Annotated in this window: 48 protein-coding genes and 2 pseudogenes (1 of these 50 running past the window's edge); 27 read left to right on the top strand and 23 right to left on the bottom strand. The window is 70.5% G+C overall.

What is annotated here, in order from left to right; all coding sequences use genetic code 11:
- From E0H26_RS21155 to E0H26_RS21140, 4 genes are all read right to left on the bottom strand, one after another.
- Positions 1-1,380, bottom strand: partial view of an IS1634 family transposase gene (locus E0H26_RS21155; RefSeq protein WP_131306425.1) — the 5' portion only. 195 nt of this gene lie to the left of the window's left edge; the window shows 1,380 of its 1,575 coding nt (coding positions 1-1,380); its start codon is at positions 1,378-1,380; its stop codon lies beyond the left edge, outside the window.
- 258 nt (positions 1,381-1,638) lie between these two features.
- Positions 1,639-2,655, bottom strand: a complete 1,017-nt coding sequence (locus tag E0H26_RS21150) for a hypothetical protein (RefSeq protein WP_131306424.1) — start codon at positions 2,653-2,655, stop codon at positions 1,639-1,641.
- Positions 2,645-2,953 carry a hypothetical protein gene (locus tag E0H26_RS21145; RefSeq protein ID WP_131306421.1) on the bottom strand — a complete coding sequence of 103 codons (309 nt, stop codon included), beginning with the start codon at positions 2,951-2,953 and terminating at the stop codon, positions 2,645-2,647. The genes E0H26_RS21150 and E0H26_RS21145 overlap by 11 nt, the downstream gene beginning before the upstream one ends.
- 37 nt (positions 2,954-2,990) lie before the next feature.
- Positions 2,991-6,962 (bottom strand): hypothetical protein, encoded by a 3,972-nt coding sequence (locus E0H26_RS21140; RefSeq protein ID WP_131306419.1) that lies wholly within the window; start codon positions 6,960-6,962, stop codon positions 2,991-2,993.
- Between the two features lie 343 nt (positions 6,963-7,305).
- Between E0H26_RS21140 and E0H26_RS21135 the strand changes: the two genes are divergently transcribed.
- Entirely contained in the window at positions 7,306-8,784 is a 1,479-nt protein-coding gene (locus tag E0H26_RS21135) for a serine/threonine-protein kinase (protein ID WP_165521942.1), read from the top strand.
- 260 nt (positions 8,785-9,044) lie between these two features.
- Here the strand turns inward: E0H26_RS21135 and E0H26_RS21130 are convergent.
- Together E0H26_RS21130 and E0H26_RS21120 are read right to left on the bottom strand one after the other, a co-directional pair.
- Positions 9,045-9,218 (bottom strand): annotated as a pseudogene (locus tag E0H26_RS21130) (transposase); the annotation flags it as partial.
- 684 nt (positions 9,219-9,902) lie between these two features.
- Positions 9,903-11,225 (bottom strand): cation:proton antiporter, encoded by a 1,323-nt coding sequence (locus tag E0H26_RS21120; RefSeq protein ID WP_131306415.1) that lies wholly within the window; start codon positions 11,223-11,225, stop codon positions 9,903-9,905.
- 364 nt (positions 11,226-11,589) lie between these two features.
- On the opposite strand from E0H26_RS21120, the gene E0H26_RS21115 reads away from it, so the two are divergent.
- Together E0H26_RS21115 and E0H26_RS21110 are read left to right on the top strand one after the other, a co-directional pair.
- Positions 11,590-12,075, top strand: coding sequence for an anthrone oxygenase family protein (locus E0H26_RS21115; RefSeq protein ID WP_131306413.1), 486 nt, complete (start codon positions 11,590-11,592; stop codon positions 12,073-12,075).
- 152 nt (positions 12,076-12,227) lie between these two features.
- Positions 12,228-13,310 carry an NAD-dependent epimerase/dehydratase family protein gene (locus tag E0H26_RS21110; protein ID WP_131306411.1) on the top strand — a complete coding sequence of 361 codons (1,083 nt, stop codon included), beginning with the start codon at positions 12,228-12,230 and terminating at the stop codon, positions 13,308-13,310.
- Between the two features lie 7 nt (positions 13,311-13,317).
- Here E0H26_RS21110 and E0H26_RS21105 read toward each other — a convergent pair whose 3' ends face one another.
- The 5 genes from E0H26_RS21105 to E0H26_RS21085 form a co-directional block, all read right to left on the bottom strand.
- Positions 13,318-14,544, bottom strand: a complete 1,227-nt coding sequence (locus tag E0H26_RS21105) for a hypothetical protein (protein WP_240742287.1) — start codon at positions 14,542-14,544, stop codon at positions 13,318-13,320.
- A 63-nt stretch (positions 14,545-14,607) separates the two neighbouring features.
- Complete coding sequence (locus E0H26_RS21100; RefSeq protein ID WP_131306409.1) at positions 14,608-15,300, bottom strand: ABC transporter permease; 693 nt, start codon at positions 15,298-15,300, stop codon at positions 14,608-14,610.
- Entirely contained in the window at positions 15,297-16,115 is an 819-nt protein-coding gene (locus tag E0H26_RS21095) for an ATP-binding cassette domain-containing protein (protein WP_131306407.1), read from the bottom strand. The genes E0H26_RS21100 and E0H26_RS21095 overlap by 4 nt, the downstream gene beginning before the upstream one ends.
- Complete coding sequence (locus E0H26_RS21090; protein WP_131306405.1) at positions 16,112-16,450, bottom strand: PadR family transcriptional regulator; 339 nt, start codon at positions 16,448-16,450, stop codon at positions 16,112-16,114. The genes E0H26_RS21095 and E0H26_RS21090 overlap by 4 nt, the downstream gene beginning before the upstream one ends.
- A gap of 184 nt (positions 16,451-16,634) precedes the next feature.
- Entirely contained in the window at positions 16,635-17,354 is a 720-nt protein-coding gene (locus E0H26_RS21085; RefSeq protein ID WP_131306403.1) for a PP2C family protein-serine/threonine phosphatase, read from the bottom strand.
- Positions 17,355-17,416: 62 nt separating this feature from the next.
- Between E0H26_RS21085 and E0H26_RS21080 the strand changes: the two genes are divergently transcribed.
- Positions 17,417-18,439 (top strand): LuxR family transcriptional regulator, encoded by a 1,023-nt coding sequence (locus E0H26_RS21080; RefSeq protein WP_131306401.1) that lies wholly within the window; start codon positions 17,417-17,419, stop codon positions 18,437-18,439.
- 306 nt (positions 18,440-18,745) lie between these two features.
- Here the strand turns inward: E0H26_RS21080 and E0H26_RS21075 are convergent, their stop codons facing one another.
- Positions 18,746-19,351 (bottom strand): helix-turn-helix domain-containing protein, encoded by a 606-nt coding sequence (locus E0H26_RS21075; protein WP_206025278.1) that lies wholly within the window; start codon positions 19,349-19,351, stop codon positions 18,746-18,748.
- A gap of 54 nt (positions 19,352-19,405) precedes the next feature.
- Between E0H26_RS21075 and E0H26_RS21070 the strand changes: the two genes are divergently transcribed.
- Positions 19,406-20,689 (top strand): benzoate/H(+) symporter BenE family transporter, encoded by a 1,284-nt coding sequence (locus E0H26_RS21070; RefSeq protein WP_131306399.1) that lies wholly within the window; start codon positions 19,406-19,408, stop codon positions 20,687-20,689.
- Between the two features lie 7 nt (positions 20,690-20,696).
- On the opposite strand, the gene E0H26_RS21065 is transcribed toward E0H26_RS21070, so the two are convergent.
- The 4 genes from E0H26_RS21065 to E0H26_RS21050 form a co-directional block, all read right to left on the bottom strand.
- Positions 20,697-21,071, bottom strand: a complete 375-nt coding sequence (locus tag E0H26_RS21065) for a hypothetical protein (RefSeq protein WP_131306397.1) — start codon at positions 21,069-21,071, stop codon at positions 20,697-20,699.
- Positions 21,072-21,179: 108 nt separating this feature from the next.
- A complete protein-coding gene (locus E0H26_RS21060) occupies positions 21,180-21,413 on the bottom strand; it encodes a hypothetical protein (RefSeq protein ID WP_131306395.1) in 234 nt (77 codons plus the stop codon).
- 81 nt (positions 21,414-21,494) lie between these two features.
- The gene (gene mscL, locus E0H26_RS21055) at positions 21,495-21,956 is read right to left on the bottom strand and encodes a large conductance mechanosensitive channel protein MscL (protein WP_131306393.1); all 462 of its coding nucleotides are present in this window, start codon (positions 21,954-21,956) and stop codon (positions 21,495-21,497) included.
- Between the two features lie 40 nt (positions 21,957-21,996).
- Positions 21,997-22,680, bottom strand: coding sequence for a FadR/GntR family transcriptional regulator (locus E0H26_RS21050; protein ID WP_131306391.1), 684 nt, complete (start codon positions 22,678-22,680; stop codon positions 21,997-21,999).
- Between the two features lie 50 nt (positions 22,681-22,730).
- Between E0H26_RS21050 and E0H26_RS21045 the strand changes: the two genes are divergently transcribed.
- Positions 22,731-24,038, top strand: a complete 1,308-nt coding sequence (locus tag E0H26_RS21045) for an MFS transporter (protein ID WP_131306389.1) — start codon at positions 22,731-22,733, stop codon at positions 24,036-24,038.
- A gap of 11 nt (positions 24,039-24,049) precedes the next feature.
- On the opposite strand, the gene E0H26_RS21040 is transcribed toward E0H26_RS21045, so the two are convergent.
- Entirely contained in the window at positions 24,050-24,406 is a 357-nt protein-coding gene (locus E0H26_RS21040) for an STAS domain-containing protein (protein WP_013730957.1), read from the bottom strand.
- 163 nt (positions 24,407-24,569) lie between these two features.
- On the opposite strand from E0H26_RS21040, the gene E0H26_RS21035 reads away from it, so the two are divergent.
- From E0H26_RS21035 to E0H26_RS20990, 10 genes are all read left to right on the top strand, one after another.
- Positions 24,570-25,430 (top strand): STAS domain-containing protein, encoded by an 861-nt coding sequence (locus E0H26_RS21035; RefSeq protein WP_131306387.1) that lies wholly within the window; start codon positions 24,570-24,572, stop codon positions 25,428-25,430.
- Positions 25,430-25,843 (top strand): STAS domain-containing protein, encoded by a 414-nt coding sequence (locus E0H26_RS21030; RefSeq protein ID WP_131306385.1) that lies wholly within the window; start codon positions 25,430-25,432, stop codon positions 25,841-25,843. The genes E0H26_RS21035 and E0H26_RS21030 overlap by 1 nt, the downstream gene beginning before the upstream one ends.
- Entirely contained in the window at positions 25,840-26,259 is a 420-nt protein-coding gene (locus E0H26_RS21025; protein ID WP_131306382.1) for an ATP-binding protein, read from the top strand. The genes E0H26_RS21030 and E0H26_RS21025 overlap by 4 nt, the downstream gene beginning before the upstream one ends.
- On the top strand, positions 26,247-27,269 hold the full coding sequence (locus tag E0H26_RS21020; RefSeq protein ID WP_206025276.1) for a SpoIIE family protein phosphatase: 1,023 nt from the start codon (positions 26,247-26,249) through the stop codon (positions 27,267-27,269). The genes E0H26_RS21025 and E0H26_RS21020 overlap by 13 nt, the downstream gene beginning before the upstream one ends.
- The gene (locus E0H26_RS21015) at positions 27,266-28,615 is read left to right on the top strand and encodes a sensor histidine kinase (protein ID WP_131306380.1); all 1,350 of its coding nucleotides are present in this window, start codon (positions 27,266-27,268) and stop codon (positions 28,613-28,615) included. The genes E0H26_RS21020 and E0H26_RS21015 overlap by 4 nt, the downstream gene beginning before the upstream one ends.
- Position 28,616: 1 nt before the next feature.
- Complete coding sequence (locus E0H26_RS21010; RefSeq protein WP_131306378.1) at positions 28,617-30,152, top strand: SpoIIE family protein phosphatase; 1,536 nt, start codon at positions 28,617-28,619, stop codon at positions 30,150-30,152.
- 250 nt (positions 30,153-30,402) lie between these two features.
- On the top strand, positions 30,403-30,741 hold the full coding sequence (locus E0H26_RS21005; protein ID WP_165521941.1) for an STAS domain-containing protein: 339 nt from the start codon (positions 30,403-30,405) through the stop codon (positions 30,739-30,741).
- 163 nt (positions 30,742-30,904) lie between these two features.
- The gene (locus E0H26_RS21000) at positions 30,905-31,441 is read left to right on the top strand and encodes a PadR family transcriptional regulator (RefSeq protein ID WP_131306374.1); all 537 of its coding nucleotides are present in this window, start codon (positions 30,905-30,907) and stop codon (positions 31,439-31,441) included.
- On the top strand, positions 31,438-32,139 hold the full coding sequence (locus E0H26_RS20995) for an ABC transporter ATP-binding protein (protein ID WP_131306372.1): 702 nt from the start codon (positions 31,438-31,440) through the stop codon (positions 32,137-32,139). The genes E0H26_RS21000 and E0H26_RS20995 overlap by 4 nt, the downstream gene beginning before the upstream one ends.
- On the top strand, positions 32,136-33,653 hold the full coding sequence (locus E0H26_RS20990) for an FtsX-like permease family protein (protein ID WP_131306371.1): 1,518 nt from the start codon (positions 32,136-32,138) through the stop codon (positions 33,651-33,653). The genes E0H26_RS20995 and E0H26_RS20990 overlap by 4 nt, the downstream gene beginning before the upstream one ends.
- An 8-nt stretch (positions 33,654-33,661) precedes the next feature.
- On the opposite strand, the pseudogene E0H26_RS20985 reads toward E0H26_RS20990, so the two are convergent.
- From E0H26_RS20985 to E0H26_RS20975, 3 genes and pseudogenes are all read right to left on the bottom strand, one after another.
- A pseudogene (locus E0H26_RS20985) lies at positions 33,662-34,322 on the bottom strand (response regulator transcription factor); the annotation flags it as partial.
- Positions 34,319-35,608, bottom strand: coding sequence for a sensor histidine kinase (locus tag E0H26_RS20980; RefSeq protein WP_131306367.1), 1,290 nt, complete (start codon positions 35,606-35,608; stop codon positions 34,319-34,321). The pseudogene E0H26_RS20985 and the gene E0H26_RS20980, both read right to left, overlap by 4 nt.
- Before the next feature lie 185 nt (positions 35,609-35,793).
- A complete protein-coding gene (locus E0H26_RS20975) occupies positions 35,794-37,890 on the bottom strand; it encodes a S9 family peptidase (protein WP_131306364.1) in 2,097 nt (698 codons plus the stop codon).
- A gap of 81 nt (positions 37,891-37,971) precedes the next feature.
- On the opposite strand from E0H26_RS20975, the gene E0H26_RS20970 reads away from it, so the two are divergent.
- Complete coding sequence (locus E0H26_RS20970; protein ID WP_240742286.1) at positions 37,972-39,318, top strand: FAD-binding oxidoreductase; 1,347 nt, start codon at positions 37,972-37,974, stop codon at positions 39,316-39,318.
- Between the two features lie 34 nt (positions 39,319-39,352).
- Here the strand turns inward: E0H26_RS20970 and E0H26_RS20965 are convergent, their stop codons facing one another.
- Entirely contained in the window at positions 39,353-41,422 is a 2,070-nt protein-coding gene (locus tag E0H26_RS20965) for a SpoIIE family protein phosphatase (RefSeq protein ID WP_131306360.1), read from the bottom strand.
- 154 nt (positions 41,423-41,576) lie between these two features.
- Here E0H26_RS20965 and E0H26_RS20960 point away from each other — a divergent pair, with 154 nt between their 5' ends.
- Entirely contained in the window at positions 41,577-45,944 is a 4,368-nt protein-coding gene (locus E0H26_RS20960; RefSeq protein ID WP_131306358.1) for a hybrid sensor histidine kinase/response regulator, read from the top strand.
- Complete coding sequence (locus E0H26_RS20955) at positions 45,941-46,504, top strand: response regulator (RefSeq protein WP_131306356.1); 564 nt, start codon at positions 45,941-45,943, stop codon at positions 46,502-46,504. The genes E0H26_RS20960 and E0H26_RS20955 overlap by 4 nt, the downstream gene beginning before the upstream one ends.
- Positions 46,505-46,921: 417 nt before the next feature.
- Here E0H26_RS20955 and E0H26_RS20950 read toward each other — a convergent pair whose 3' ends face one another.
- A complete protein-coding gene (locus E0H26_RS20950; protein ID WP_131306354.1) occupies positions 46,922-47,257 on the bottom strand; it encodes an STAS domain-containing protein in 336 nt (111 codons plus the stop codon).
- A gap of 139 nt (positions 47,258-47,396) precedes the next feature.
- On the opposite strand from E0H26_RS20950, the gene hemL reads away from it, so the two are divergent.
- From hemL to ccsB, 6 genes are all read left to right on the top strand, one after another.
- Positions 47,397-48,734: a glutamate-1-semialdehyde 2,1-aminomutase gene (gene hemL, locus E0H26_RS20945; protein WP_131306352.1), complete on the top strand. Its 1,338-nt coding sequence runs from the start codon at positions 47,397-47,399 to the stop codon at positions 48,732-48,734.
- A 188-nt stretch (positions 48,735-48,922) separates the two neighbouring features.
- The gene (locus tag E0H26_RS20940) at positions 48,923-49,570 is read left to right on the top strand and encodes a histidine phosphatase family protein (protein WP_131306350.1); all 648 of its coding nucleotides are present in this window, start codon (positions 48,923-48,925) and stop codon (positions 49,568-49,570) included.
- Position 49,571: 1 nt separating this feature from the next.
- Entirely contained in the window at positions 49,572-50,147 is a 576-nt protein-coding gene (locus E0H26_RS20935) for a TlpA family protein disulfide reductase (protein WP_131306348.1), read from the top strand.
- Entirely contained in the window at positions 50,147-51,058 is a 912-nt protein-coding gene (locus E0H26_RS20930; protein WP_131306346.1) for a cytochrome c biogenesis CcdA family protein, read from the top strand. Before E0H26_RS20935 ends, E0H26_RS20930 begins: the two co-directional genes overlap by 1 nt.
- Positions 51,058-52,698 (top strand): cytochrome c biogenesis protein ResB, encoded by a 1,641-nt coding sequence (locus tag E0H26_RS20925; protein ID WP_131306344.1) that lies wholly within the window; start codon positions 51,058-51,060, stop codon positions 52,696-52,698. The genes E0H26_RS20930 and E0H26_RS20925 overlap by 1 nt, the downstream gene beginning before the upstream one ends.
- Positions 52,698-53,675, top strand: a complete 978-nt coding sequence (gene ccsB, locus E0H26_RS20920; RefSeq protein ID WP_131306342.1) for a c-type cytochrome biogenesis protein CcsB — start codon at positions 52,698-52,700, stop codon at positions 53,673-53,675. Before E0H26_RS20925 ends, ccsB begins: the two co-directional genes overlap by 1 nt.
- Positions 53,676-53,827: 152 nt before the next feature.
- On the opposite strand, the gene E0H26_RS20915 is transcribed toward ccsB, so the two are convergent.
- Complete coding sequence (locus tag E0H26_RS20915) at positions 53,828-54,700, bottom strand: alpha/beta fold hydrolase (RefSeq protein ID WP_131306340.1); 873 nt, start codon at positions 54,698-54,700, stop codon at positions 53,828-53,830.
- Positions 54,701-54,869: 169 nt separating this feature from the next.
- Between E0H26_RS20915 and E0H26_RS20910 the strand changes: the two genes are divergently transcribed.
- Together E0H26_RS20910 and mqnP are read left to right on the top strand one after the other, a co-directional pair.
- Positions 54,870-56,330 carry a menaquinone biosynthesis decarboxylase gene (locus E0H26_RS20910; protein ID WP_131306338.1) on the top strand — a complete coding sequence of 487 codons (1,461 nt, stop codon included), beginning with the start codon at positions 54,870-54,872 and terminating at the stop codon, positions 56,328-56,330.
- Positions 56,330-57,316, top strand: coding sequence for a menaquinone biosynthesis prenyltransferase MqnP (gene mqnP, locus E0H26_RS20905; protein ID WP_131306336.1), 987 nt, complete (start codon positions 56,330-56,332; stop codon positions 57,314-57,316). Before E0H26_RS20910 ends, mqnP begins: the two co-directional genes overlap by 1 nt.
- Positions 57,317-57,515: the final 199 nt, after the last annotated feature.

Genomic DNA, 57,515 nt, shown 5'->3' with positions numbered 1-57,515 from the left:
CGGGTGCGCTTCGATCGATTCGCGGGTGTGGTGGTAGATCGGTCGGGCGGCCAGGTCGGTCTTGGACATCCGGAAGGACTTCTCCACCTGGAGTAGCCGGCTGTAGGCGCCGATGACCTGCTCGGGTTGGGGGTTGGGCAGGTTGGTGATGTAGCCCTTGATGCCGGCCAGGGCCCGGTTCTTGGCCTCGAGGGTCCGGTTCACGGTCTTGGTCGCGCCGGTCAGGCGTACGTACCGGTTTCGCTTGACCGCTGTTTTGCCGGCGACGGCGTTCTCGGCCTTGGCGACCTGGGTGTCGATCCCTCGAAGGGTGCGTCGGGCCCGGTCAGCCCGGTACTGGTAGAAGATCGTGTGGTTGCGGCGTTTGTCGCCGGGGCCGGCTGGCCAGGGCTGGACGAACACGTGCCCGTCGGGGATCTCGGTATCGGGGTGGGCGTCGCGCCATTCGGTGACGGCGTAGGGCACGTCGGGGACGCGGGCGCCGAGGATGAACGACAGCCCAGCGGCTTCGATGGCGCGTTTGTTCGCCTCGGACACCATGCCGGCGTCGGCGATGACGGTGACATCCGGCAGGTGGTGCGCGTCGAGGAAGGCCCGCAGGACCGGCAGCATGGTGGTGGTCTCGGCCCGGTTGCCCTCGAACGCGTGCACCATCAGCGGGAACCCCGACCCGTCGGTCAGCAGACCGACGGTGATCTGCGGCTCCAGACGGCGTTCCTTCGAGAACCCCGGCTTGCGGAACCCGTCTCCTTCGTCGGTCTCGAAGTACAACGTCGTGACGTCGTAGAGCAGCAACGTCGTCGGGCCCAAGCTGACGTGCTCGGCGCAGGCGCGTGCCAACCGGGCCCGCCACCGCCCGCCAGCGGGATCGACGTGCCCAGGCTCCGAGTCATCGGCGTCCCGGGCGGCGTCGTCGGGGTTCTGACCGGCGCCGGCGTAGATGCGCGGCCGCCGCTTCACCGTCCGGTAGGACGGCGGGTCCATACCGGCCTCGGCGAGTACCCGTAGCGAGTCCAGCTTGCTGGTCGGCTCGATGATCCTGGCCAATACCAGCGCTTTGAACACCTCGTCCCGGCCAGTCGCGGCTGCGAACCCCAACACGTCGTAGCCACGACCAAGCGCGTCCAGCAGATGCCCCATCCGCGAGGAGATGATCGGCAACGCCTCGCCCTGGTTGGCCGGGCTGCCCGGCAAACGCAGCTCCAACTCGCCCTGCCCCGCGGCCAGCCGTTGCCGCGCCACCGCCTTGAGTAGCTCCAGGTCCGCATCCGTGTGCGCGGACCCGATGTGCTCGATGTCCCGCGAGCCCCGCCGCTGGGAGTGCACGATCTGCACCGCCCGCGCTCCGGACGCCGTCTTCACCGTCCGCACGTACGCCACAGCCGACACGATAGAACCCGGCCCGTTTAGTGCGTGCCTCCCGACACAACACCTCAGGTCACCGCCCTGCCGACCATGGAATCAGCCAACCGTGGCCCAAGTCGGGTCACACTGGGGTCCATGCTGGACAGACCAACGAAATCAGCCGACCCCATCAACTTCGGTGAGCCAACATCATCCTGCTGGGATGACACCAACGCCAGTGCCGGCAACGCCTTCAACGAGTTACGAGACGTCCTTCAGTGACTGCAAGCGAGGCTATGCCGCGTTGATGCGCAGCACTCGCGCCTTCCCATCATCGACTGACAGAATGGCGTCGTACCTTCCGCTGGCTGGTTCGGACGTCGCCCCGAAGAAAAGCCGACTGTATGACGCCGTCATCGAGTAGTTGCCGTCGACACGGATGAGTCCTGTTGATGGTTCGAAGCGCGGCTTGGCGTTGATTGAGGGGTCACCGTTGAGCTTCCAACTGACCCTGCCCGACCCGGCGCCTGAATAAGTTTCAGGGCACTCCGGCGGCAGCTGCGGCTTTCTTGTCTTGACACATTTTGCGAACGCAGCCTTCACCAGTGATAGAGCGAGATCGTGAGGGATCTGCGGATTGCTCTTTTCCACGGCTGGCCTGGGGGTGTCGTCGTAATGTCTTAATTCGGCTAGCTTGGCTTCTCCCGCTGCCCACTCGACTCGAGCCCAGAACTGGATGACCCTCAACTTGAGGTTGGGCCCGGATGCGGTTTCGTACGAGGCCGTCATGACCGCGGTACCAAGCACGTGGAAGCGGCCTTCCTCGCCGTTGTAGTGGATGACGGCACCATCGCCAGGTACACCGTGGATCCGCCATGTGACGGTGGTGGCATCGCCAGCGCCCCAGTCCTTGACGTGCTGCGGGCAGTTCTGAGGTTGCAACACCAGGGCCTTTGCGCAGCTGTGCAGTCCGGCGAGGGCAGCCGCGAGGACAGCGGCGTCGTTCGACCCGGTTGGTCGTGCGCCATTCTCGGAAGGAAATGAGGACTTGGGCTCGGGCAGATCCGGCATGATGTTGCAGAGGGCAATGATGGCCCCGACGGCGCCAGCGATCAATATCCAGACAAGGGAACGAGGCGAAGAGGCTGGCTCCTCCTCCACAGGACTCTCGTCGTCATCATCGACGTCCGGCAACGAACCGACGACGTTGCCGTCGCCGTAGATGATCAACGAACCATCGGCTGATCCGAAACTTCGATCACCTTTGACGGTGTTCTTGCCTACGCGCCGAGGGGCACCATCACCGGTCATCTGCCGTGCTCTCTCCAAGACGGTTGTTACTGCCGTAGACCACCTGGCTGTTGGTCGCGGACCCAAACGACTTGTGGCCCTTGACGATGTTGACGTCCGGGCGACTGCTGACCGCTGAGCGACTGCCCGGAGCGGGGCTCATCGGACGGACCCAGGTAAGCCAAGTCACTACCAAGGCGATCGCGGCGACCACAAGACCAGCGATGGCGACCCAATAGGCACCAACTGCGTGGTCCTGCTTCCACAGCACAACCCCGAAGATCGTGGCGGCCACCAAGACCAACAGCGGCCCGCCCACGACGGCTACCCTTCGCGCCTGAGACATCTCCCCATAGTCACCTAGTTGCGCAAGGAGCGGTAGCACCCAAGTGTCCACCGCCGGCCTCAGCCCTGCCTGTGCACTCGGTCCTGCCGCCGACACCAGGCGCCGTGGTGGCGGCCGACGCGTTCGTGGGTGCCGACGGGGAAGCCGCAGGCGGTGTGCAGGGCCAGACTTGCAGACTCGGCCCAGGATGCGGCGTGTCCGGATCGGCCAGGATCTGCGCGAGGTCGTCGATGGTCGCAAACGGGACCACGGGTTGTGGCACGTAGGCGGCCGGGACGGGTGAGGGAGTCACCACCATCGGGCATACGGTCCAGCCGTCGATGTCGGTGCCTAGGCCGTGGGCGCTGAGGAGGGCGCTGAGCTGGTCGTTGATAGCAGCGGCCTTCTTCGTCAGCTTGGGGAGGTAGGGGGTCGCGCGTTGTGGGCGGAAGTGGTCCCATCGTTCGTGGCCGGAGGCGGGCGCGCCGTGGTAGTCGATGATGTCGTAGAGCACGCGGTCGCTATCGGTGGCGACGTGGCTGGCTTTGGCCTCGACGACGAACACCCGCCGGCGTTCGGGATCGATGGCGACGAGGTCGATTTCGCCGGGAATGGTGATGCCCAGTTTTTGTGCTCGGTCCGGCTTTAGACGGGGAATCACGGTGCGGTGTGGCGCTCGGGCTTCTCGTTCGACGTCGGCTTCGAAGGCTTTCTGTTCGCGCTGCTCCCAGTCTTTGAAGGCGTTGACGACAGCTGCGGGGTTGTCGGGCCATGGGAGGCGGGCGACCTGGAGATATCCGAGAAGTAGCTGCGCTGCTCGGGCGGTGCGCCTGGGCATCACGAGCAGCTGGTCTGGCCAGCCCGGAACGGGTAGGAGCGGTCGGCCGGAGAAGCGCTCGCCGGGAGAGGTCGGCCGGTGGCCGATCCGGATTTGGGCGGCGGTGTCCCGCCGTAGGGTCAGGAGATCTACCGCTCGGTGTAGTCGCTGCGGCTGGAGTCCAGACCAGGTGCGGACGGTCTCGACAAGATCGGCGACGCGGATCTCGGCGGCATCAGTGGTTGCCTCCCATGAGGACGCTACGGCGAGGACAGCGAAGATCTCGTCGCAGCCCGTGTCGTGTGCTTCGCCGAAAATCTGGTTGGCGCGGAGGCCGGCTTCGGCGGCTTGCCGGTGCAGCGGAGACTTCCGTGCAGCGTTGGCCCGGCTGTGCATGGCCTCAGTCCATGAGACGAACCGTTCGTCCTCAGTTCCCTGGGTCGGTGCGGGGTCCAACTCGGCCTCGTGGAGCAAGCTTCGGCCGTGGCGGGTGTCGTGGGTGAGTTGGAGGTCGGCGGTGTAGCGGTGGGCGTAGAACGGCAGGTCTCGGGCCGATGGGTCGGTGCGGCCGTCGAAGCTGAGGCCAGCGCGGGCATGATCGCGGCGGCCGAGCAGGTCGACCAGGATCGCCGCGATGTTGAACAGGTGGTGCCAATCGCGGTGGTCCATCGGCAGGCCGACGTCGGGGCACTGGCCGAGCAGCGTCTCGGTGAGCAGGTCGGCGGCGCGGCTGGCAACGATGTTCGTTTGGGCGAGGTCGTCGACCGTGCTGTCGGTGGGAAGGCCGAGGGCGCGGCGCAGGACTCGATCGTCGTCGGTGCGGGTTCGGCTCGCCCAGAGCCGCTCGACCGCGACTGCGGCGGTCCGCGCCGCGGGCGCTGCGGCAAATCGGCTGACCTGGTGTTGCAGGAACTCTACGGCGGTCTCGATGGCCGTCTCGTGGAGGAACTGGTCGGGATCGTCGACGGCGGCGGTCTCTTGGGCCCGGGTCAGGAGGTGATCGGTGACGGCTCGTTGTGCGCGGGCGCGGGCGCCGTCGCTGATGCTCGCCGCGACACCGCCGGTAGCCGGACGTCCGGCCGACGCCGTCCCCAGGAACATCGTCGTTACCGGCAGCTGCAGCCACGCGCGCTGGAACGTCTCGCCGGCCTGACGCACGCCGTCGTTCTCGGCGGCGGCCAGGTCGGCGTTGACGATGTGCTGGTCGCCGTCCGGTGCGAGTTGCTCGGCGAGGACGCCCACGAGCAGACACCAGAGCGCCTCGCCGAGCTGCTGGTGGATCGTGACCGGAAGCACCGTCGTGCCGGCGGGAGGTCGGTAGCCGAACCAGACGGTGGTCCCGTCGGTGGCCAGCAACCTCACCGCATGCTCGGCGTCCGGCGGCAGCGCGTGGAAGACGATCAGGATCGGGTCCGGGATAGCGGTGGTCCAGGCTCGCCAGCCGGCGGCGAGGTCGCCATCCGGTGCGGTGGACAGCCCGGCTAACCCAGCGTGGATCATCTCGCCGAGCGTCTGAGTCCACAGTCGTTCGTGGGCGACGTCCGCATCGACGCGGAACGCGAGCGGCGGGCTGGCACTGATCACCACGTGCTGGTACGGGGTGGTCTGCCCGACCGTCAGGCAACCGCCTGCGGGCGTCCCGGCGAAGGACCAGTCCCTAAGCCCGGGGAGACCGAGCCGGCGCAAGACGATCTCGTACGGGTCACACACAGCCCGGCTTCGCCACCGCCCGTGCACGTCGATATCGGATTGCTGCTGCTGGTCGGTGGAGCCGTCGAACAGGATCCCCCGGTGCTGGAAGGTTTCCCACAGATCCAGGGGCGTGGCGTATTCGACCATCCGCAGGCCGGGTAGCTCAGCGAGCTCGTCGAGAAACGCCCAAAATTCCTCGTGATCATCGCCGACGCCGGCGGCGATCTGCCGCCACTGCTCCAGCGACACGAAGATCGCCCCGGCGCGGATCTTCTCCGATGGACTCCACGGGCCGTCCACGATCACGACACGCCGCACCACGGTCCCCTCGGCGATCAGCGCCCCCGTTCCGCCGTACTCGGCGAGCGGACTGTCCGCGCCGACGAGGGCTGCCCACTGCTGGCCGCTCGGGTTAGCCCCGTCTGATGCCAGGAATTGACCTGGCTTCACCGCGGCGAGACGGCGCCGGGCGCGATCCGCCTCACGGGCGGTCTCCCGCCCAGTGGTGCCGACGGCAACCTGCACCGCCACCAGGCGGCGTGCGGCTGGGAACATGACGCCCGTCAGCTGGCCCGACCAGGAACATCGCACCGGCCCGAGGAAATGAGTCGCCAGGCCACGCGCGCTTACCGCGAAAACATGCTCCGCCTCGGTCAATAGACTCGCCGTAACGGCGTTGCTGGTCCGGCCGGCCAGCTCAAGCAGCTGAGCCCCCATCGCCACGAGCGCATCGAGAACCAGTGCGGCAGGAACCGGCAGCAGGGCGCCCTCCAGCCGCACGAGCAAGGCACCACCAAGCAGCCAGCTACTCCGCGACACCTCGACCGCATCCCGGGCGCACCAGTCAACCGCCGCCCGAAGCCGATCATCAACGTCCACTCCACCCGAAGAGACCAGCCAGACCGGCATCCCGTCCTCGCGGATTTCACGGCAGAACGCGATCAGGGACCCTGCTGCAGCCTTCGCCCGGCCAGCAAGTGCCGGCTTGGCGGCAGAGCCATCGTAGAAGGCGCGCTGAATCGCGATAGCGCGTAGGCCGATCTTCACGACGTCGGCGATACCGAATCCAACGGCTGACACCAGAACAGGATCAGCGGCAGCGGCGTACCGGCGCAGCTGCTCCATTACCTGTTCGGGGTCGTGCAACAGGCCTGGATGCAGCGGCCACATCCGATCGCTCCAGAACACGTGCACACCCGCATTCGGGTCCAGCCGTTCTGAATCCTGGTACTCGTCAACGACTGGCACCCGCCGCCGCATCGCCTCCAACCAGGCACGAACATCCTCCTGCTCTGCCTCGCGCCCACCGGCTGGCACCCCGGCGTAGGCCTGCCCGATCAGCACCGCAAGTGTTGGGAGCTGCCGTGCCGATGACCACGAAAACGCGTACAAGGCATCCAGACAACTGGCCAGCTCGAAGCGGCGGATGGACTGGCGGGCAGTCAGCGCCAGCTCGTCAACGGCTGACCACCGGCCTGGGTGCGGTTCCCTCACCTGGCAGTAGCTCCCGAGCTAGTTTCCGAGTCAGTTCGATCGTGGCCGGGTCGAAGAGGTGCGGCGGCTGACCGAGCACGATCAGCCGGTGCCGACTCATGCCGATGCTGAGGGCCAACTTCCTGTCGGCAGCGGGTGGGGATCAGTGTGGCTCACCACCCATCTCAGTATGTCTGGCTGCTGGCTGCGGTAGGCCCACCGACCCTAACGGCGGTCCCACAGCTCGGCGATCCCCGCGCCAGCCTGCCCTCGGCGACGGCAGGAGCAACCGCCGCGTCGTCCTACGCGACCAGCTGTCGATGCCGCCTGTTCCGCTGACGCAGCATGGGGGATCATGGCAGCTGTGACTCGCAGCATCACTCTGCAACGCGAATGGATCATCGGCGCCCCGATCGGGGATAGGGCCGGTTTCGGCCGGGTCTACCGGGCGAGTTCAACTGATTATCCGGACGCAGTGATCAAGTTCGTTCCCCGCGATGTGGGGGCAGACCGAGAACTCCTCATCGCCGACGACCTTGACGGTGTGCGCCACGTCGTGCCCGTCATCGAGAGCGGCGAAACCGAGAACGACCTCGTACTCGTCATGCCTCGCGCAGAGAAGTCCTTGGCCGCGCACCTGAGAGAGAGCGGGCCCCTCTCACTCGTGGACGCCGTTGCCGTGCTCTCCGATGTCGCGACAGCCTTGGCCGGCCTCAATGGCCGGGTCGTGCACCGTGACCTCAAGCCGGCGAACATTCTGCTGCTGAACGGTCGTTGGTGTATCGCCGACTTCGGCATCTCGCGATACGCCGAAGCCGCCACCGCGCCAGACACCAGGAAGTTCGCCAAGACTCCCGCCTACGCCGCACCCGAGCAGTGGCGCGACGAACACGCCACTGCGGCTACCGACGTCTACGCCTTCGGCGTCATTGCCTTCGAGCTGGTCACCGGGCAACTGCCGTTCCCCGGACCGTACCCTCATGACTTGCGTGAGCAGCACCTGCACTCGACTCCTCCACCGCTCACCGGCGCTGCAGCGCCGTTGGCGGTTCTGGTGGAGGAATGCCTCTTCAAGATTCCCGAAGCTCGGCCCGCGCCCGCAAAGCTCCTCGCCCGGCTGGATCGCGCCACCAGAACCGCGCGAAGTAGCGGCCTCGCCGCCTTACAGGCTGCGGACCGGCAGGAAGTAGAGCGCCAGGGTGCCGCAGCTGTCGTCGCCTCCGTCGCAAGGTCGGCTTCCGAGAAGCAGGCAAATCTTGCGGAGGCGGCGATCCGAATTCTGATTCGAATCGGTGACTCGCTGAGGGACGCAGTAATGGAGGCTGCGCCAACTGCGCGCCTCAGCGCGTCGCGTGACGAGCGCTGGACTCTCACCCTGAATGGGGCACAGCTGATCTTCGCGCCACCCGGTCAAACTCCGAATGAACCATGGGGAGGTTGGCAGCCCCCCGCCTTCGATGTTGTCGCGCATGGCGCTATCGGTGTGAAGATCCCGATGAGTTCGCGTGGCTACGAAGGCAGGGGGCATGCGCTGTGGTACTGCGATGCCCAGGAGAAGGGGCGCTACGAGTGGTTCGAGACCGCCTTTATGATCAGCCCTCTGGTGCCGCAACGCACGTCCATCAACCCTTTCGCAGATTTTCCTGGAGAGAAATCGGCTAAAGCGATCTGGAGTGGCATTGCCGAATATCAGGTGGCCTGGCCGTTTACCCCTGTCGAAGTCGATGACCTAGACGAGTTCATTGATCGGTGGGCAGGGTGGTTCGCGTCGGCCGCACAAGGTCACCTCGGGCACCCGTCACAGATGCCCGAGCGAGACCCGCAAGGAAGCTGGCGACAGTAGGTCGGGTGGAATTCGGAGCGCCGCTGAGGTTTGTTCAAAGGCGGTCGAGTGTCCGAGGGGTTGCCGCTTCGCCAGCCGGATCGCGCTGTTGACGTGTATGTAGCCCAGCGCTGCGACCTCGCTGCATCGCAGGGTCATTGCGTGACTGGGTAGCTGCTGGTGACGGTGGTGATGAGGTCGTGGGGGCGGCGGCTGGCGCGTCGGGTAGCTCTGGCGATGTTGGTCTCGCCGTTGCCGCAGCGGGGGGAAGCCGTAGGTGTGTTTGTAGGTTGCCGCGGATGGCTGGTGCCGGAACAACGGGTGACAGGGGCCAGACTGGCGTAGGCGGCCAGGTGCCCGGCGGTCGGGAACGAGCTACCGGCGCCGACTTTGAGCAGGATCCGGGCTGCGGTCCTGACACCGATGCAGGGCAGCGAGGTCAGGACCTTGGAGAGGGTGCGCATCGGCTGGAAGGAACTACGCAGTCGATATTGCGACGGCGGCTGGTGGCCCAGAGATGGCGAGGTGATCCTCTGGAATCCCGCCGATGCGGGCACCACCCGCTACCCCTATCAGGGGACCAGAATCCCGGTCCCGTGGCCTATCGCGGCAGCGGTGTTGGGCGCTTGAGTCTTACGCTGGCTGGTGCTAGGCCAGGCGTAACGTCCGACGTAGCTGGCGTGTACAGCGCTCAAGCAGGGGTGGCTGGTGGGGCCGGGGGTGTTCCGTGGGTGATCGCTTGCCAGCGACCCTGGACGGATTTCATGCCTAGATTCTGGATTTCGGCCCCGAGTAACGACGGGATTGGTGAACACAATGGGTAATGACCACTCTGACCTGCTGGTACTCGGCGGCATATTCCTGGATTCGCGAGCGAGAATCCGGACGAAAATGCTTTACGTTCGGTAGTCGGTAAAGGATGCACCCCGAAAATTAAAAGTCCACAGCTCTGCCATTGAGCTAGCGGCCCGCGGCCCACAGGCTACCTGACCCCCGCCGCCCGGCGCGCGATGCTCAGCTCACCCGCCGTCCGCCACCTGATAGACGGATCAGGTACGGCAGGAGCCGGCCGGTGCCGAGCCGGACCCGGACCCCGGGTCGGCGGTCGGGAGGGCGGATCCGGGTCGGCGAGTGGCTGTTCAGCGGGATGTGGTCGACGGGTTGGCGTCGTACATGTTCTCGCGGAGCCGTTCCTCGGCGGTGTTTTCCACTCGGGCCATGGCCAGGCGGAGTAGCGGCGGGGCCATCAGCGACGTGACGACGGCGACCAGGACGATGATGGTGTACATGGCCGGGGTGAGTACGCCGAGCCGTAGGCCGACCATGGCGATGATGACTTCGATGACGCCACGGGCGTTCATTCCGGCGCCGAGTGCCAGTCCTTCCCAGTGGGTGAGTCGGCTCAGTCGGGCGCCGAGGTATGCGCCGATGAATTTTCCGGCGATCGCCGCGAACAGGACGACGAGCCCGATGACCAGTATCTGTGGGTCGGCGAGTGCGGTCAGGTCCATGCGTAGGCCGGCGGTGGCGAAGAACAGCGGGGCGAGTACGGACATGACGGTGATCCGCAGTGGTGCCAGGCGGGCCGGGTCGACCGCGCCGGTGCTGGTGATCAGGATGCCGACGACGAGTGCGCCGAACACGGCCTCCAGGCGGAGGGCGTGGGTGCCGGCGGCGCCGAGGATGATGAGGACCGTGACGGCGGCTACCAGCGGGCCGTTGTCGGGTGAGCGGGAGAAGCGTCGCAGGACCGCTCCGACCGGGGCGCGGAGCAGTCGGGCGGCCACGATGATGCCGATCAGGCCGGCGATCGTGAGTGCGAGGTCGCCGCCGCGTACGCCGACGGTCGCCATGGCGGAGACGACGGAGAGCAGGATCCAGCCGGCGATGTCGTCGATGACGACCGCCGAGATGGTCAGCTGACCGATGTTGCGGTGCAGCAGTCGTAGTTCCATGAGTGTCTTGGCGATCACCGGGATGGCGCTCACGCCCATGGCGACGCCCAGGAAGAGGGCGAACGTCAGCCGCTCGGTGGAGTCCGGCACCTGTGCGGCGGGGAGCAGGAAGCCGATCCACACGCCGAGTCCGAGCGGTATCAGGATCCCGGCGATGCTGATCTTCGCGACGGTGGTGCCGCGCCGGCGTACCAGGCTCAGGTCCATGTGCATTCCGGTGATGCCGAGCAGCAGCAGGACGCCGAGTTGGCCGACCGCGTCGAGCATGTGGAATTGCGCCGGGTCCGTCGGGAACAGCCAACCGGAGACGCCGGGCAGCGCATGTGCGAGCACGGAGGGCCCGATCAGTACGCCGGCCGACAACTCGCCGACGATGGCCGGCAGCCCGAGTCGGTTGGCCAGCCGCCCGAGCAGCAGGGCGAGTAGCAGCAACAGTCCTATCTGGAGCAACAGGACGAGGAGCGAATGTGCTCCGATGGGCGGGGTTGGGCTTGCCGCCAGCAACATCTTTCCTCCCACGTGAACGGGCCTGCCTGCCGGCGTGGTGGCCACCCAGCCGTAGGCATCGAAAGGAATAAACCCGATTCTGTCGAATTCCTATTCCGTCGCGCTTCCGAAAAAGATCGCAATTTGACGGTTGGCGTGGGCGCGGATTCGGTCTTTGCCGCCGGTATTGAGCAGTGCGGAAGTAGCGAAAATGCGAAATTGTCGACCGGTCAGCTGGCGGGCGTTGTGCTCGATGGGGGCGCAAGGCGGCGCCGCGCGGGATGGAGGGCCTTGGTCGGGACTGGCAGGATCGGGTCAGTCCGCATCATCATGGGCCGCCGGGCGCCCCGAACAGCCACGGCCGCCGCGACACGGGAGGTCGATCATGCCGGAGCCGGTCCGCCTCGCCGTCCTGGCCGGGGCGACGTTCAGCACCGGGCTGGTGGCCGGGTTGTTCTTCGCGTACGCCTGCTCGGTGATGCCGGGTCTGGCCGCGACCGACGACCGGACCCTGGTCGGCACCATGCAGTCGATCAACCGGAAGATCCTCAACGGCTGGTTCCTGTCGGTGTTCCTCGGCGGGCCGCTGCTGGTCGCGGTGGCCGTGCTCGGCCACCTCGGCGTCGGCGGCGCGGTGCTCGGCTGGCTGGTCGCCGCGCTGGTCGGCCACCTGGTCACCTTCGGTGTAACGATGCGATCGAACGTGCCGCTCAACAATCAGTTGGACGCCGCCGGGTCGGTCGACGGGACCACCGACCTGGCGGTGCTCCGGCGGCGGTTCGAGGAGCCCTGGGTGCGCTGGAACCTGGTCCGGACGGTCAGCTCGGTCGCGGCCTTCGCCTGCCTGATCGGTGCCCTGCTCGCCCGGTAGCGGGCAGCGCTCGGCGGCGCGGTCAGGCGAGCCGCCCGGCCTTCGGTAGCGGGCAGCGCTCGGCGGCGCGGTCAGCGAGCCGTGCCGCCACCCGAGCGGACGACGGCGCGGCGTGCGTGCTTGGAAAGCGCCTTACCGGGTACGGACCGGGCATGCGGATCGTGGTGGTGGGGGCCAGCGGGAACGTCGGCACGGCGCTGCTGCGCCGGTTGCGGCGGGAGCGGGACATCCAGCTCGTCGGGGTGGCGCGGCGGCTGCCCGGACCGCAGGCCGGTGCTCCGTACGACGGGGTGCGGTGGCACTCCTGCGACATCGGTCTGCCCGGCGCGGCGGAGCAGCTGAGAGAGGTCTTCGCCGGGGCGGATGCGGTGGTGCATCTGGCCTGGCAGATTCAGCCCAGCCACGACCAGCACGTGTTGCGTCGTACCAACGTGGGTGGCAGTCGGGCGGTGGCCGACGCGGTGCTGCGTGCCGGCGTACCGGCCCTGGTGTACGCCTCGTCGGTCGGCACGTACGCGCCGGGGCCGAAGAACATGCCGGTCAGCGAGCGCTGGCCGGCGGCCGGGGTGCCCGGGTCGTCGTACAGCCAGGACAAGGCGGCGGTGGAGGAGATGCTCGACGGGATCGAGCGGACCCATCCGGGGCTGCGGCTGGTGCGGCTGCGCCCCGGGCTGATCTTCCAGCGGGAGGCCGGGACGGAGATCAGCCGGTACTTCCTCGGGCCGCTGGTGCCGGTGCGGCTGCTGCGTTTTGGGCGGCTACCGCTGGTGCCCGCCAACCGGCGGCTGCGGATGCAGGCGGTGCACGCCGACGACGTGGCCGACGCGTACGCCCGCGCGGTCCTGGGTGACGTGCGCGGCGCCTTCAACGTCGCCGCGGACCCGGTGCTGACCCCGGAGCTGGTGGCCCGGCACTTCCACGGCTGGACGGTGCCGGTGGCCGCCCCGGTGCTGCGGGCCGCCGCCGCGCTGACCTGGCGGGCCCGGCTGCAACCGATCGACGCCGGCTGGGTGGAGCTGGCGTTGAACGCGCCGCTGATGTCCAGCGACCGGGCCGAGACCGAGCTGGGTTGGCGCCCCCGGGTCGACGCGGTCGACGCCCTCAAGGAACTCTTCGCCGGCATGGCCGAACGCGCGCACACCGACAGCCCGCCGATGTCCGCCGCACCCACCCTCCCGGGTCGCCCCGCCGCCCTCACCCGGGGCCGGACCGCCGGGCACGGCAACCCGTACTGACCCGGGGTCAGCGGATGGTGGACGAGGAGAAGCTGGGATTGCCGGCGCCCTGGAAGAAGATGCCGGGGTGGGTCTCGAAGCCGTGACTGGGGTTGCGGCGCAGGGTGGAGCGCTCGACGCGGAGCGTGCCGGTCCGGTTGTTGCTGACGAAGAAGATGGCGCCGCCGCCCTCCTTCGCGTCGTTGTCCTCGATGGTGGTGCCGGCGACGCGTACCGAGAACTCGTTGCCGTCGCAGTAGATCGCGCCACCGCTGCCGCCGCCCCGGGTGCCGGCGCGGGCCGGGTTGGCGCCCTCGCCGACCGCCTTGTTGTCGCGCAGCGTGCTGTTGAGCACCTCCCAGGAGACGCCGATGCTGCTCAGCGCGCCGCCGTTGGCGCAGGAGCCGCCGATGAAGGTGCTGTCGACCACGTACACGGGCTGCTTGTCGTGCTGGTCGAGGACCCGGATGGCGGCGCCGCCCAGGTCAGCGCCGGTCGGGTCGCAGCGGTTGTCGACGAAGTGCGAGTTGACCACCTTGAACCGGCCGCCCCGGACGAAGATCGCCCCACCGCCGCCGCCTTCGGCACGCTGACCGGTGGCGTCGCCGTTGGCGAAGACCAGGTTCTGCACGGTCAGCTGCGGGTGGTCCTGGTTCTGGCAGTGCGAGGTGGTCCAGCCCTGCAACGGGTCGCAGGTGTTCATGTAGAGGATGCGCCGCTTGCCCTGGCCGCTGAGGGTGACCTTGCCGCCGCCGTCGAGCACCACCTGCGGGCCGTTGGCGTTGCGGACCTTCGCGGTCGCCGTCATCTCGATGGTCACCGGGTCGGGGCCACAGTCGAAGGTGATGAGGCCGCCGGCCGCCACCGCCCGGACCACCGCAGTGGAGGTGCAGCTCGCCGGGGTGCCGGAGCCGACGGTACGGGTCGGCCGGGAGGTGTCCACCGCCCGTCCCGCCGCCGGTACGGCCACCGCAGCAACCGGGTTGCCGGTGCGTACGCCACCGCCGGGGGACGCGGCCGGCGGGGTCGGACTGGCGCTGACCGCTGGGCTGCCCAGGCCGGTGCTGGCCTGCGGGGCAGCGTGTCCGCCCGGCTGCCCGGTGGCCTCGCCGGCTGCATCCGGGTCGACGTCGGCACCGCCCGCCGGGGCTTGGGCGCTGCGCGGATCGGCCCGGGGTACGGACGGGCTGCAGGCGGACAGGACGGTGACGGCAACGCCGAGTGCGACCACGGCGGCGGGGGTTCTCAGGCGCACCCCGTGATGCTAGGGCGTATGTCAAAAGTCCTGCCCCGGCGTCGCCCCAGCCTCCGGCGCTGCTCAGGTGAGCGGTGCGTGGTGCAGATGCCGGCGGCGGCGCAGCCGGACGCCGAACACGCCCGCCACCGTCACGATCAGGAGCACGGTGACCAGCGTGGCGTGCAGCAGACCCCGGTTCAGGTAACCACCGTCGGTGTGGTCCACCGCCCAGGTGGCGATCTCCCGACTGGACCAGAACGGGGTCAGCCTCGCCCCGGGACTCGCCGGGTCGAGCAGCATCTGCATGGCCACCACGGTGAGCAGCAGCAGGGTGCCTTCCAACTCGCGGGGGAGCAGGGCGCCGATCAGCATGCCGAACGGCGCCGCCACCGCCACGCAGCAGAGCATCGCCACGGCAATCCCGGCGTACCGCAGGTTGGCCGCGTCGAAGACGGTGAGCAGGAAGAACGGCACCGAGACGGCCAGCCCGAGCGCCCACAGGCCGAGCATCCGGCCGAGGTAGAGGTGGTGCGGGCGATAGCCGGCGAGCCGCAGCCGGGGCTCCAGTTCGCGGGCCGCGCTGGTGGCGAAGAGCGCGGCCGTGCTGACCGCCCAGCTGATGCCGAGCAGCAGCGCGCGGATCGACTGCCCGACGTAGGTGTCCCGCCGGATCATCCAGAAGACCAACGGCATCAACAGCAGGAGCAGGAGTACGCCTCGACGGCGGGCCAGCTCCCGCAACGTCATCTCGGCCACGGTGACCAGTCGCCTCATGAGTGGCCTCCCTGGTGGGCGGGGGTCAGGTCGAGCACCACGTCGACCCGGTCGAGCTGGTTGAGCAGGTGGGTCACCACCACGATGGCCCGTCCCGCGTCCCGCAACCGGATCAACTGGTCCCAGAGGTTGACGTAACTGCCCTGGTCGAAGCCCTGGTACGGCTCGTCGAGCAGCAGTACGTCAGGTTCGGCGAGGGTGGACATGGTCAGGTTGAGCTTCTGCCGCGTACCGCCGGAGAGGTGACGGGCGAGCACGTCACCCTGGGCGTCCCAGCCGAGTTGGCGGGCCGCCGCCCGGCCGGCTCGTCGGGCCGGTTCCCGGGCCACCCCCTGGCCGGCGCCGACCAGTACGAAGTGCTCGTCGGGGAGCAGGAAGTCGGCGGTGCCGCCCTGCTGGGGGCAGAAGCCGAGCCGGCCGGAGACGGTCACCTCACCGGCGTCGGGCGAGACCAGCCCGGCGCAGATCCGCAGGAAGGTGCTCTTGCCGCAGCCGTTCGCGCCGACCACGGCGGCGATCTGACCGGCCCGTACGGTCAGCGCCGCGTCCCGCAGCACCGTGCGCCGGCCGTACCGCTTGGTGATGCCCCGGGCGTCCAGCCGCACCGGGCCCGGACGCGGGCCGGGCACGGTCCCGATGCTCTCCACGATCGTGGCGGCGTACGCCTGCGGTGGGCCGAAGACCAGCCACGGGTCGCCGCCCCCCTCGCGCAGGTGGGTGGCGGCCTCGGCGACCACGTGCCGGGCGGCGTCGGCCGCCACCCGGCGCTGGTGCAACTCGGCCGCGAACACCCGCAGCCATTCGTCGGCATTCACCCGTCGACCCCCTTCGTGACGATGTCGGTCACCGGTGCCACGAACGCCAGCCAGGCCGTGCCGCCGTGGTGCAGCGCCGCCCGCCCGTCGTCGGTGAGTTGGTAGTACTTGCGGGCCGGACCCGACCCGCCCTCCCGCCACTGCGCGGTGACCAGGCCGGTGCGTTGCAGCCGCAGCAGCACCGGGTAGAGCGTGCCGCCCTGGATCGGCCCGACACCCGCGACGTCGAGCGCCTGGGCGAGTTCGTAGCCGTAGGACTCGCCGTCGCGCAGCAGGGCGAGCACGCAGAGGTCCAGCACTCCGCGCAGCCACTGCCCACGCCGATCGGCATCCACCCGCCGAACCCTAGTGGCGCTATCTAGATGGCACAACTACCTAGCCGCGCGCAGCGGCTCCGGCCATGCCGCCCGGCCTGGGCCCGGCTCGTCCGCCGGAACTCCCTACCTTCCAGCCAGCGACCACGCCGGAGCCTCAGCCAGCGACCATGCCGGAGCCTCAGCCGGCGATCACGCCGGAGCCTCAGCCGGCGACCACGTCGGAGATCACGACGGTGACGTTGTCCGGCGCGCCCGCCTGGTGGGCGAGCTTGACCAACTGCTCGCCACACTGGTGGCGGTCGGCATGCAGGCCCAAGGTGGCGGCGATGGCGTCGTCGGCCACGTAATCGGAGAGCCCGTCGCTGCACAGCAGCAGCCGATCACCGGCGGCGACCGTCAACATCCCCATCGTCGGCGGCGCGTCCGCGCCCTGCACCGCGCGGGTCACCAGCGAACGTTGCGGATGGTGCCGGGCCTGGTCGGGCGTCAGCGTCCCCTGGTCGACAAGCGCCTGCACGAAGGTGTCGTCGCGGGTCAACTGACACAGTCGACCCTCCCGAAGCAGGTAACAGCGGGAGTCTCCGACCTGGGCCAGCACCAGCGTGTCTGCGGCGAGCAGGCCGGCGGTCAGCGTCGTACCCATGCCGTCGCGGGCCGGATCGGCGGCGATGGCGGCATGGATGCGCTGGTTGGCCGTGCTCACCACGGCGCGCAGCGCGTCGGCGGCGGCATCCGGGGTGGTCGGCGGGATCAGCTCGTCCAGGATCCGGATGACGATCTCGCTGGCCACCTCACCGGCGGGCAGCCCACCCATGCCGTCGGCCACCGCGACGAGGCGCTCGCCAGCGAGCGCGGAGTCCTCGTTGTTGGTCCGAACCAGGCCGATGTCGTTGAGGATGGCCGAGCGGAGGATCAGCGTCATGGGACAAGCTTGCCAAGAAGACCCTTCCCGCGTCTCTACGCACTACTGCGTAGGGTTGAGGAATGTTGCCGGTGTCCATGGTCGGGCGCGCCGGTGAGCTGGCTGAGCTGGACCGCGCGTGGTCCACCGTGGTCGGCGGTCGTCGCCGGTCACCAGCCGTCGCCGTCGTGACCGGAGGCGTGGGTGTAGGGAAGAGTCTGCTGGTCGCCGCCGCCCTCGACGGGTTCACACCCCGGCCGGAGGTGGTGCTCAGCGGCGCCGCCCGGGTGCACAGTCCCGCCCCGTACGACTGGTTGGCCGCCGTACTGTGCGGGCGCGACACCAGCCGACTCGATCTTCCGGGCGACGCGCTGGCCTGGCTCGCCCAGCAACCCACCGCGCCACGTGAGCGTTACGCCCCCGGCACCCTGCTCCGGCTGGCCGTGCGTACCGTCCGGGCGCTGGTCGGTGCCGGCCCGGCGGTGCTCGTGGTGGAGGACCTGCACGCGCTGGACCCGGCGAGCCTAAACCTGGTCGGCGAACTGGCCACCGCCGACGGGCTGCCGGCCCTGCTGATGGTGGCGACCAGGCCCGCGGCGCACGCGGTCGCACCCGCCCTCACCGGCCGCACCCTGGCCCGCCTCTGCGGGATCCGCGGTGTGGTGCGCCAGCATCTCGGGCCGCTGCGCCCGGCCGAGGTCGCCGAGATCCTGAACCAGGTGTACGCCAGTCCGCCTGCCGACCCCCGGCTGGCGCACCAGGTCTGGCAGCACACCGGCGGCAACCCGTACGCCCTCACCGAACTGCTCGCCGCGCACGCCGGGCAGGATCCCGACACCCTGCTCGCCCCGCCCGAGCCCACTCCTCCCGCTCCCGCTCCTGTGCTGCGCGCCGAGTTGACCGGCCGGGAGATGGAGGTGCTCGACTGCCTGGTCGCCGGGATGTCCAACAAGCAGGTGGCCCGCGTCCTCGGCATCTCGGTACGGACAGTCACCGTGCACGTGTCGAACCTGCTGCGCAAGACCGGGTCGGCCTCGCGTACCGAGGCGGCGCTCTGGGCGGTACGGCAGCGACTCGCCGCCCCGGCCGCCGCCCGAGACGGCTGAGCCGCTGCCTCCAGCCGCGCCTGCTCGGCCCAGCTGAGCTGCGGCGCGGGCTGAGCTGTTAGGAGGGGGCCCTTTAGAGCGGCCGGCAATTGGTGGTGGTGACGCAGCGGGAGGTCGAGCGGCCGGGCACATGCCCAGGGGCCCGTCACTGACCCCAGGCAACCATCTGGCAGGCTCGCTGCCACGCCAAGGCATCCGAGATCTTGGTACGAGTGCGCCCCTCAAGGGGCAGATTCGTACCAAGATCTTCCCCGCCCTGGGTGGCGGGCTGGCTATCAGGACGTGTCGGCCTATTGCCGGTCGCTCTTATCTGCGCGAGGCGTTAATAAGGTGCCCTTCCTTACTCCGGGGGTAGCGCAGGAGCAGGCTGGCGGTCACCTCGTCGTCGCCGACGGCGGCGTACACGTGCGGCACGTCGGAGGTCCAGCGTAGGTGCCCGCCAGCGGCGGCGGTCAGCGGCTCGTCGGCCGGGCCGGCGCGCAGCACTCCGGTGAAGACGGTGACGTGTTCGGTCACCCCGGCCTGGTGCGCGGGGGAGAGCTGGCCAGGTCCGGGTGCCACCCGCATCCGGTACAGCTCGTAGGTGGCGTCGGAGTCCTCGAACACCTCCAGCAGGGTGGCGCTGACCGCCGCCCCGCGTACGGTCGGCCCGGTCGTCGGCCCGGAGAGCACGGCGGTCAGTGGTACGCCGAGGTGCGCGGTGATCGCGTACAACGTCTCCAGGGTGGGGTTGCGAGTGCCGTTCTCCAGCCCGGAGAGCGTCGCCTTGCCCACCCCTGCCTGCCGGGCCAGCGCGGACAGCGAGATGCCGCGGGCCGCACGCAGGGCGCGGACCCGGCGACCGATCGCCGAGGGATCCGTGTCCGCCTCCGGGGTGACCGGCGGGGGGCCTGATGGTGGTGGCTGCGGCATCCCGCTATGGTGCTACACATTCCTGTTCCGTAAACGGAACGATCGAGGTGGGGTATGGCGGGTCGGATGCAACCGGTGCTGGCGGGTGTGGTGACCGCGCTGGTCGGGTTCGCCAGTTCGTTCACCGTGGTGCTGGCCGGGTTGCGGGCGGCCGGGGCCACCGAGACCCAGGCGGCCTCCGGGCTGCTCGTGCTCTGCGTGGCGTGCGGCCTCTGCGCCGCCTGGCTCGGCCTGCGTCACCGGCTGCCGCTGAGCGTGGCCTGGTCCACGCCCGGCGCGGCGTTGCTGATCGCCACCGGCCCGATGCCCGGAGGCTGGCCGGTCGCCGTCGGAGCCTTCCTCGTCTCGGGGTTGCTGATCGTGGCCGCCGGGCTCTTCCCGGTGCTGGGCCGGGCCGTCGCGGCAATTCCCAAGCCGATCGCCGGGGCGATGCTCGCCGGGGTGCTGCTGCCACTGTGCACCGCACCGGTCCGCGCGCTCGTCGAGGTTCCCCTGCTGGCCGCCCCGGTGCTGCTCTGCTGGCTGGTGCTGCACCGTTTCGCCCGACCTTGGGCGGTGCCCGGGGCGCTGGTGGTGGCGGCCGGGGCGATCGCGCTGAGCACGCCGGCCGGCGGTGGGGGCGGACTGCGTCCGGTGATCGAGGTGACCGTGCCGCAGTGGAGCCTGCCGGCCATCATCGGGTTGGCGTTGCCGCTGTTCCTGGTGACCATGGCCGCGCAGAACGTACCCGGCACCGCCGTACTGGTCGGCTACGGCTACCGGCCGCCCCTCGGCGCGGCGCTACGGGCCACCGGGCTGGCCAGCATCGCCGCCGCGCCGGCCGGTGGGCACGCGGTCAACCTGGCCGCCATCACCGCCGCCCTCGCCGCCGGACCGGACGCGCACCCGGACCCGGAGCGTCGGTGGATCGCCTCGGTGACCGCCGGAGTCGGCCTGGCCCTGCTCGGGCTGGGTGCCGGTGCGGTCACCACCCTGGTCGGCTGGGCGCCGCCGGTGCTGATCGAGGCGGTCGCCGGGCTGGCCCTGCTCGGCGCGCTGGCCACCGCGCTGGCCTCGGCGCTGGCTGACCCGCAGGCTCGGGAAGCGGCCGTGGTCACTCTGGTGGTCACTGCCTCCGGCGTCTCCCTGGCCGGTATCGGTGGCGCATTCTGGGGCCTGGTGGCCGGCTGCCTGATGCTGTTCCTCTTCCGCCGGACCGGTCCGCGGCTTAGGCGTCGCCTGCCCAGCCCTCCGCTTCTCGAACGGCACCGCCGGTCCAGCCCCACCCCGACCGACCCGCCCACCCAGCGAGTTGATCAGGATGCCGGTGACCCGGCCAAGCCGACTGCGCTGCCCTGAGCGGGGGTCAGTCCTCGGCGGGAAGGTCGGCGGCCAGGGCGTTCAGCAGGACCTGGTCGGTGGAGATGCCGGCGATCTGGTCGGCGAGTACGTAGACGGCGCCGGTGGGGACCAGGTCGGTGGAAACCTTGAGGTAGCCGGTACGCAGCAGCCGGGCGGCCAGGTCGGCGGGCACGTCCGGTTCCCCGGCAGCGGCGGACTCGATCAACTCGTCCAGGCTGCCGCCCGGATCGGCGGTCGGTGCCTGCACCGTCACCGCGTTGGGATCACCACGCTGGACAAGGTCCACGGTGCCCACGTCCATGCCGGCCGCGTCGACCACCCGCATCCCGGTGGTCACCCGCGAGACGGTCCCCTGCTGATCGGTCCCCTGCTGCTCCATCCCCCAGCGGTTCCCACCCCCCGTTCCCCCTAAACCCCACCCCCCAGCGCGCGTTGATCAAGAAGTTTGCGTCCACATCCGGCCCGATCCGCGACGCAAACTTCTTGATCAACTCGTGCTGGGGCGGGGGGAGAGTTCGCGCCAGGGGTCGGCGGGGTGGAGCAGGGCGCGGATGGTTTCTTCGGCCTCTTCCAGGGTGTCGTAGTGGTAGAAGCGGGAGGCGCCTTCGGCGCCGCCGGCCCGTTGCTCGACGTACCACCGGTCGGCGTCGGTGCGGAGGAAGACGTCCCGTCGGGCCAGCCGTCCCCACTTCCCGTTCCACCAGTGCTTTCGCTGCTCCATGCCGGGACTCTATCGAACATGTGTTCGAGTTGGTGCGGCCCCTGCGGGATTCCCGCAGGGGCCAATGTGCACTTGCCGGGTTCAGCGCCCGGTGGGCGGTTCCTCCCGGCGGCCGAGTACGTCGTCCAGCGCGCCGCGCTGCTGGGCCGGCGTGGTCCGGCCGGCGGCGACCAGGGCGTCGCGGATCTCGGTGAGCAGCTTGACCTCCTCGCTCGGCGCGGCCGGCGGCGGCTCCTCACCCCGGCGACGCCGCTCGGCCAGCCGGTTCATCGGGTACACCACCAGGAAGTACAGCGCGGCGGCGGTGAGCAGGAAGGTGATGAGCGCGTTGAGGAAGGCGCCCCAGGTGACCGGGTTGTTGGTCCCCAGCGAGAACTGGGCACCGTCACCGGCGGGGCCCTGACCGATCAGGTTGATGATCGGCTGGAGGAACGAGCTGGTGAAGGCCGTGACCAGGCCGGTGAACGCGGCGCCGATGACGATGCCGACCGCGAGGTCGACGACGTTGCCGCGCATGATGAAGTCCTTGAAGCCCTTGAGCATCCGCACTCCCGAGGTGTCCCGTTTTCCGTCGGGGGACAACCTATGCCCCGGGCGCGGGCTCCAGGAACGCGCCGGCCTCCCGGGCGGCGAGTTCCGGATCGCCGGCCCGGATCGCCGCCACCAACCGGGCGTGGTCGACGTGGCGCTCCGGCGTCAGGGCGTCCCCCATCGCCTGGGTGACGGTGCTGCGCATGGCGGCGCCGATGGAGGCGTACAGCTCGGCGAGCATGCTGTTGTGCGCCGCCGCGACCACCGTGGTGTGCAGCGCCGCGTCGGCCTCGACGAACTCGGCGACCCGGCCGCCGCGCCAGGCCGCCTCGCGGGCGGCCAGCGCGCCGTCGAGTGCGGCCAGATCCTCGGGGGTACGCCGTCGGGCGGCGAGCCGGGCCGCCTCCACCTCGAAGGCGCGGCGTACCTCGATCACTTCGGCCATCCGGTCGTCGGTCAGCCGGCGGGCCACCACCGGGGCCAACTCGTCGGTGGAGACGACGTACGTTCCGGAGCCCTGCCGGCATTCCAGCACACCGGCGTGCGCGAGGGCCCGGACCGCCTCGCGCACCGTGTTGCGCCCGACGCCCAGCTCCTCGACCAGCCGTGGCTCGGTCGGGATCCGGCTGCCCACCGGCCACTCGCCGGCCAGGATCCGCTGACGTAGCTGCGTGATCGTCTCCCGGACCCGCTGCCCCCGGGGCGGCACCGGGGCGGAATCAACTGACGGTGGCACTGGTTACAACCTCTCGCCGGAATTCATCCCATGATTGTAGGTTCGAGGTCATGCCCCCGTCACCCGCTGGCACCCCCGCTGCTCCGACCACCACCGCCGACGGGTCGACCACCCCGGCCGCCCAGGCCACACCCGGCGAACGCCCCACGCTCGACCCCACCGCGCCGGCACCGCGTGCCAGTGGCGGCCTGCTGGTGCTGGCCGGGATGTTGCTGGTCGCGCTCAACCTGCGGGCCGCCGTCACCAGCCTTGGCGCCCTGCTCGACGAGGTACGCGTCGGCCTGGCGCTCTCCGGCACGATGGCCGGCTTCGTCACCACCCTGCCCACCATCGCGTTCGCCGGGCTCGGGGCGGTCACGCCATGGCTGGTCCGCCGGCTGTCCGCACCCCGCCTGCTGGTGCTGGGGATGCTTGCGCTCGCCACCGGTCAGGTGCTGCGGGCGGTCACCGGGTCGGCCGTGGTGTTCCTGTTCACCAGCGCGCTCGCGCTGGCCGGCATCGCGGTGGCGAACATCCTGTTGCCGATGCTGGTCAAGCAGTACTTCCCGCATCGCACCGGGCTGGTCACCGGGGCGTACACGATGGCGTTGACCACCGGTACGACGGTGGCCGCTGCCGCCGCGGTGCCGGTGGCCCACGCCTTCGGCTCCTGGCGGGCGGGGCTGGGCGTGTGGGCCGGGATCGCGCTGGTCGCCGTACTGCCGTGGCTGCCGGCGGCGCTGCGCAGCCGCACCGCCACGCGCCGGGCGGCCCGGGGGGCCGCGACCGGCGGGTCGGTTGTCCGGCCCGCCCGCACCCGGCTCGGCTGGGCGATGGCCGTCTACTTCGGCGCGCAGTCGCTCAGCGGGTACGCGATCATGGGCTGGTTGGCCCAGCTGTTTCGGGACTCGGGTTTCCGTCCGCAGGACGCCGGCCTGCTGCTCGCCGGGGTGACCGCGCTCGGCGTACCGATCGCGCTGCTGATGCCGACGCTGGCCGGTCGGCTGAGCAGCCTGCGTCCGCTGGTGTTCGCGCTGACCGCCGCCTCGACCCTGGCCTATCTCGGCCTGGCCCTGGCGCCCCGGGACGCGGCGGTACTGTGGGTGGTGCTACTCGCCTTCGGCCAGGGGGCGTTCCCGCTCATCCTGACCACCATCGGCCTGCGGGCCCGCACCGCCGACGGGACGGTCGCGCTGTCGGCCTTCGCGCAGAGCACGGGGTACGTGATCGCGGCGCTGGGGCCGCTGCTGGTCGGCATCCTCTACGAGGCCACCGGAGGCTGGACGGCGCCGCTCGGTTTCCTGCTACTCGCCCTCGCGGTGCAGACGGGTGCGGGCATGATGATCGCTCGTCCCCGCTACATCGAGGACGAGCGTTGAGCCTGCCGGAATCAGGAGGAGGCCGGCGTGGGGTCGCCCGCCACCGCCTGGTCGACGGTCGGGTAGGTGTGCAGTACCTCCACCAGGCCGCTCACCTCAAGGATGCGCAACACCCCGCGCTGCGGCGCGGCCAGGCGCACCACGCCACCGGCCTCGTCGCAGCTGTTCTTGGCCCGGACAAACACCGACAGGCCGGTGGAGTCGCAGAACGAGACCTCCGACAGGTCGAAGACGAGGCGGCTGCGCCCCTTGTCGAGCAGGTCGGTGATCTGGTCCTGCAACTGCGGTGCGGTGGCCATGTCCAGTTCGCCCGCGACCGCCACTACGACCACGTCACCGCGCTGTTCCGTGTGCACCGTCAAGGACATTCGCCAGACCTCCTGTTTATCGGTGGAACGGTATCCCACCAAAGCCCCGGTACGCAGAACGGGCGCGGATCGGGTGGCCACCATCATTCCCTTGCCCTGGGGCAAGTAGTTCCGGGGTCTCCGGTGATAGAGTCCGGCCGGTCCAGGTCGAGGGGGTTATGTCATGGCGCTGAGCACTGACGAAAGCGGCCGGCTGGCCGACCTGCTTACCAGCCGGGTCGATCGGGTCATCCAACGGTGGACCGAGGTCGTCGGCGAGCAGTTGCGCGGCCGGCTCAGCCAGGCCGAACTGCTCCGGCAGGTGCAGGAGCTACACCGCGCCCTGGTCGACGCCCTCGGCAAGGGCGCGGTCGACCTGGCCGCCGAGGAGGCCACCGAGCTGCGCGCGGTGCTCGCCGAGTTGTCCCGGGGGCAGGCCCGCCAGGGCTTCTCCGCCACCGAGACCGCCACCGGTGTCTTCGCCCTCAAGGACGCCCTGTTGAGCGCGATGGAGGACGACCAGAGCACCCGGACGCTGCGCGACTACGTCGCCTTCGCCGCGATGGTCGACCAGATGGGCCTGTTCACCTTCGAAAGCTACGTGCACACCCGGGAGGGCCTGATCGCCGACCAGGCCGAGCAACTGCTGGAGCTGTCCACCCCGGTGGTCAAGCTCTGGGAGGGCGTGGTGGCGGTGCCGCTGGTCGGCACCCTCGACTCGGCCCGTGCCCAGGTGGTGATGGAGCGGCTGCTGCAGACCCTGGTCGACACCGGCTCGCCGTACGCGATCATCGACATCACCGGCGTACCGGCGGTGGACACCCAGGTCGCCCAGCACATCCTGAAGACCGTGGTGGCCGCCCGACTGATGGGCGCCGACTGCATCATCTCCGGCATCCGGCCGCAGATCGCCCAGACCATCGTCGCGCTCGGCATCGAGTTCGGCGACATCGCCACGAAGGCCAGCCTCGCCGACGCGCTGCGGCACGTGCTGCGGCTCACCGGGGTCGAGTCCGGCCGCCGCCAGTCACGTCGGGAGGCGTGATGGAGCGCGTGCCGATCCTCAAGATCGGCGACATCCTGCTGGTCTCCATCCAGGTCGACATGTCCGACCAGACGGCGGTCGCGCTCCAGGAGGATCTGGCCGAGCGGATCGTCGCCACCGGCTGCCATGGCGTGATCATCGACATCACCGCGCTGGACATCGTCGACTCCTTCGTCGGGCGGATGCTGTCCACCATCGCCTCGATCTCCCGGGTGCTCGACGCGGAGACGGTGGTCGTCGGGATGCGCCCGGCCGTCGCCATCACCCTGGTCGAGCTGGGCCTGTCGCTCAACGGGATCCGTACCGCGTTGAACGTCGAACGGGGGATGGAACTCATCGCGGCCGAGCGTGACCACGACCGCCACGATGAGTTCGACGACGGTTCGGACGTCGAGCCGACGGCGTCGCCGTGACCAGCGGCGTCGACCTGAGCCGGCCGCAGGCGCAGACGGTCGGCAGCGACGAGGACGTGGTACGGGTACGCCAGTTGGTGCGTACCGTCGCGGTGGCCGTCAAGTTGTCCCTGGTCGACCAGACCAAGGTGGTCACCGCCGCCAGTGAACTCGCCCGCAACACCCTGGTCTACGGCGGCGGCGGCACCGTCGAGGTGACCGCCGTGGACAACGGCCGCCGACCCGGCATCACCATCGTCTTCGCCGACTCCGGGCCCGGCATCGCCGACCTGGAACTGGCGTTGACCGACGGATACACCACCGGCGGTGGCCTCGGCCTCGGTCTCAGCGGCGCCCGGCGGCTGGTGGACGACTTCGACATCCAGACCGCCCCCGGCCAGGGCACCCGGATCACGATCACCAAGTGGTCCCGGTGACCGCCCAGCCGGTTGCCGATCGGGGCACCTGGTTCCGGGTGGAGAGCGGCAGTGCCGGCAGCGCGGTGCGGCGGGCCGCCGAGCGGTTGGGCGGGCAGTTGGGGCTGCCCGACGGCCGGATCGCCGACCTGGCCATCGTCGCGGCCGAGTTGACCAGCAACCTGATCAAGCACGCCGAGGACGGCGTGCTGCTGCTCCGGCCGGTTCGCCGCGAGTTGGACGCCGGTGTGGAACTGGTCGCGGTGGACTCCGGGCCGGGCATGGCCGATCTCACCGACTCCGCCCGCGACGGTCACTCCACCACCGGCACCCTCGGTATCGGACTGGGGGCGATCGTCCGGCAGTCCAGCTGGTTCGACGCGTACTCGCGACCGGGTCGGGGAACGGTCATCGCCGTGCAGGTGTTGGCCGACCCGGAAACCGAACGGCCCTGGGTCGGCGGGCTCACCCGCCCGCTGACCGGTGAGCCGGTCAGCGGGGACGGCTACGCCTGGCGGGTCGTGGGCGAACGCCGACAGGTGCTGGTCACCGACGGTCTGGGGCACGGCCCGCTGGCCGCCGCCGCCTCCGACGCCGCGCTCACCGCGTTCCGGGCCGCCCCCGCGTCGTCCCCGGCCGACGTGGTCGGCCACCTGCACCGGGCGTTGTCGCACACCCGTGGCGCGGCGCTCGCCGTAGCCGAGCCGGATCCGGCTGCCGGGCTGCTGCGATACGCCGGGCTGGGCAACATCGCCGGAGTGGTGACGACCCGAGACGGCCGGCAGCGTGGGCTGGTCTCCCTGCCCGGCATCGCCGGGCACCAACGCCCGACGATCCGGCAGTACGACTATCCGTTCGACGCCGACAGCCTGCTGATCATGCACAGCGACGGCGTCGTCGACCGTTGGCGACTCGCCGACTACCCCGGCCTGGTGGGCCGGTCGCCGCTGGTGGTGGCCGCCACGCTGCTGCGGGACGCCGGCGTCCGGCGCGACGACGCCGGCGTACTGGTGGCGAGGTCGTGGCCATGAGCTACGAACCGCTGTTGCGGATGGCGCTGCGGGTGGAACAGGACATCTTCGTGGTGCGCCAGCGGGGCCGGGAGGTCGCGGCGGCGGTCGGCCTGGAGCACCAGGACCAGGTCCGGATTGCCACCGCCCTGAGCGAGGTCGCCCGCGACCTGCTGCGTGCCGTCGGCGGAGCCGATGTGGCGTTCGGCATCACCGCCACCCCGGACGGGCGGTGCCACCTGCGAGTCGACCTCGACCCCGTCGGCCCTTTGGTCGACGGGCGGTACGAGCCGCAGTCGGGCGCGGTGGCGCGTCTGGTGGACACGTTGAGCGTGGTGGCCGTGGCGGGGGATACGGTCGTGAGGATGTCACGGCGTATCCCGGTCACCGCGCAGGCGCTCACCGCAGAGCGTCTCGAGCAACTGCGCGCCCAGGTCGGGCAGAGCGTGCCCGGCACGGTGGAGGAGGAACTCGCCACCCAGAACTCGCAGCTGATCGCCGCCCTCGACGAGGTACGCAGCCAACGCGACGAACTGGCCCGGCTCAACGAGGAACTGGAACAGACCAACCGTGGTGTGCTGGCGCTGTACCACCAGCTCACCGACGAACTGGAAGAAACCAACCGGGGCGTGGTGGCCCTCTACGCCGAGTTGGACGAGAAGTCGGCGCAACTGCGCTCGGCGAGCGAGTCCAAGACCCGCTTCCTGGCCAATGTCAGCCACGAACTGCGGGCACCGGTGACCGCGATCATCGGGTTGGCCCGATTGCTCACCGACTCCGCCTCCGACCCGCTCACCCTTGAGCAGGAGCGCCAGGTCGGTCTGATCCGGTCGTCGGCCTCGGACCTGCTCTCGCTGGTCAACGAGTTGTTGGACCTGGCCAAGGCGGAGTCGGGGCGGATCGAACCGAACTGGACCGACGTGGATCTGCGGGCCGTGTTCGGTCAGCTGCGCGGCACTCTCCGGGCGCTGCGTACCGCCTCCGAGGTGGAGTTGGTGGTGGAGGAGCCACCGGCGCCCGCCACCGTACGCACCGACGAGGTGCTGCTCGCCCAGGTGCTGCGCAACCTGCTGCACAACGGCCTGAAGTTCACCAGCCGGGGCGAGGTACGGCTGCGCGCCCAGCGGGACGGCGACGGCTGGAAACTCCTCGTCTCCGACACCGGATCGGGCATTCCGGCGGAACTGCACGAGCGGGTGTTCGAGGAGTTCTACCAGGCGCCGGGGCCGGCCCGGGTCGGCGGCACCGGCCTCGGCCTGCCGTACGCCCGGCGGCTGGTGACCCTGCTCGGCGGCACGCTCGAACTGTCCAGTGTGCCGGGTCAGGGCAGCACCTTCACCGTCTCGCTGCCCGCGAACGGAATATGACGTGGACGCCCCGCCGACCGTGCTGGTGGTCGACGACAGTCGCACCAAGCGCTACCTGCTGGTGAGTTGGCTGACCCGGGCCGGGTTCACCGTGGTCGAGGCCGAGAGCGGAAGCGAGGCGCTGAGCCGGGTCGTGGTGGATCCGATCGATCTGGTGGTCCTCGACGTGCGGCTGCCGGATCTGAGCGGATTCGAGGTCTGCGAACGGATCAAGTCGATCCACCCGGCGTTGCCGGTGATCCACGTCTCGGCGCACGCCATCGACACGACCGACCGTGCGCAGGGCCTCACCAGAGGCGCGGACGCGTATCTGGCGGAGCCGATCGAGCCGGAGGAACTCGTCGCCACCGCCTACGCGGTGCTCCGCTACTACCAGGCGCGGCAGCGTGCCGAGCTGCTCGCCGAGCGGCTCACCGGGCTGGCGGACACCACCGTGGCGGTGCACGCGGCGCCGAACTTCACCCGGCTGCTGGAACAGGCGGCGGCGGGGGCTGCGGAGATCTTCAAGAGCCCCGCCGCGGTGGTCGCCGAGACCTTCGACGGTGACTGCCTGGCCGGGGTCTGTGCCGGGCCCGGTGCGCCGGCCCGGGTGGTGCCGTGGACCGTCGACGACAGCGGGACACCGATCGGCGCCACCGTCCGGGTGCAGGACCCGGCCGACTGGGCGCTTGTCGACTGGCCGTCGGACGACACGGTGACGGTGGCCGCCGCCCGGCTGCGCGACGACCGGGCCCCGCTCTACGTCGTGGTGCCCACCGCCACGCAGACCGCCCGTACCCCGGTGCTGCGCCAGTTGGCGCAGGCGGTCGCGTCCGCGGTCGAGGCGCAACGGTCCTTCGACGAGGAGCACCGGATCGCGGTGACCCTTCAGCGCAGCCTGCTCCCGCAACGCATCCCGGAGATCGCCGGGCTGGATCTGGCCGTCCGTTACGAGCCGGCCAGCGCCCGCACCGAGGTGGGTGGCGACTTCTACGAACTGGTGATGCTCGACGGTCACCTGCTGTTGGCGATCGGCGACGTCGCGGGCCACTCCCTGCACGCCGCGACCGTGATGGCCGAGCTGCGCCACGCAGTGCGGGCGTACGCGGTCGAGGGGCACCAGCCGGGTCAGATCCTGCACCGGGTCAACGAGCTGATGCGTACGCTGCTCCCCAACGAACTGGCCACCATCTGCGTGCTGCTGCTCGACCCGGCCACCGGGCGGGTCCGACTGGCCAGTGCCGGCCACCTGCCGCCGTTGATCAGCCTGGACGGCAAGACCGACTACGTGCACCACTCCGCCCCGCTGCTCGGGGTGCGGGCGCCGCGCCCCGCCGACCTGGAGTTCGTCTTGCCGCCCGGGGCGACGATCGTCTTCTACACCGACGGGCTCATCGAGCGGCGTGACGTCAGCATCGACGAGGGACTGAACGCGCTGGCAACCAGCTCGGCTCGGGTCGACGCCGATCTCGACCGGTTCTGCCAGCGGTTGCTCGCCGAACTGGCCCCCGAGGAGATCCAGGACGACGTCGCCGTCGTCGCCCTCCGCCGCCACTGAGCGGAAAGGAAGGGCACCTTATTAACGCCTCAGGTAGTACCGGGGCCCCCTGTTAACAGTCTGGCCGGCGGCGATGTCGCCCACTGGCAGGGACGCTGAGGCGGGAGTACCGTCGGATACGGCGCCCTACGCGTCACGTCGAGGTCGGCACTGCCGCGCGAAAAGCTCTGTCCTCCCCGGCGCCGGATTGAAGGTGGCAACCTCTCCGGCCCTCCAATCGCCCTTAGCCACGGCAAGGACCGAGTCTGCGATGGACGATCTGCTGCGATTCGACTATCACGACGTGCGACCCGGCACCCGGTACGTGAGCCTGACCGGTGAGGCCGACCTGACCACCGCTGACCAACTCCAGCAGGATCTCGGGCGCCTGCTGGCACCCCAGTGGGTCACCCACCTGAGGCTCAATCTGACGGCGCTGCGGTTCCTCGACTGCGCCGCGCTCTCCGCCCTACTGCAGGTCAGGGAAAAGGCCCACGAGCATGGACAACAGGTGACCATCACCGCCGTCCGGGGCGGACCGGCGCGGGTCATCGCACTCAGCGGAGGCGCCCGACTCCTGCACCGCCCACTGGCCACCCCGGCGGTCTGACCATCCGCGCACGCTGGCCGTACGACCGCTCGAAGTAGCGGTGCTCGGTCGGCGTGCGCGCCGCAGGCCGTGCCCGCGACCCGGGCCCGGCCGGTGGCCGCCTGACCGTCGGGTATCGATCGGGGTCTTGACACCCGCTATTCACTGAGCGAATAGTGGGCGGGTGTCCACTCCGCACGTCCTGCTGGGTCTGCTCGCCAGCGGCACCAAACATGGGTACGAGTTGAAGCGAGCCCATGACCAGCGGCTGCCGCAGGCCCGTCCACTCGCGTTCGGGCAGGTCTACGCCACCCTGGGTCGCCTGCTGCGGGACGGCCTGGTGACCCCGGCCGGCCAGGATCGCCTCGCCGGCCCCGACCGCATGGCGTACGCGCTGACCGAACAGGGGCGGGCCACGCTGGATCAGTGGCTGGGCACCGTCGAACCACCGATTCCGTACGTGAACAGCACCCTGTTCGCCAAGGTGGTGGTGGCTCTGCTGGTCGCCGACACCGACCGGGCACGGGGTTACCTGATCGCGCAGCGCCGGGCGCACACCGAGCGGCTGCGCGAGCTGACCGCGTTGAAGACGGCGCCGTCGGCGACCGTGGCGGACATCGTCGGGGCCGACTACGCCATCACCCATCTCGACGCCGACCTGCGGTGGTTGCAGACCACCTTGGAGCGGGTCGCCGACTGGCACCGGGAGGTGCACTCGTGACGCAACTCCACGCTCGCGGTCTGGTGAAGTCGTACGGGCCGACACCCGCGCTGCGCGGCCTCACGCTCGACATCGCCGAGGGCGAGATCGTCGCGGTGACCGGGCCGAGCGGCTGCGGCAAGTCCACCCTGCTGCACTGCCTCGCGGGCATCCTGCGCCCCGACGCGGGCGAGGTGACCTGGCGCGGCCATCGGATCGACACCTGGTCCGAGGCGGCCCGGTCCCGGCTGCGGCGTACCGAGTTCGGCGTGCTGTTCCAGTTCGGTCACCTCGTCGCCGAGTTGACCGGGGCGGAGAACGTCGCGCTGCCGTTGTTGCTCGCCGGCACGGGGCGGCGAGCGGCCCGGACGGCGGCGCTGAACTGGCTGGACCGGCTGGGCGTGGCGGAACTCGCCGACGTGCGGCCCGGCGAGATGTCCGGCGGCCAACAGCAGCGCTGTGCGATCGCGCGGGCACTGGTGACCGAGCCGAGGGTGCTGTTCGCCGACGAACCGACCGGCGCCCTCGACACGGTCACCGGCGAGCAGCTGCTCACCCATCTGGTCCGGCTCGCCGGTGAGCAGCGGACGGCGGTGGTGCTGGTCACGCACGAGCCCAGAATCGCCGCGTACGCCGATCGCGAGATCGTCATGCGGGACGGCGTGATCGACCACACCGGCCTCGGCCTGGACGCTCCACTCGCCGGTGGTCTTCGGTGAGTCCCGGCACGCTGGCGCGGCTGGCCGTGGCCGGCAACCGCACCGATCTCGCCCGGATGGTGCTGACCGCGCTGAGTGCCGCCCTGGCCACCCTCGTGGTGCTGGCTGCGCTGACCGTCCTGGCGATCGAGAAACCGCCCGGCCCCGAAGGGACGCAGTCGGAGCAGTACACCAACGCCCTGCTGCGGGAGCCGGGGTTGCGCGGGGGCACCGCGTTCGCGCTGCTGCTGCTGACCATCCCGGTGCTGGCGCTGGCCGGGCAGTGCGCCCGGCTCGGTGCTCCGGCGCGGGATCGGCGCCTGGCCGCGTTGCGGCTGGCCGGTGCGACCCCGGGGCAGGTGACCCGCCTCGCGGCGCTGGAAACCGGGCTGGCCAGCCTGCTCGGCGCCCTCGCCGGGCTGGCCGGATACCTGGTCGGCCGGACGCTTCTGCACCGGCCGGACGGCGACGGCCGACTCGCCCTACCGACCGACGTGCTGCCAGCGGTGCCGGCCCTGGCGGTGGTGGTGCTCGCGTTGCCGGCGATCGCCGCGCTCGCCACCGCCGTGATGCTGCGCGGGGTCACCACCACGCCACTCGGGGTGGTCCGCCGGGCCGGTCGGACCGGCGCGCCCCGCCCCTGGCCAGCACTGCTGGTCGGGCTCGGTGTGCTGGCAGCCGCCCTGTTCGAGCCCGTTCGGGAATCGCTCGGGCCGGCGCTGGATGCCTGGCTGGCCCTGGTGGTCCTGGTCGTCGCCATCTCGGCCGTACTGGGGGTGGTCCTGGGCACCGGGACGATCTCGTACCTGGTCGGGCGGTTGCTGCACCGGTACGCCAGCAGCCCGGCCCGACTACTGGCCGCCCGCCGGTTGACCGACGACCCGTGGGCCGGCAGCCGGACCTTCGCCGCGTTGCTGGCGGCGCTCGTCTTCGGCGCCGGTGCGGCGGCGTTCCGGGCCTGGTTCCAGCTCAGGGACCAGCTCGAACGGGAGCAGAACCAGGTGGCCGGCTTCGCCGACTTCCAGCCTGATTCGTTCTACCTGCGCACGATGGACCTGGTCGATCTGGCGGTCGCACTGGCGGTGACGGTCGCCGCCGCCGGCCTGATCGTGATGGTGGTCGAGGGGATCAGCACCCGACGCCGGGCGTACGCGGCGCTGGTGGCGACCGGGGTACCCCGGACCACCATCGGCACCTCGATCCTCTGGCAGGTGCTGGCGCCGGTGGTGCCCGCCGTACTGAGCGCACTGGGCGCCGGATACGTCATCGGCCGCATGCTCATGGGGGACATCGCCTCGGGCGGCCGGACCGAGGAGGTGTGCCGGGCCTCGGCCGAGCTGTGTCAGGACCCGGTCGCCCGCCAAAACTACGTCGAGTTCGTGCAGGTCGACCAGGTGGTGAGCGCTCCGGGCGTACCGCTGGGACAGTTGGCGCTGCTCGGCGGCGGCGCGGTGGTCGCGGTGCTGGCCACGGTCGGCGTGGGATTGCTCTTCCTGCGATCGAACACGGCGGTGGAGGAGCTGCGGGCCACCTGAGCCCGGTGCCGAGGCTCAGGCGGTGTTGGCGCGCAGGTAGGTCAGCGCGGCGAGCACCCGCCGATTGCTGTCGTCGTCCGGCGGCAGGCCGAGCTTGGCCAGGATGTTGCCGACGTGTTTGCCGATCGCCGCCTCGGTGACGTGCAGCCGGGCGGCGATGGCCAGATTGGACCGCCCCTCGGCGACCAGCACCAGCACCTCCCGCTCGCGTGCGGTGAGGGCGGCCAGCGGGTCGCGGGGGCGGTGCAGCAGGCGACGGACCACGTCCGGATCGACCACGGTGCCGCCGCCGAGGACGGTACGCAGGTTGTCGACGAACTCGGTGACCTCGGCGACGCGGTCCTTGAGCAGGTAGCCGACCCGCCGGCCGTCGGCGCTGTCCAGGAGGGCCGAGGCGTACTCGGGCTGCACGTGCTGGCTGAGCACCACCACGGCCAGGCCGGGCTGCTCGCCGCGTAGCTCCACCGCCGCGCGCAGCCCGTCGTCGCGGTGGCCGGGTGGCATCCGGATGTCGGTCACCACCAGGTCGGGCCGGTGTCGTCGGGCGGCGGCGAGCAGCGCCGGGGCGGTGTCGACGGCGTCGAGCACCGCGAAGTCGAACCGGGCGAGCAGGGCCGTCAGCCCTTCCCGCAGCAGCACCTCGTCCTCGGCGAGCACGACCCGGATCATGCCGACCACGGTAGTTCCACCCGCAGCACAGTGGGGCCGCCCGGCGGGCTGGACAGCAACAGTCGCCCATCGGCGGCGGCGACCCGGTCGGCGAGCCCGGTCAGGCCGCTGCCGCGCGCCGGATCCGCGCCACCCCGACCGTCGTCGGTCACCTCGACGACCAGCACCCGGCCGGTGTCGCTGAGCCGCACCTCGACCCCGGTCGCCGCAGCGTGCCGGGCCACGTTGCCGAGCGCCTCCGACACCACGAAGTACGCCGTCGTCTCGACCGCCTCCGGCAGCGGGCGTGCCAGGTCGGTGTGCACCCCGACCGGGACCGGTGATTCGTCGGCGAGTTCCCGGACCGCGCCGGCCAGTCCCAGATCGGTGAGACTCTGCGGGCGGATGCCCCGGACGATCTGTCGCAGCAGCACCATCAGGCCCTTGGCCTGCTCGTGCGCGGCGTCCAGCGGCCTGGCGGCCGGGGAATCGTCCGGCACGTCCAGCCGGGCCAGGCCGATCTGGAGACCAAGGTTGGTCAGCCGGGGTTGGGCAGCGTCGTGCAGGTCACGCTCGATGCGCCGCCGCTCGGCCTCGTACGCGTCGACCAGCCGGGCGCGGGACCGGGTCACCTCGCGCAGCGCCGTCCCGTCCGGAGCGGCCCACAGCAGCCACCGGGCCACCGCGCCCTGGGCCGCCGCCAGCACGCCGACCGCGTACCACAGCACCGGCAGCAGCAGCACGCCGACAATCGCGTACGGTGCGGCCTGCGCGGGTGTCTCGGCAGTGGCCCAGAGCACCACCACCTGCTCGCCCGGACCGACCACGAACGGGCTGGCGATCAGCAGCAGCACCATCAGCACGATGAGGGTGAACAGCCAGTAGACGGCGGGCACGACAGCACCGAGGAAGAACAGGTACGCCGCCTCCCGCCAGGCCGCCCCCGTGGCGTACCGGGCGGCGAGCCCGCGCCAGGGCGCCGGGGGTAGCGGTCGGTCGTCGACGAGGCCGAGTCGGTACCGCTCGACGGCCGCCACCGGCACGGCGAGCAGCGGCGCCAGCAGCAGGACGGTCAACGCGACGACATTGAGGAACACGGTGAGTGACAGCGACATGGGCCGACCCTGGCGTGCGGCGTTGGTCGCGGCGACGAGTGGAGCCAGCACCACGAGCGGCCCGAGCGAGAGTACGCCGGCCAGCGGCACACTGGTCAGGAGGTAGGCCAGGGCGCGCCACGGCCAGCCGGTCAGCGGATACCGGCGGCGGCGCAGGGCCTGGGCGAGATGGGTCGGTGCGGCCGATGTCATGCCGGGAACGCTAGTGACGCGGCCGGGTCCACCCCAGCCGACTGGATCCACTTTCGCGGGTATACCCAGCCCCACCATTGCCGGTCGCCAGCCGCCAGCATGGTCGCGGCGGCCATCTGAGCCGCGGCCTCGGTGACCAGACGTGTCACCGAGGCCGCCGGTCTGCCGGTGGTGCCCGGTCGAGGTCAGGCGCGGTCGAGGCGGTCCAGGATCCAGGCGTTGATGAAGGCTTCCTCCCGCCAGGCGTCGTAGCGCCCGCTGGGCCCGCCGTGGCCGGCCTCCATCTCGGTCTTGAGCAGGTAGTCGCCCTGCGGTGCGGTGGCCCGCAGCCGGGCGATCCACTTCGCCGGCTCGTGGTAGAGCACCCGGGTGTCGTTGAGGCTGGTCATCGCGAGGATCGCCGGGTATTCCAGCGGGGCGACGTTCTCGTACGGCGTGTACGACTTCATGTAGGCGTACACCTCCGGGTCGGCCAGCGGGTTGCCCCACTCCTCCCATTCGGTGACGGTCAGCGGCAGCGACGGGTCGAGGATCGTGTTGAGCGCGTCCACGAACGGCACCTGCGCGACGATGCCGGCGAAGGCGTCCGGTGCGAGGTTGGCCACCGCGCCCATCAGCAGGCCACCGGCCGAGCCGCCCCGGGCGACCAGCCGGTCCGGAGCCGTCCAGCCGGCCTTCGCCAGGTGCCGGGCGCAGGCGACGAAGTCGGTGAAGGTGTTCTTCTTGGCCAGCATCTTGCCGTGGTCGTACCAGCGGCGGCCCAGTTCGCCGCCGCCACGGATGTGGGCCACCGCGAAGACCACCCCACGGTCCAGCAGGGACAGCCGGCCGACCGAGAACCAGGGGTCCATGCTGGCCTCGTACGATCCGTAGCCGTAAAGGACGCAGGGCGCGGAGCCGTCGCGTGGGGTACCCCGTCGGTAGACCAGCGAGATCGGCACCCGCGTGCCGTCGTCGGCCAGCGCCCACTCCCGCTGCTGCTCGTAGTCCTCCGGCTGGTAGGCCCGCCCGTCCGGCCCGGGCAGCACCGGCCGGCGCCGCAGCAGCGTCAGCTCGCGGGTCGCCACGTCGTAGTCGTACACCGAGTCGGGGATGATCAACGAGGTGTAGCGCAGCCGTAGTCGGTTCGTGCGGTATTCGGGGTTGGCGTCCAGGCCGACGGTGTGCAGCGGCTCGGGAAACTCGATGTCGTTGCCGTCGCCGCCGTCGAGCGGCAGCACCCGCAGACCGGTCAGGCCGTTGCTGCGCAGGGTGACGACCAGGTGGTCGGCGAAGGCGTCCACCGACTCCAGCCGGGTGCCGGGGGAATGGTCGATCAGTGGCACCCAGTCGCCCGGCGCGTCCACCGAGGTGTACGCCAGGGCGAAGTCCTCGGCGCCGTCGTTGTGCAGGATCAGGAACCGGTGTCCGTGGTGCTCCACCGAGTACTCGACGCCCTGCCGGCGCGGCGCGATCACCGCCGGCTCGCCGGTCGGGTTGTCGGCCGGGATGACCCGTACCTCGCTGGTCAGCTTGCTGGCGATGTCGATCAGGATGAACCGCTCCGAGCGGGTCAGCTCGACCCCGACCCAGAACCGTTCGTCGTCCTCGGCGTGCACCACCACGTCGTCGGTGGCGGCCGTGCCGACCAGGTGCCGCCAGACCCGGTGCGGTCGCCACGCCTCGTCCACGGTCACGTAGAACAGCGCGGTGGCGTCGGCCGACCAGGCGGTGCCGTAGAAGGTGCCGGGAATCTCGTCGGCCAGCAGATCGCCGCTGGCGAGGTCCTTGATCCGCAGGGTGAACCGCTCGTCGCCGGAGAAGTCCGTGGAGTACGCCAGGAAACGCCCGTCGGGGCTGACGTCGAACGCGCCCAGCGAGAAGAAGTCGTGTCCCTCGGCGAGCAGGTTGCCGTCGAGCAGGATCTCCTCGCCGTCCAGTGGGGCGCCGTCGGTGCTGATCGGGGGCGCGGTCTCGCCGTCGCGGACCGCCCGGCGACAGTGCACGCCGTACTGCTGGCCCTCGACGGTGCGGGTGTAGTACCAGTGCTCGCCCTTGCGGGTCGGCACCGACAGGTCGGTCTCCTGGGTACGCCGCCGGATCTCCTCGAACAACTCGGTACGCAGCCCGGACAGGTGCGCTGTTCGCCGTTCGGTCCAGGCGTTTTCGGCGTTGAGGTAGTCGATGGTTTCCGGATCGTCCTTGGCGGCCAGCCAGGCGTACTCGTCGACGACGGTGTCGCCGTGGTGGAGGCGTTCGGTCGGTACCCGCTTCGCCACGGGTACGGGGGTCTCGGTGGTCACGGCGCCACGTTACCGGCCCTGCTGGTCTCCGGGGCGATGCAAATGCCTTCCGAATAGTTCGAACACATGTACGATCGCGGCATGGTGCCAGCACGTACCACCGGCGCGTCCGGTGCCCTCGACATCACCCACCGACTGATCGAGATCTGTGGTCCGCGCTTCGCCCGGTTCGCCGGACCGGCCGACGAGGTGGCCGGCCGCGCCGCCCGTTGGGTGGCGGTCCCGGGTGGCGCCCACGCGGCGGCCCAGGTGCTCCAGTTGGCCGCTCGACACGACCTGACCGTGGTGCCGCGCGGCGCCGGCACCAAGATCGACTGGGGTGCGCCGCCCGAGCGGGTCGACATCATGCTCGACACCGGGCGACTGGCCGGCATCGGGCATCAGTCACCCGGTCCGGGCACGGCCGAGGTCGGCGCTGGCACGCCCTTGCGCGCGGTGCAGGCCACCCTGGAACGCACCGGTCAGCGGCTCGCGGTGGACGCGCCCTCGCCCGGTGCCACCGTGGGTGGGGTGCTCGCCGCCGACGAGGCCGGCCCGCTGCGGCACCGGCACGGCACCGCCTGCGACCAACTCGTCGGCCTGCGTTACCTGGCCGCCGACGGCGAGTTGACCGAGGCCGACGGCGGGGCGTCCGGGCTGGCTCAGGCGCGGCTGCTGTGCGGCTCGGAGGGGGCGCTCGGCGTACTGGTCAGCGCGACCCTGCGGGTGCAGCCCATGCCCGCCAGCCGGGTCTGGGTGACCCGGCCGGTGTGGACCCCGCTCGAGGTGCACGACCTGATCCGGGCGGTGCTCGCCGCCCGCCTCGATCCGGCCGCGATCGAGCTCGACCTGCCGGCCGGCGCGGGACCCCGGCCGCAGTGGGACCGCCGGGCCGCCGCGATGGCTCGCCATCCGTCCATGACCGGTCGGGCAGCGGCCGGCCCGGCGGGCGCCGGTTGCCTGGTGGTGTTGCTGGAGGGTGGGCCCTCCGACGTGGCGGAGCGCAGCGACCGGCTGGTGTCGCTGCTCGGCGCCCGCGCGACGGTGGCCCGGTCGGCCCCGTCCTGGTGGCGCAGCTATCCGTTCGCGCCCGGCGACACCGCGTTGCGGCTGGAGGTGCCCATCACCGATCTGCACGCGGCGGTGTACGCACTGCGCGACGCCGCCGGGGCGCCCATCCCGGTTCGCGGCTCGGCCGGTCTCGGTGTGGTGCATGCCGCCCTGCCCGGCGCGCTGCCGCCCGACCGGGTGGCGGCGATCCTGGCCGCCGTCCGCAGCGTGCTGCTCGCCCGACAGGGCCGATGCGTGGTGCTCGCCGCGCCACCCGCCGTCCGGCGGGCCGTCGACCTCTGGGGCGAGCTGGCCGGCCTGGCCCGGCTCCGCGCGGTCAAGCAGCACCTCGACCCCGCCCACCGGCTCGCCCCCGGCCGCCTTCCCGGCGGCCTCTGACCCGCCCGGCGCTCAGGCGGCGGATCGGAGCGGGTCACACGGCGGTGTCGTTACGCAGGACGAGGATGGCGATGTCGTCGCGGGGCTCCTCCACCGAGAAGTTGATCGCGGTGGAGCGTAGCCGGGCCGCCACCACATCCGCCGGGTAACCGGCGAGCGGGGTGGCCGCGTCGCGCAGCCGGCTGGTCCCGAAAAGCTCCCGGCCCCGGCGGCGCTCGGTCACCCCGTCGGTGTAGAAGACCAGGCAGTCGCCTGGGCCCAGGTTGATCTCCGACGTCGGGGAGCTGATTCTGTCGAGCAGACCGAGCGCGGTACCGCCGGTGCCGACGAAGCTGGCCGGGCCGCCGCCGGAGCGTAGCAGCAACGGCCGGTCGTGCCCGGCCAGATGCAGCCCGACACCGAGCCGGTCGCCCTCGCCGGGGCCGACCACGGCCAGCGCCAGCGTGCAGTAGCGGCCGGAGCCCCGTTCGACAAGCGTCTCGTTCAGCCGGGACAGCAACTCGGGCAGCGGTTTCCCGTCTCCGGCCAGTACCCGGATCACGTCCCGAACCAGCCCGGTCACCGCGGCGGCCTGCACCCCCTTGCCGGAGACGTCGCCGATCACCACCAGCCAGCGCCCATCCGGCAGCGGCACCACGTCGTAGAAGTCGCCGCCGACGTCGGCGTCTCCGCCGGTCGGCACGTACTCGGCGGCGAAGCCGATGCCCTCCACCGGCGGCAGCACCGGGGGCAGCAGCGACTGTTGCAGAGTCTGGGCTATGCGTCGGCGTTCCGCGTGGATCCGGGCGTTCTCGATGGCCAGGGCCGCCCGCCGGGCCACGTCCTCCAGCACCGCGATCTCGTCCGGGTCATGCCGGTGCCGCTGGTGTCGTCCGACCGCCAGGGTGCCGAGGCGCTGGCCCCGGGCGATCAGCGGTACGGCGAAACCCTCCATCGGCGCGCCCAGCGGTGTCTGGGTGCCGTTGCGGCTGGCCTCCCGCAGCCGGGCCTGGATCGAGTCGGGACCGGCCTCCCGCAGGGTGGCGTGCAACTGCGGCAGCATCGCCTCGTCCGCGTGACTGGCGGCGGCGAGGCGGAGCCGACCCCACTCGTCGGTGGTGTGCACCGCGCACCACTGACCGAGCCGGGGCACCACCAGCTGCGGGATGAGCGCCATGGTCAGCTCGACGTCCAGCGACTGGGCGAGCAGTTCGCTGGCCTCGGCGAGGAAGGTGAGCCAGGCCTGCCGGCGTACGTCGGCGCGGCGCAGCCGGTCGTTCTCCAGGTGCAGCGAGAGCCGTTCGGCGGTCAGCACCGCCAGCGGACGGGCGTACGCGGTGGGCGCGGCGTCCAGTTCCAGCTCCCCGGCGTACGGGCGATGCACCGCCAACGGCACCCGGAGCAGATCGTTGCCGGCCCGGGGCTGCCGGCCGTAGCGGGCGAGCACCTGGGTGCCCTGCCCGTCGCCACGATCCAGCCGCACCACACCTCCGGCGGCACCGACCATCTCCGCCACCCGGGTGAGCAGGTTGCTGGCGAAATCGGGCAGTGGATCCTCGGCGTACGGGTCCGGGGTGGTCTGCATCAGAGTGCTCATCGCCCCGGCGCTGGGAGCGGCGTTCTGTCCGGCGCCGTCCGGGTCGCTGGCCGGCACCGTGGACCCGTCCGGCTGCCGCCCGTCGGGGCTGCGCCGGTCCAGCCGGAACCACACGCCCTTCCCGGTGGGCAGGTACGTGGTGCCCCAGCGGCTGGCGAAGTGATCGACGAGCAGCAGTCCTCGCCCGCGTTCGGCGACCTCGGTGATGTCCGTCGCCACGTTGCGTACGCCGACCGTCAGGTCGTCCACGGGGCCGGAGGCGAAGTCGGACACGGTCACGGTCAGGCCCGCCCGATCGGCGGTCACCTCGACGTCCAACTCGGTGCGGGCGTGCTCGACGGCGTTGGTGGACAGCTCCGTGGTCAGCAGAAGTGCCTCGTTGAGCAGTTCGTCCAGGTTCGCCTCGGCGAGGACGGACCGCACGACCGCCCGCGCGGCTGCCGGGGTACGACGGTCGGCGGGCAGCCGGACCCGTCGTACATGATCGTCTGGGCCTCTGGTCGCCGCGGGCCCCGCCTCCGCTGACACCCTCGTATCCTCCACCGACACCCGGCCAGTGCCAAGCCGATCAGGTGCCGGGTCCGCATCCGTGGCGGCGGTGCGCCGTGGCGGTTTCGAGGTCACGGGGACAATGATGGGGTGGCCGGCGCAAGCCGGTGGACCCCGAGGTGAGCGAGGAATGATGACCACGGCGAAACAGTCGGTGACCGCCGAGATCAGCGTCGCCGACCACGAGGCGGTCCTCACCGAGCTGGCGGAGGCGTTGCGGCGGGTCCGCGGCGGTGACCTCAAGGTCAGGCTGCCCCGGCGCTCGGGCGCGGCCGGTGAAGTGGCGGATGCCTTCAACGACGTGGTGTCGCTCCAGGAGCGGCAGCATCTGGATCTGCGGCGGATCAGCCGGATCGTCGGTCGGGACGGCCGGCTGACCGAGCGGCTGGACGAAGAGGGCTTGGACGGCTCGTGGGCGGAAGGCCAGCGGGCCGTCAACTCGTTGATCGACGACCTGGGCCGGCCCACCACCGAGATCGCCCGGGTCATCGTCGCGGTCGCCGACGGCGACCTCTCCCAGCACATGGCGCTGGAGATCGACGGCCGTCCGCTGCGGGGCGAGTACCTGCGGATCGGCCGCACGGTCAACACCATGGTCGACCAGCTCTCGTCCTTCTCCAACGAGGTGACCCGGGTGGCCCGGGAGGTGGGCACCGAGGGCAAACTCGGCGGCCAGGCCGACGTACGCGGCGTCGCCGGCACCTGGAAGGACCTCACCGACTCGGTGAACACCATGGCGTCGAACCTCACCGGGCAGGTGCGGTCGATCTCCCAGGTGGCCACGGCGGTGGCGAAGGGTGACCTGAGCCAGAAGATCACGGTGAGTGCCCGGGGTGAGGTCGCCGAGCTGGCCGACACCATGAACTCGCTGACCGACACCCTGCGGCTCTTCGCCGAGCAGGTGACCCGGGTGGCCCGTGAGGTGGGCACCGAGGGCAAGCTCGGCGGTCAGGCCGAGGTGCCCAACGTGGCCGGCACCTGGAAGGACCTGACCGACAGCGTCAACTCGATGGCGTCCAACCTGACCGCCCAGGTGCGCAACATCGCCCAGGTGTCCACGGCGGTCGCCCGGGGCGACCTGTCGCAGAAGATCACCGTGGCGGCGCAGGGGGAGATCCTCGAACTCAAGGACACCGTCAACACGATGGTGGACCAGTTGTCGTCGTTCGCCGACGAGGTGACCCGGGTGGCCCGTGAGGTGGGCACCGAGGGCAAGCTCGGCGGCCAGGCCCAGGTGCGCGGCGTCTCCGGCACCTGGCGGGACCTGACCGAGAACGTCAACCAGCTCGCCGGCAACCTGACCAGCCAGGTCCGCAACATCTCCCAGGTGTCCACGGCGGTGGCCAAGGGCGACCTGTCGCAGAAGATCACCGTGGATGCCCGGGGCGAGATCCTCGAACTCAAGGACACCGTCAACACGATGGTGGACCAGTTGTCGTCGTTCGCCGACGAGGTGACCCGGGTGGCCCGTGAGGTGGGCACGGAGGGCAAGCTCGGCGGTCAGGCCCAGGTGAAGGGGGTCTCGGGCACCTGGCGGGACCTGACCGACAACGTGAACTCGATGGCGTCGAACCTGACCAGTCAGGTCCGCAACATCGCCTCGGTCACCACCGCCGTGGCCAAGGGCGACCTGTCCCAGAAGATCACTGTGGACGCCCGGGGCGAGATCCTGGAGTTGAAGAACACCGTCAACACGATGGTGGACCAGTTGTCGTCGTTCGCCGACGAGGTGACCCGGGTCGCGCGGGAGGTGGGTACCGAGGGCAAGCTCGGCGGTCAGGCCCAGGTGCGCGGAGTGGCCGGCACCTGGCGGGACCTCACGGACAACGTGAACTCGATGGCGTCGAACCTGACCAGTCAGGTCCGCAACATCGCGCAGGTGTCCACGGCGGTGGCCAAGGGTGACCTGTCGCAGAAGATCACGGTGGACGCGCAGGGCGAGATCCTGGAGTTGAAGAACACCGTCAACACGATGGTGGACCAGTTGTCCTCGTTCGCCGACGAGGTGACCCGGGTGGCCCGGGAGGTGGGTACCGAGGGCAAGCTCGGCGGTCAGGCCCAGGTGAAGGGGGTTTCCGGCACCTGGCGGGACCTGACCGACAACGTGAACTCGATGGCGTCGAACCTGACCAGCCAGGTCCGCAACATCGCCTCGGTCACCACCGCGGTCGCGAACGGCGACCTGTCCCAGAAGATCACCGTGGACGCGCAGGGCGAGATCCTGGAGCTGAAGAACACCGTCAACACGATGGTGGACCAGCTGTCCTCGTTCGCCGACGAGGTCACCCGGGTCGCGCGCGAGGTCGGCATCGAGGGCAAGTTGGGTGGTCAGGCCCAGGTGAAGGGGGTCTCCGGCACCTGGCGGGACCTGACCGAGAACGTCAACCAGCTCGCCTCCACCCTGACCACCCAGTTGCGGGCGATCGCCCGCGTCTCCACGTCGGTGACCCGGGGCGACCTGACCCAGCGGATCGCGGTCAAGGCGCAGGGCGAGGTCGCCGAGCTGAAAGACAACATCAACCAGATGATCGTCACCCTGCGGGAGACCACCCACAAGAACGCCGAGCAGGGCTGGCTCGACTCCAACCTGGCCCGCATCGGTGGACTGCTGCAGGGCCAGCGTGACCTCGGCGAGGTCTGCCGGATGATCATGATGGAGGTGACCCCGTTGGTCGACGCGCAGCTCGGCGCGTTCTTCCTGGCGGACAACTCCGAGGGAGTGATGCGGCTGCGGCTGACCGCCTCGTACGGCTACGTGTCCCGGGGCCACGACGTCACCTTCGGGCCCGGCGAGGGACTGGTCGGGCAGACCGCGCTCTCCCGCCGTACGATCCGGGTCGGCGCCGTGCCGGACGGCCGGATCACGCTCCGTTCCGGGCTGGCCGACACCCCACCGGCCGACCTGGTCGTGCTGCCGGTCCTGTTCGAGGGCGAACTGCTCGGCGTGATCGAGTTCGCCAGCGTGACCCCGTTCTCCGAGCTGCACCTGTCCTTCCTGGAGCGGCTGGTCGCCACCATCGGCATCGCGGTCAACACCATCCAGGCCAACCGGCGTACCGAGGAACTGCTCGCCCAGTCGCAGCGGCTGGCCCACGAGTTGCAGGAACAGTCGGCGGAGTTGCAGCGCACCAACGCCGAACTGGAGGAGAAGGCGACCCTGCTGTCCGAGCAGAAGGGCAACATCGAGACCAAGAACCGGGAGATCGAACTGGCCCGGCTCGGTCTGGAGGAGAAGGCGCAGCAGCTCACCCGGGCCTCGGCGTACAAGTCGGAGTTCCTGGCGAACATGAGCCACGAACTGCGTACGCCGCTGAACTCCCTGTTGTTGCTGGCCCGGTTGCTCGCGGAGAACTCGGAGCAGAACCTCAGCCCGAAGCAGATCGAGTTCGCCCGGACCATCCACAGCGCCGGATCCGACCTGTTGCGGCTCATCGACGACATCCTCGACCTGTCCAAGATCGAGGCTGGGCGGATGGACGTGGAACCGACCGAGATCCGGTTCGCGGAGATCCGCAACTACGTCGAGCAGGCCTTCGCCCCGCAGGCCGAGGAGAAGGGCCTGGACTTCCAGGTACGGGTGGGCAAGGACCTGCCGCCCGCGGTGGTCACCGACGCCCAGCGACTCCAACAGATCCTGCGCAACCTGCTGTCCAACGCGGTCAAGTTCACCGACAACGGTGCGGTGACGCTGCGCATCTCCCGTGCCCCGGAGAACGTGGTCTTCGACGTACCGGCGCTGATCAACGCCCGACAGGTGATCGCCTTCACGGTGATCGACACCGGGATAGGCATCTCCGACGACAAGCTGTCACTGATCTTCGAGGCGTTCCAGCAGGCGGACGGCACCACCAGTCGCCGCTACGGCGGTACCGGGCTGGGATTGTCCATCAGCCGGGACCTGGCCCGGCTGATCGGGGGCACGATCACCGTCAGTTCGGCACCCGGCCAGGGTTCGACGTTCACCCTCTACCTGCCCGAGGTGCTCGCGCCCGACGCCGTGGTGGCGCCGGCACCACCGTCGCCGCAGCGGGCCGGCCTGCCGTCGTCGCTGCTGATGCCACCGGTGGAACTGCTGCCGCAGCCGGAGGTACCGAAGACCCGCCAGTTGGACGGCGCCACCGTGCTGATCGTCGACGACGACGTGCGCAACGTGTTCGCGCTGACCAGTGCGCTGGAGCTGCACGGCATGACGGTGCTCTACGCCGACAACGGCAGTGACGGCGTACGCCTGCTGGCCGAACATCCGGAGGTCGACATCGTGCTGATGGACGCCATGATGCCGGACCAGGACGGGTACGAGACGACCCGACAGATCCGGCGTAACCACCGGTTCGCGGACCTGCCGATCGTGTTCCTGACCGCGAAGGCGATGCCCGGCGACCGGGAGTCGGCGATCGCGGCGGGGGCGAGTGACTACATCACCAAGCCGGTCGACCTGGACGAGCTGATCGAGTTGATGGGCTCCTGGATCAGTGGCAGCCGTACCGAGGAGGGCTCGTGACGCAGGTGGCGAAGGCGCTACTGGTCGATGACCGCCGGGAGAACCTGATGGCCCTGGAGGCGATCCTCCAGGGGCTGCCGGTGCAGTCGGTCGCGGTGGAGAGCGGCGAGGCCGCGCTCAAGCAACTGTTGGTCGACGACTTCGCGGTGATCCTGCTGGACGCGCAGATGCCGGACATGGACGGCTTCGAGACGGCCAGCCACATCAAGCGGCGGGAGCGTACCCGGCACGTACCGATCATCTTCCTGACCGCCGCCGATCGGGATGCGCAGCTGGCGTTGCGCGGCTACGCCGTCGGCGCGGTGGACTACCTGACCAAGCCCTTCGACCCCTGGGTGCTGCGGGCGAAGGTGTCCGTCTTCGTGGAGTTGTGGACCAAGACCCGCCAGTTGGCCGCCCAGTCGGAGACGGTGCGCGAACGCGACGCCCAGTGGCGCCTGCTCACCGACGCCGTCGACGAGGCCACCACCCTGCTTCGTACCGCCGACCGAAACCCCGACGCAGTCCCCCAGGCCCTAGCCACCCTGGAACAAGCCCGCTGGGGCCCCACCCCCGACTAGATCCTGTCTAGCGGATCTTGTTGGTCGGGACGGCGGATAGGCCGATCGAAGTTCGACGAGTCGAGCAAGGCGAGCATGTCGTACCTGGCCGCCTGGCCGCCTGGCCGCGCCAGTGCGTGCGCCGTTGAGGCCGCGCCCGTCCTGGCGGCGTTGCTCGTCCACGCCGCGCTCCAACCACGCTGGTCGGCCGCCCTCTCCTCGTCGCGGATCTTGGTACGAGATGGCCCCCATGGAGGCCGTTTCGTACCAAGATCCGCGAGACACAACCTAACCCCCACCCCACCCCCCGCCGCCCCACCCCTACCGCCCCGCGATCTTGCACTTTGTGTCGCACCAAGTCGGCACAAATGCCGCATATGGGCGACACAAAGTGCAAGATCGCGTGGGCGTGGGCGTGGGCGTGGGCGTGGGCGTGGGTTAGGTGGTGGGGGCGTCGTTGCGGATCATCAGGGCGCTGCGGAGGCCGGTGATGTCCAGGACGCGGAGCAGGAACTCGCCGACGTTGGTCAGGACGAGCAGGCTCTGGGCGTGGCTGGCCTTGCGGCTGAGAACGACCAGCGTGCCGAGGCCCTGGGAGTCGCAGAAGGTGACCCCGCCCAGGTCGAGCACGATCCGGGGCGGCGGCTCGGCGAGAACCTCATTCACGACGGTCGACAGCTGGGCGGCCGTGAGCATGTCGATCTCACCAGCGAGGCGGAGCACAGCTTCGTCGCCCGTCCGGTGTACGGTGATGGACAGTTCGGCACGATCCACCGGGTCAGCCTATCGCGATCTCGAACCTCTGGCCTGTTGAGGCGAGCCGGCTCGACCCAGCGTGCCGCAGGTGAGCCTGGTAACCCCGATCCGGGGTGCCTGCCGACCCTCCGGTCGACGCTGACACAATGGCGGCATCGTGACCGAGGTGATTTCCGCCGGATCCGACCGCTACCCGGTCGACGCGCCGGCCTCAGCGGCCCTGTTCGACCGCGCTTGCGCCATCGTGCCGGGCGGGGTGAATTCCCCCGTGCGTGCCTTCCGGGCGGTCGGTGGCACCCCCCGCTTCATGGTCCGTGGCGAGGGCCCCTGGCTGCACGACGCCGACGGGCGGCGCTACGTCGACCTGGTCTGCTCGTGGGGCCCGTTGATTCTCGGCCACGCTCACCCCGAGGTGGTCGCGGCGGTCCAGGCCGCCGCCGCCAACGGCACCAGCTTCGGTACGCCGACCCCCGGTGAGGTCGAGTTGGCGGCCGAGATCGTCGAGCGCACCCCGGTCGAGCAGGTCCGGCTGGTCAACTCGGGCACCGAGGCGACCATGTCGGCGATCCGGCTGGCCCGGGGTTACACCGGTCGCTCGAAGATCATCAAGTTCGCCGGCTGCTACCACGGGCACGTGGACGCGCTGCTCGCCGCCGCCGGCTCCGGCGTGGCCACCCTCGGCCTGCCCGACTCGCCCGGCGTCACCGGCGCCGCGGCCAGCGAGACCATCGTGCTGCCGTACAACGATCTCGCCGCGGTCGAGGAGGCGTTCGCCGCCGAAGGCCAGCACATCGCCGCCGTGATCACCGAGGCGGCGCCGGGCAACATGGGCGTGATCGCCCCCCGGGACGGCTTCAACGAGCAGTTGGCCCGGATCGCGCACGCGCACGGCGCACTGCTCATCATCGACGAGGTGATGACCGGCTTCCGGGTGTCCCGCTCCGGCTGGCACGGCCTCGACCCGGTCGACGCGGACCTGTGGACGTACGGCAAGGTCATGGGTGGTGGGCTGCCCGCCGCGGCGTTCGGCGGACGCGCGGAGATCATGTCGCGGCTGGCCCCGGCCGGCCCGGTGTACCAGGCCGGCACCCTCTCCGGTAACCCCCTCGCGTGCGCGGCCGGCCTCACCACGCTGCGGCTCGCCGACGAGGCGCTCTACCGCAAGCTGGACGACACCGCCGCCGTCGTGGGCAAGCTCGCCGCCGACGCGCTGGCCGCCGCCGGGGTCCCGCATCGGCTGTCGTACGCGGGCAGCATGTTCTCGATCTTCTTCACCGACGCCGACGTGCTCGACTACGACAGCGCCCGCACCCAGCAGGTGCCCGCGTTCAAGGCGTTCTTCCACGCGATGCTCGCCGCCGGGGTGTACCTCCCGCCGAGCGCGTTCGAATCCTGGTTCGTCTCGGCGGCGATCGACGACGTCGCCCTGGAACAGATCGCCGCCGCCCTGCCGGCGGCGGCCAACGCAGCGGCAGCGGCGGGTACAGGGGGGTAGCGGTGAGCGCGAGGAGTGAGCCGGTTTTGCGAGCCCCGCAGTCGCGAACTAAGGGGGCACAGCGGTGAGCGCGAGGAGTGAGCCGGTTCTGCGAGCCCCGCAGTCGCGAACTAAGGGGGCACAGCGGTGAGCGCGAGGAGTGAGCCGGTTTTGCGAGCCCCGCAGTCGCGAACTAAGGGGGCACAGCGGTGAGCAAGACGGTGGTCCACGTGCTTCGGCACGGTGAGGTACACAACCCGGACGGCATCCTCTACGGCCGGCTGCCCGGGTTCCGCCTCAGCGAACTGGGTGTCCAGATGGCCAAGGCCGCCGCGCAGGGGCTCGCCGACCGGGAGGTCGTGCACGTCGTGGCCAGCCCGCTGGAGCGCGCCCAGCAGACCGCCGAACCGATCGCCGCCCAGTTCGGGCTGCCCGTCGGGGTGGACGAGCGGCTGATCGAGAGCGCCAACTGGTTCGAGGGCAAGCGGGTCTCGCCCGGCGACGGCTCGTTCCGCGACCCGCGCAACTGGTGGGTGCTCCGCGACCCGGTCACCCCCTCCTGGGGCGAGGCGTACCGGGTGATCGCCGAGCGGATGTTCGCCGCCCTGCACGCCGCCCGGGTCGCCGCCGAGGGCCGCGAGGCCGTGCTGGTCTCCCACCAACTGCCGATCTGGACGCTGCGCCGGCACGTCGAACGCAAGCGGCTCTGGCACGACCCGCGCCGCCGCCAGTGCTCGTTGGCCTCGCTGACCACCTTCCACTTCGACGGGGCAAAAATCGTCGGCATCGGGTACTCCGAACCGGCCGCGCACCTGGTGGCGATGTCGCCGACCGCGCGGACGGCCAAGGGAGCCTGAGATGGCCGTCCGCGGATGGGCCCTGGGCCTGCTCGCCGTGACCGTCGCGGCGGCCCTGACCGGCTGCACCGGCGACGGGCGCGAGGCGGCCTGCGACAGTGCCGGCGGCATCGTCGAGTGCAGCGCGGAGCAACGCTCCGGCGCCCCCAGCATCGCCGGTGAACTGCTTGCGGGCGGTTCCTACGACGTGGCCGGCCAGCGTGGACAGGTGGTCGTGGTCAACTTCTGGGGCTCCTGGTGTGCGCCCTGCCGGGCGGAAGCCGACGACCTCGAAGGCACCTACCAGGCGACCAAGGAGTCCGGGGTCACCTTCCTCGGCATCAACGTGCAGGACAGCCGGGACAAGGCGATCGCCTTCGAGGAGGCGTACGGGGTCAGCTACCCGAGCATCTTCGACCCGGGCAGCCGGCTGGCCCTGGCCATGGACATCCCGCCGAACACCATTCCGGCCACCGTCGTGCTCGACCGGGAGGGCCGGATCGCCGTGGTGATCCGGGCGGCGGTCCGGCAGGACGGTCTGCAACCCATCGTCGAGCGGATCGCCGCGGAGTCGCCCGCGACGGCCGGCCCACGCTGATGGGCGAGACGTTCCGGCAGCTCGCCCTGTCGGGTCCGCTGCTGCTCGCGGTGGGCGCGGCGGCCCTGGCCGGGCTGGTCAGCTTCCTGTCCCCCTGCGTGCTCCCGCTGATGCCCGGCTACCTGTCGTACGTCACCGGCCTCGCCGGCACCGACCTCGAAGGCCGAAGTGAAAGGAAGGGCCCCCCGTTAACGCCTCCGGTAGAGGAGGGGGCCCTTGTTAACACCTCCGGCTCGGCCGGCGAAGCGAACGGCGTCGACGCGACGGCGGGCGGCGCTGGCGTTGGCACCGTGCTGCGGGAGGAAGCGCCCAAGGTCGGCGTCGCGGTGAAGGGGCGGATGCTCGCCGGGACGCTGCTCTTCGTCGCCGGCTTCACCGTCGTCTTCGTCTCCACCGCGATCATGTTCAGCACCATCGGCCGGGTCTTCTTCGACTACAAGCGGCCGCTGGAGATCGTCATCGGCGGGCTCGTCGTGCTGCTCGGCCTGGGCTACCTCGGTGTGCTGCCCGGTCTCCAGCGTGAACTGCGGATCAACCGGCTGCCCTCCGCCGGCCTGCTCGGCGCGCCCGTACTCGGCGCGGTGTTCGCGCTGACCTGGGTGCCGTGCACCGGGCCGACCCTGGCCGCGGTGCTCGGCATGGCCGCCACCAGCGGGCAGACCGACCGGGCGGTGGTGCTGGCCGTGGCGTACTGCCTCGGGCTGGGGATCCCGTTCGTCGTCTTCGGGCTGGGCTTCAATCGGCTGCTCGGGGTGTTCCGCGCGATCCGGCGTAACAGCCGCTGGGTCACCCGGATCGGCGGCGTCCTACTGATCATGATCGGCCTGGCGCTGGTCACCGGCGGCTGGACCAACGTGGTGATCTGGTTGCAGACCACCATTGGGGTGGGCGATTTCCAGGTGAGCATCTGATGACCGCTGTGGACGAGCGGCCGGCGGCACCGGCCGAGGCGCCGCGGCGCCGCCCCAACCCGCTGCTCGCCCTGGCGCGCAACTCGTGGCGGCAGCTGACCAGCATGCGTACCGCGCTGGTGTTGCTCTTCCTGCTCGCGGTCGCCGCCATCCCCGGCTCGGTGCTGCCACAGCGTGGCGTCAACCCGGAGGACGTACGCGACTTCTTCACCGCGTACCCCGAACTGGCGCCGTGGCTGGACCGGATCGGTGCGTTCGAGGCGTTCAGCTCGGTCTGGTTCTCCGCGATCTACCTGCTGCTGTTCACCTCGCTGATCGGGTGCATCACGCCCCGGCTGGTCGACCACGTCCGGGCGCTGCGGGCCCGGCCGCCGGCCGTACCGAAGCGGCTCGGTCGGCTGCCGCAGCACGCGGTGGTGCCCGCGCCCGACGGTGGCGTGGCGGCGATCGCCGAGACGCTGCGGCGTCGGCGGTGGCGGGTGGTGGTCCGGGGCGACGAGGTCTCCGCCGAGAAGGGCTACCTCAAGGAGACCGGCAACCTGATCTTCCACGCCTCGATGGTGCTGCTGCTGGTCGGCGTCGCGCTCGGCTCGTGGTACGGCTGGCACGGCAACCGGCTGCTCGTCGCCGGCGCGGACCACGTCTTCTGCAACACCCGCCAGCAGTACGCCGAGGCGAAGCTCGGCCCGCGCGTCGGCGACGACCTGCCCCGGTTCTGCATGCAACTGGACGAGTTCGACGCCCGCTTCCTGCCGACCGGCCAGCCGTCGTTCTACAACGCGAAGGTGACCGTGGACGAGAACGGCGGCGCACCCCGCGCGGCGGAGTTCTCGGTCAACTCGCCGCTGCGCCTCGACGGCGCCAACGTCTACCTGCTCGGGCACGGGTACGCCCCGGTGATCCGCTACACCGATCGGTTCGGCCGCAGCGCGACCAGCGCCGTACCGTTTCTCAGCAACGGTGACATCGGGCTGACCAGCGAAGGGCTGGCCGCCTTCCCGGACGCCAACGTCGACCCGGAGACCGGCGAGCGGAACCGGGACCTACAGGTGGCCTTCGACGGCCTGTACCTGCCGACCGCCCCGCAACAGCCCCCGTTCACCCGTTCCGAGCACCCGACCGAGCAGAACCCGCTGCTCGGCCTGGTGGCCTATCGGGGCAACCTGGGCCTGGACGCCGGCATCCCGGGCTCGGTGTACCAGCTCGACCAGCGCCAGGTGCGTAACGGCCGGCTCACCGAGATCGGTACGAAGGAACTGCGGCCCGGGGAGAGCTGGACCCTCGACGACGGCAGCAAGGTCGAGTTTCTGGGCTCCGAGTCGTACATCGTGCTTTCCGTGCGCTACGACCCGGGCACGAACCTGCTGCTGATCAGCTCGGTCGGCCTGGTGCTGGGGCTGATGGGATCGCTGTTCGTCCGGCGTCGACGGGTCTTCGTCCGGCTGTTGCCGGCGGGTACGGTCGACCCCGCCAGTGGATCTCCGACGAGCGGTAGTAGTTTGGTCGAGGTGGGTGGCCTGCCCCGTACCGAACATCCCGGCTTCGCCGACGAGTTCGCCCAACTGGTGGCGGCGCTGCGCGACGACCGGCCGGCGGTCGAGGCCGAAGCCGCCCCCGGCGCGCGAGAAGGAGCCGAGTGATGTCCGTACTCTCCGACCAGGTGGTGTCGTTCACGGCACTGGTGTACCTGCTGGCGATGATCAGCCATGCGGTCGAGTACGCCCTCGGCAACTCGCGGGCCAGGGCCGTGGCGGCACCCGCCCGCGAGCTGGTCGGTGCGGCGGTCGGTGCCGGTGCCGTCGCGGTGGCCGAGCGGGACGCCACCGCTCCCGCCGTCAGCGGGGCCGAGCGCACCGCGCGGCGGGCCGAGCTGGCCGGCCGGATCGGGGTCGGGTTGACCGCGCTGGGCGCGGCGTTGCACCTGGTCGGGCTGGTCACGCGCGGTCTCGCCGCCGACCGGATGCCCTGGGGCAACATGTACGAGTTCGTGCTCACGGTCTCGTTCATCGGCGTCGCCGCCTGGCTGGTGGTGCTGGTGAAGGTGCCGTCGCTGCGCCGGCTCGGACTGTTCCTGACCCTGGTGATGGTGCTGCTGGTGGCCACCGCCGAGTTGGTGCTCTACACGCCGATCGTGCCGCTGGTGCCGGCGCTCAACTCGTACTGGTTCATCGTGCACGTGTCGACCATCGTCTTCGCCTCGGGGCTGTTCCTGCTCGGCGTGGTGCCGGCGGCGGCGTACCTGATGCGGGCCGGGTACGAGCAGGGCAAGCGCAGTTTCCCGTACACCCTGGCGAAGCGGCTGCCGGAGGCGGCCAGCCTGGAGCGACTCACCTTCGTACTGCACGCCTTCTCGTTCCCGATCTTCACCTTCGCGGTGATCGCCGGGGCGATCTGGGCCGAGGCGGCCTGGGGCCGGCCGTGGGGCTGGGACCCGAAGGAGACCTGGGCCTTCATCTCCTGGGTGGTGTACGCCGGGTACCTGCACGCTCGGGCGACGCCGAGCGTGAAGCGCAACGTGGCCGCCTGGCTGGCCATCCTCGGCTTCCTGACGGTGCTGATGAACCTCTTCGGGGTGAACATCTTCTTCGAGGGCCTGCACTCCTACGGCGGCCTCTGACCTGGATTGGCCCGGGTGGCTGGGCACGGTTTTCCCGCGCTTCACCGTTTCGCTGGAGTGGCGGTAGCCGAGCCCACCCGATACCGCCAGCTCACCGGAACGGTGTTGATCTCGGGTCGAGGTGTCGGCCGCCGCGTGGGTGTTCCGGTCGATCAGGTCCGGAGGAAGGGCAGCAGCAGGGCGGTGAGTTCGGCCGGTTGCTCCTCGAAGAGCCAGTGGCCGCTGTCCTCGACCACCTCGCTGGTCACCGCGTTGGCGTACCGGCTGACCTGGTCGGACACCTGACGGCCGAGGCTCGCCTGGGCGCCGATGGCGAGCACCGGCATGGCCAGCTTCGACTTCCGGTACTCGGCGTTGTCGGCGACGTCCTGCCCGAACGCGCGGAAGCACTCGAAGCTCGCCCGCAGGTGCGCCTCGTCGCGCAGGGGCCGGGCGTACTCCTCGACGTCCGCCGCGTCCAGGCTGCCCTTGCGGATCATCAGTGAGTCGGTGAACCGGTCGACCCAGAGTGCCTCGCGGCCGGCGACGAGCTGCTCCGGCAGCCCGTTGGTCAGGCTGAAGAAGCCGAAGTTCCACACCGCCGGGCCGGCGGCCGTCAGCGCCGGGAACGTGTAGATGCTCTCGTCGGGGATGGGCGCCTCGCTGAGCACCAGCCGGGTCACCCGGTCCGGGTGAGCAGCGGCGTACGCGTACGCGACCATGGTCCCGACGTCGTGGCCGACCAGCCGGAGGTCGCGGTCCAGGCCCAGGCCGGTGAGCAGCCCGTGCAGGTCGGCGGCGAGGGTCTTCTTGTCGTAGCCGTCGGGCGGGGCGTCGCTGCCGCCGAAGCCCCGCAGGTCCGGCGCGATCACCTCGTACGACCGGCCCAGCTCCGGCAGCACGTGCCGCCACATGTACCAGGACTGCGGGTACCCGTGCAGCAGCACCAGCGTGGGGCCGCTGCCACCCCGGACGTAGTTCAGAGCCACGTCGCCGACCTGCGTCCGCTGCTCGGCGAAGCCCGCCGGGATCCGTCCGTCACCCATCGTCGCCCCCCTGGTCGGCGGCTCGACTACCCGGCCGAACCGGCTTCATGCCGCAGCGTGTTAACAAGGGGCCCCTGCTCTACCGGAGGCGTTAATAAGGTGCCCTTCCTTTCAATGTCACAGCACCCGGCGTGGGCACGTCGAAGGCGGGTAGGACAGACTTGCGGGCATGGCGGCTCGTGGGTTCCCGTACACCGATCTGAAGGACTTCCTGGCGGCGCTGGAGCGCGAGGGTGAGCTACGCCGCGTCGGCGTGCCGGTCGACCCGACGCTGGAGATCAGCGAAGTCGTCACCCGGACGGTCCGGGCGGACGGGCCGGCGCTGCTCTTCGAGCGGCCCACCCGGGGCGAGATGCCGGTGGCGATCAACCTGTTCGGCACCGAGAAGCGCACCGCGATGGCGCTCGGCGTCGAGTCGCTGGACGAGATCGGCAACCGGATCGGGGAGATGCTCAAGCCGGAACTGCCGGTGGGCTTCTCCGGCATGATGGGCGGCCTGGGCAAGGTGATGCAGCTCAAGTCGATGCCGCCGAAGAAGGTCAAGACCGCCCCCTGCCAACAGGTGATCTACCGGGGTGACGACGTCGACCTGAACCGGCTGCCCGGACTCCAGGTCTGGCCGGGCGACGGCGGGATCTTCCACAACTTCGGGCTGACCCACACCAAGCACCCGGAGACCGGCAAGCGCAACCTCGGGTTGTACCGGCTCCAGCAGCACAGCCACAACACCCTCGGCATGCACTGGCAGATCCACAAGAACTCCACCGCGCACCACGCCGTGGCCGAGCGGCTCGGCCAGCGGCTGCCGGTCGCCATCGCCATCGGCTGCGACCCGGTGGTCAGCTACGCGTCGAGCGCGCCGCTTCCCGCCGACATCGACGAATACCTGTTCGCCGGGTTCCTGCGCGGCGAGCGGGTGGAGATGGTCGACTGCCTGACCGTGCCGTTGCAGGTGCCGGCGCACGCCCAGGTGGTGCTGGAGGGCTACCTGGAGCCGGGCGAGCGCCTGCCGGAGGGGCCGTTCGGCGACCACACCGGCTTCTACACCCCGGTCGAGCCGTTCCCGGTGCTGCACGTCGAGGCGATGACCATGCAGCGTGACCCGGTGTACCACTCGATCGTCACCTCGAAGCCACCGCAGGAGGACCACGGCCTCGGCAAGGCCACCGAGCGGATCTTCGCGCCGCTGCTGCGCTTCCTCATCCCGGACATCGTCGACTACGACCTGCCGGCGGCCGGGGTCTTCCACAACTGCGCGATCGTGTCGATCCGTAAGCGGTACCCGAAGCACGCGCAGAAGGTGATGAACGCGATCTGGGGGGCACACATGATGTCCCTGACCAAGCTGATCGTGATCGTCGACGAGGACTGCGACGTGCACGACTACCGGGAGGTGGCGTTCCGCGCCTTCGGTAACGTCGACTACGCCCGGGACCTGCTGCTCACCGAGGGCCCGGTCGACCACCTCGACCACTCCTCGTACCAGCAGTTCTGGGGCGGCAAGGCCGGCATCGACGCCACCCGCAAACTCCCCAGCGAGGGTTACACCCGAGGCTGGCCCGAGGAGATGACGATGGCTCCCGAGGTCGTCTCGCTTGTCGACAAACGCTGGAAGGAGTACGGCATCTGATGGCGACCCCCGCCTCCGCCGCCGACAACCCCCGCGATCTTGCAGTTTCGGTCGCGGATTCGTCCGCTTCGCCCAGCTCTGTCCCGACGGAAAGTGCAAGATCGCGGGGGCGGGTGAAGGCGTTCCTCAGGCTCGTGGCGATCGAGCATTCGGTGTTCGCGTTGCCGTTCGCGTACCTGTCGGCGTTGACCGCCATGAATGTGAACGGGGGGCGGGTCTCGTGGGTCGATCTGCTGCTGATCACGGTGGCGATGGTGGGGGCACGGACGTTCGCGATGGCGGCGAACCGGATCCTCGACCGGCGGATCGACGCGCGTAATCCGCGTACCGCCAACCGGGAACTGGTGACCGGGGCGGTCAGCCTGCGGACGGCCTGGACCGGCGCGGGCGTGGCGCTGGTGGTCTTCCTGGCCGCCGCCGCCCTGCTCAACCCGCTCTGCCTGGTGTTGGCGCCACTGGCGGTGGTGCCGCTGGTCGTCTACCCGTACGGCAAGCGGTTCACCAACTGGCCGCACGCGATCCTGGGCGTGGCCCAGATGGTCGGGCCGGTCGGCGCCTGGCTCGCGGTGACCGGCACCTTCGCCGGCAGCGGCCCGGCCTGGCTGCTCGGTGCCGCCGTCGGCCTCTGGATCGGTGGCTTCGACCTGATCTACGCCTGCCAGGACGCCGAGGTGGACCGGCAGATCGGGGTGCACAGTGTGCCGGCCCGGTACGGGCTGCGGTTCGCGCTGCACGCCTCCACCGTCGCGCACGTGGTGACGTTCGCGCTGTTCCTCTGGTTCGGCGCGCTGGTCGGCTTCGGCTGGCTCTGGTGGATCGGACTGGCGCTGACCGCGGTCGCCTTCGGCTACCAGCACCTGGTGGTCAAGCCGACCGACCTGAGCCGGGTCAACCGGGCGTTCTTCACCGCCAACGGCTTCGTGGGTATCGCCCTGTTCGTCTTCGCCCTGCTCGACCTGGTGATCCGGCTGGGTCTGCGCCCCTGACCGCGACCGCGCCGCAGGTACGCGCGGCGCCGGTTCGAGTGTTAGGAGGGGGCCCTTTTACTACCAGAGGCGTTATTGAGCCGTAATTCAAACAGGTTGTGATCGTTGTCCTTGTATGGGTGTTACGGTACGGGATGCACGGCGGCTTTCCCCGCAGGCACAAGAGGATCTGCGTCGTCGGGCGGTCGCGGCGGTCAAG

Origin of the sequence: Micromonospora zingiberis, from assembly GCF_004331455.1 — a bacterium.
Taxonomy (GTDB): domain Bacteria; phylum Actinomycetota; class Actinomycetes; order Mycobacteriales; family Micromonosporaceae; genus Micromonospora; species Micromonospora zingiberis.
Note: the sequence above shows the minus strand (reverse complement) of the source record. Positions and strands in the feature narration are given on the sequence as shown.

Coding starts and splice junctions, on each gene's coding strand:
- E0H26_RS21005 (WP_165521941.1), top strand. CDS start 30,403: ATGGACGATCTGCTGCGATTCGACTATCACGACGTGCGACCCGGCACC.
- E0H26_RS21015 (WP_131306380.1), top strand. CDS start 27,266: ATGAGCTACGAACCGCTGTTGCGGATGGCGCTGCGGGTGGAACAGGAC.
- ccsB (WP_131306342.1), top strand. CDS start 52,698: ATGTCCGTACTCTCCGACCAGGTGGTGTCGTTCACGGCACTGGTGTAC.
- E0H26_RS21120 (WP_131306415.1), bottom strand. CDS start 11,225: ATGTTGCTGGCGGCAAGCCCAACCCCGCCCATCGGAGCACATTCGCTC.
- E0H26_RS20980 (WP_131306367.1), bottom strand. CDS start 35,608: ATGACATCGGCCGCACCGACCCATCTCGCCCAGGCCCTGCGCCGCCGC.
- E0H26_RS21065 (WP_131306397.1), bottom strand. CDS start 21,071: ATGGAGCAGCAGGGGACCGATCAGCAGGGGACCGTCTCGCGGGTGACC.
- E0H26_RS21100 (WP_131306409.1), bottom strand. CDS start 15,300: ATGAGGCGACTGGTCACCGTGGCCGAGATGACGTTGCGGGAGCTGGCC.
- E0H26_RS21110 (WP_131306411.1), top strand. CDS start 12,228: ATGCGGATCGTGGTGGTGGGGGCCAGCGGGAACGTCGGCACGGCGCTG.
- E0H26_RS21060 (WP_131306395.1), bottom strand. CDS start 21,413: ATGGAGCAGCGAAAGCACTGGTGGAACGGGAAGTGGGGACGGCTGGCC.
- E0H26_RS20915 (WP_131306340.1), bottom strand. CDS start 54,700: ATGGGTGACGGACGGATCCCGGCGGGCTTCGCCGAGCAGCGGACGCAG.
- mscL (WP_131306393.1), bottom strand. CDS start 21,956: ATGCTCAAGGGCTTCAAGGACTTCATCATGCGCGGCAACGTCGTCGAC.
- E0H26_RS20960 (WP_131306358.1), top strand. CDS start 41,577: ATGACCACGGCGAAACAGTCGGTGACCGCCGAGATCAGCGTCGCCGAC.
- E0H26_RS20910 (WP_131306338.1), top strand. CDS start 54,870: ATGGCGGCTCGTGGGTTCCCGTACACCGATCTGAAGGACTTCCTGGCG.
- E0H26_RS21035 (WP_131306387.1), top strand. CDS start 24,570: ATGGCGCTGAGCACTGACGAAAGCGGCCGGCTGGCCGACCTGCTTACC.
- E0H26_RS21030 (WP_131306385.1), top strand. CDS start 25,430: ATGGAGCGCGTGCCGATCCTCAAGATCGGCGACATCCTGCTGGTCTCC.
- E0H26_RS21070 (WP_131306399.1), top strand. CDS start 19,406: ATGGCGGGTCGGATGCAACCGGTGCTGGCGGGTGTGGTGACCGCGCTG.
- E0H26_RS21080 (WP_131306401.1), top strand. CDS start 17,417: ATGTTGCCGGTGTCCATGGTCGGGCGCGCCGGTGAGCTGGCTGAGCTG.
- E0H26_RS20970 (WP_240742286.1), top strand. CDS start 37,972: ATGGTGCCAGCACGTACCACCGGCGCGTCCGGTGCCCTCGACATCACC.
- E0H26_RS21150 (WP_131306424.1), bottom strand. CDS start 2,655: ATGACCGGTGATGGTGCCCCTCGGCGCGTAGGCAAGAACACCGTCAAA.
- E0H26_RS20935 (WP_131306348.1), top strand. CDS start 49,572: ATGGCCGTCCGCGGATGGGCCCTGGGCCTGCTCGCCGTGACCGTCGCG.
- E0H26_RS21115 (WP_131306413.1), top strand. CDS start 11,590: ATGCCGGAGCCGGTCCGCCTCGCCGTCCTGGCCGGGGCGACGTTCAGC.
- E0H26_RS20925 (WP_131306344.1), top strand. CDS start 51,058: ATGACCGCTGTGGACGAGCGGCCGGCGGCACCGGCCGAGGCGCCGCGG.
- E0H26_RS21085 (WP_131306403.1), bottom strand. CDS start 17,354: ATGACGCTGATCCTCCGCTCGGCCATCCTCAACGACATCGGCCTGGTT.
- mqnP (WP_131306336.1), top strand. CDS start 56,330: ATGGCGACCCCCGCCTCCGCCGCCGACAACCCCCGCGATCTTGCAGTT.
- E0H26_RS21040 (WP_013730957.1), bottom strand. CDS start 24,406: ATGTCCTTGACGGTGCACACGGAACAGCGCGGTGACGTGGTCGTAGTG.
- E0H26_RS20930 (WP_131306346.1), top strand. CDS start 50,147: ATGGGCGAGACGTTCCGGCAGCTCGCCCTGTCGGGTCCGCTGCTGCTC.
- E0H26_RS21075 (WP_206025278.1), bottom strand. CDS start 19,351: ATGCCGCAGCCACCACCATCAGGCCCCCCGCCGGTCACCCCGGAGGCG.
- E0H26_RS21045 (WP_131306389.1), top strand. CDS start 22,731: ATGCCCCCGTCACCCGCTGGCACCCCCGCTGCTCCGACCACCACCGCC.